We start from the raw sequence: 56,086 nt of genomic DNA on the forward strand, positions 1-56,086 counted from the left end.
GCCGGCATGGAAGAGAACCCCGTCAACCTCGATCCCCGCATGGCCAAGCTCGCCGGCGGCGTCCACCGCCTCGACGGGCAGCTCATGGTCGTCCTCGACGTCGATCGTGTCCTCGAGCTCGCGCCCGAGATGATGGCGGCCTGATACGGCGGCATCGCCGCCGACGGACTCGCAATTAGAAGTACCCCCACAAGGGGGTAGGAAGCAGAGGTTCACATGCGCACTTGTCTCGTCGTTGATGATTCCAGCGTCATCCGCAAGGTTGCGCGCCGGATCCTGGAGGGCCTCGACTTCCAGATTCTCGAAGCCGAGGACGGTGAGAAGGCACTGGAGGCCTGCAAGCGCGGCTTGCCCGATGCCGTGCTGCTCGACTGGAACATGCCGGTCATGGACGGCTACGAATTCCTCGGCCATCTCCGGCGGATGCCCGGCGGCGACCAGCCCAAGGTGGTGTTCTGCACCACCGAGAACGACGTCGCGCACATCGCCCGTGCGCTGCACGCCGGCGCCAACGAATACATCATGAAGCCCTTCGACAAGGACATCGTGACGGCGAAATTCCAGGAAGTCGGGCTTATCTGAGCGAACATCCGGAGGCTGAACGGATCCTTCGGCGATTGTTTCAACTGAACCGTTTCAGTCTGAGTTGGTGAGTAATGAGTGTTGCGTTCGCAGGTAATTCGACCACGGGTCCGTCGCGCGACGCCGGGCCGCTGCGGGTGATGGTCGTCGACGACTCCGTCGTCATACGCGGTCTGATCTCGCGCTGGATCGGTGCCGAGCATGACATGGAGGTCGCGGCCTCGCTGCGCACCGGGCTCGAGGCGGTCAACCAGCTCGAACGCATCAATCCCGACGTTGCCGTGCTCGACATCGAAATGCCCGAGCTCGACGGCATCTCGGCGCTGCCGCAACTGCTGGCGAAGAAGCGCGATCTCGTCATCATCATGGCCTCGACGCTGACCCGCCGCAACGCGGAGATCAGCTTCAAGGCGCTGTCGCTCGGTGCAGCCGACTACATTCCGAAGCCGGAGTCGACGCGCGAAGCGTCGGCCGCGGACATCTTTCATCACGACCTGATCCAGAAGATCCGCCACCTCGGCGCGCGGCTGCGCCGCAGACCCGCAGTCGCGAGCCCGCCGCTGGCGCCCGCGACCCCGGCACCGGCTGCACGTGCACCGGCTGTCGTGCGGCCCGCCGCGCCCGCACCGGCCCTGCATGCGCCGTCGTCGGGGGCGCTGTCCACGCGCCCGTTCTCGGCCCACGCACCGAAGGTGCTGCTGATCGGCTCCTCGACCGGCGGTCCGCAGGCGCTGATGGCGCTCGTCACCGAGCTCGGCCCGGTGATCGACCGCTTCCCGGTGCTGATCACCCAGCACATGCCGCCGACCTTCACCACCATTCTCGCCGAGCACCTGGCGCGCGCGAGCCGCAAGCCGGCGGCCGAGGCGGTCGACGGCGAACCGGTGAAGCCGGGACGGATCTACCTCGCGCCCGGCGGCAAGCACATGCGTGTCGTGCGCAGCGGCGCGGACGCGGCGATCGCGCTCGACGACGGTCCCGCCGTCAATTTCTGTAAGCCCGCGGTCGATCCGCTGTTCACCTCCGCCATCGACATCTGGCACGGCAACATCCTCTCGGTGATCCTGACGGGCATGGGCTCGGACGGCATGCGCGGCGGCAAGGACATCGTCGCCGCCGGCGGCAACGTGATTGCGCAGGACGAAGCCTCCAGCGTGGTCTGGGGCATGCCGGGCGCGGCGGCCAATGCCGGCATCTGCGCGGCGATCCTGCCGCTCAACCAGATCGGCGCCAAGGTCAATCGCCTGTTCGCGGGAGACCGCTCGTGACGCCGGTCGACTACGAATATCTGCGCAAGTTCCTGAAAGAGCGCTCCGGCCTCGATCTCTCCGCCGACAAGCAATATCTCGTCGAGAGCCGGCTGCTGCCGCTTGCCCGCAAGGCGAGCTTGCCCGGTATTCCCGATCTCGTGCTGAAGATCAGGAACGGCGACGGCCGGCTTGCGACCGACGTGGTCGAGGCGATGACCACCAACGAGACCTTCTTCTACCGTGACAAGATCCCGTTCGATCATTTACGCGAAACCATCCTGCCGGGCCTGCTCCAGGCGCGCGCGGCGCGTAGGTCGCTCCGCATCTGGTCGGCGGCCTCGTCGACCGGGCAGGAGCCCTATTCGATCGCGATGTGCGTGAAGGAGATGGGCGCGGCCTTCGCCGGCTGGCGCATCGAGATCGTCGCCACCGATCTGTCGCAGGAGGTGCTGGAGAAATCCAGGGCCGGGATCTACAGCCAGTTCGAGGTGCAGCGCGGCCTGCCGATCCAGCACCTGATGAAATACTTCACGCAAGCCGGCGAGCTCTGGCAGCTCAATGCCGACATTCGCGCGATGGTGCAGTTCCGCCAGCTCAATCTGTTGCAGGACTTCTCCCATCTCGGCACGTTCGACGTGATCTTCTGCCGCAACGTACTGATCTATTTCGACCAGGACACCAAGGCCGTGATTTTCGAGCGCATGGCGAAGGGACTGGAAGCCGACGGTACGCTGCTGCTTGGTGCGGCCGAATCCGTCGTCGGCATCACCGACGCGTTCCGCCCGATCACCGAGCGCCGCGGTCTCTATCAGCTCAACCCCGCGCGCTCTGGCCGTCCGATGGGCGGATTGATGCCGCAGCCGCTGAAGGTCGCCGCGGCGAGGTGATTCGCCGAACGACAGGCAATCTCACTGAACGCCGTCGTCGCGAATGATCGGCAACAACTGGCGGATATCGTTCCGTCAGAGTGCGTGACGCTTCACACGCGGTTGAGCATTGCGGATTACTCGACTACCGCGCAATAGAGCGCGTGCCGCGATGCAATGCAATCGCGGCGCTAATCAGCATCTGACGGTTGTGCTATGCTGGCGATGGTCCCGCCGAACCGAGGCGGGATTCCATTCCATCATGAATTGTACTGAGGAGGACATACCATGCGAATGTCTTGTGCCTCGTATTTCTTGTTGGCGGCGCTTTCGTTGCCCGCCACTGCTCTCGCTGGCGAGCAGGTCCTCGAATTCAAGCTTGTCACCAAGCCGATGGACTTAAAGGTCACCGAGGTCGCGAACGTCGAAGGTCAGACGGTCATGTCTGGCAAAATGTTTGGCGTTGCCTTCTTCAAGGACGGCCGCGTTGCGGTGAAGGACTTCGTCCACTCCGCCGACCTGATCAAGGGCTCAGGACCCATCTACGGCTACAGCACCTACACCTTCGACGACGGATCCTCGATCACGGCGCGCTACGCCGGCGCGATCAAGGATGGTCGGGCGAAAGGCGAATACACGATCCTGTCGGGCACCGGGGCGTATGCAAACGCGACGGGCACGGGCGGCTTCGAAAGTGCGCAAGCCGGCTTCAAGGGCGCGGGCCTCTACGACGGGAGATTCATCGTCAAGACACCCTGAGTAAGCACGCAAGTCTCTGCGCTCGCGTGCCGTTCCGATGAGGTCGCGAGCGCATTTCACAAAATCGCATGCGGCAGAAACCGCGAGCGGTTGCCCGTGATCGGGCTCTCGTCCTCGCGGATCGACAGGCCGCACGGCTCGTGGTTCACCAGCCAGCTTCCCACCACCACATAGAAGCCCGAGAAATTCGGCAGCGGCGACAGCGCCTGCCGCACGAAACCTTCGGCGCCGTAGGGGCCTGCCTGCTCGTCGAGCGGCGTGCCTCCGGACACCAGAGTGACATTGGCACCTTCGCGCGACAGCAGCGGCTTGCGGACGTAGGAGCTGCCGAGCTCGGCTGCCCGCGCGTCGTCCTCGAAGAAGGCCGGCAGCAGATTGGGATGGTTCGGAAACATCTCCCAGAGCAGCGGCAAAATGCCCTTGTTGGAGAGCACCGCCTTCCACGGCGGCTCGATCCAGCGTGTCGGCGCGCTCATCAGCTTGGCGCCGAAGGCGTCGTGGAACATCCATTCCCAGGGATAGAGCTTGAAGGCGAACGCGATGTCGCCGTCGTCGAGATCGACGAAGCCGCCGGGCTCGTCGCGCCAGCCGATCTCCTCGATGTCGAGCAGCCTGGTCGAAAGCCCCGCCTGGCGCGCGGTGTCCTCGAGATAAGCGAGCGTGCCGGCGTCTTCCTCGTTGCCGGTGGTGCCGGTGAGATGGACATGGCGGCCCGCGGCAATCTCCTTCCACGCCGCGATCAGCCGCTCGTGGATGGAGTTGAACTGGTCGGCGCGCACCGGAATGATGCGGCGTTCGATCGCCTGTTCGAGCCAGGTCCATTGAAACACCGCGGCCTCGAAGATCGAGGTCGGCGTATCCGCGTTGTATTCGAGCAGCTTTGCAGGCGACTGTCCGTCGAACTTCAGATCGAGCCGGCCATAGAGGCTGCGGTCATCGCGCTCCCAGCTCTCGGCGATCAAGCTCCAGAACGCCTCCGGAACCTTCAGGCGTCGCAGATAGCGCTCGTCACCGATCACGCGGCCGGCAAGCTCCAGGCACATCGCGTCGATCTCGGCTGTCGGCGTCTCGATGCCGCGCTCGATCTCGTCGAGCGTGAAGGCGTAATAGGCGCTCTCGTCCCAATAGCGTTCGCCGTCGATGGTGTGGAAGGCGAAGCCGCATTGTTCGGCGGTCTGCCGCCAGTCGTCGCGCTCGGGGCAGACGATGCGTCGCATGGATCAACCACCCCCCGAGAAGCCATGGCCGAACGAGCCGAAGCCGCCACGGCTCACGCTGCTGGAGCCTGAGTCCGAAGAGCTTCCCGAAGAGGAATGGCTCGAGGAATCGCTGCTGAAGAAGCTCGATCGCGACGACCAGCGCGAGCTGCTGCCGCCGCTGCCGCCGGATGAACTGCTGCTACTGCTGCACGTCGTGGTCGTCTGGCCCGGCACGGCTCCGGGCGAGGGCTCGCAGTGCTGCCGCGGCATCAGCGTGTAGGCGGTGGTGCCGACCGCAATCGTGCCCATCACCAGCAGCGCGACATGGCCGGAGCGCTTCACCGGCGGCCCCGATGGCGGCGCCACGGGCGCCGGCCGGCGCTTGCCGAACTCCTTTTTGGAGGGTTTGGCCATGTCAGTAGATCATGCAGGCGGCGTTCAACAGGCCCGCCGCGAGCGAGGACAGCCCGAGCCAGATCGCCGGCGCAAGCTCGCCTGCGGCAATCCGCGCCGACAGATTCGGCACCGGGACCTTCACCAGAAAGAGCACGATGATCTGCACGATCAGCGCGATAATCGCCCAGATCAGGCAGTCCAGCACATTGGCCGAATGCGCGATCGCGCTGACCAGCGGTGCCACGAAGCCGAGCAGGCTGAGACCGAGCGCGATCGCGGCCGCCGGCTCGTTATCGCGGATGAGCTGAAACTCGTTGTGCGGGGTGATGCGGGTGTAGACGAGCAGATACGCCACGATCGCGATCAGGCCGGTGCAGAAATAAACCAGGAAGGCGGGCAGGCCGGCCAGTGATTGCAGGATCATCGTTCCCCCATCGTGCAGCGACCATTCGTCGGCGGGGGGAAGATAGCGGTTCAATGGCGCAAGGACGATGAGGCCGTGTTGGCGTCCCCCAAAAAACAAAACCCCGCCATTTGCGGCGGGGTCCAGGCTGGGAGGAGCGAGCCCCGGGGGCTCGCGACGTAAAGCCTAAGATCAGGCGGGAATGCGCTCTTCGTGCTCGTGCGGCTCGCGCAGCACGTAGCCGCGGCCCCACACGGTCTCGATGAAGTTGCGGCCCTCGGAAGCGTTGGCCAGCTTCTTGCGGAGCTTGCAGATGAAGACGTCGATGATCTTCAGCTCCGGCTCGTCCATGCCGCCATAGAGGTGGTTGAGGAACATTTCCTTGGTGAGGGTCGTACCCTTGCGGAGCGAGAGGAGCTCCAGCATCTGGTATTCCTTGCCGGTCAGATGCACGCGCTGGCCGCCGACTTCCACCGTCTTGGTGTCGAGGTTGACGACGAGGTCGCCGGTCTGGATGACCGACTGGGCGTGACCCTTGGAGCGGCGCACGATCGCGTGGATGCGGGCCACCAGCTCGTCCTTGTGGAAGGGCTTGGTCATGTAGTCGTCGGCGCCGACGCCGAGACCCTTGACCTTGTCCTCGATGCCGGCGAGGCCGGAGAGGATCAGAATCGGTGTCTTGATCTTGGAGACCCGAAGCTGCTTGAGCACGTCGTAGCCGGACATGTCGGGCAGGTTGAGGTCGAGAAGAATAATGTCGTAATCGTATAATTTACCGAGATCGACGCCTTCTTCCCCCAAATCGGTCGTGTAGACGTTGAAGCTCTCAGACTTCAGCATCAGCTCGATCGACTGCGCGACGGCGCTGTCATCTTCAATCAGCAAAACGCGCATGCCAGTTCCCCATAGTCGCCGCTCCTGGGCGTCAGGTCGGCCGCATTCGCGGCACTCAACAAAACGCCTTTGAACAACTGATTCGGATCCTGACAACAGATGGTTAACAAACTCTGATTCTGGAACGCAAGTCCCCCCGGTGCAATTTTTGTCGAATCGCCCTAAGGTCTTGCGCGCGAAGCAGCTTTCGTCACCCCGTACCGTTCAAGTTCCACTTTAAGAGACGGGCCTAACCGACTCCCGCGACTCAGCCTTCTTCTGAAGGGGAGTCACGCTCAGTCACAAAGACAGTGACGCAATGATTAACGATGCGGGTAAACACGAAGTTAAGCGCCGTTCAGAAATATGGCGAAACTTAAGTCTTTCGCCATGAAGCCCGGGATCGAAGGCGATCGCCCTATGAACGTCCTCTTATTGAAGGCGCGCCTTTCATGAAGGCTCTTGCCGAACAGATCGGCGACATCGACGGCGTCAACATTTATGGCCGCGTGGTCGGCGTTCGTGGCCTGATGGTCGAAGTGGCCGGACCCATTCACGCGATGTCGGTCGGTGCGCGGCTCGTGATCGAGACCGGCGCGAACCGTTCCATTCCCTGCGAGGTGATCGGCTTCTCCGGCAACAACGCTGTCGTGATGCCGTTCGCCGGCCTGGACGGGGTGCGCCGCGGCTGCAAGGCCGTCATCGCCAATGCCGCCAACCAAGTGCGTCCGTCATCGGCCTGGCTCGGCCGCGTCGTCAACGCGCTGGGCGAACCGATCGACGGCAAGGGGCCATTGCCGCAGGGCCCGGCGCCGATGCCATACCGCAATTCGCCGCCGCCGGCGCATTCGCGCAAGCGCGTCGGCGCCCCGCTCGATCTCGGCGTGCGCGCGATGAACACATTCCTCACCTGCTGCCGCGGCCAGCGCATGGGCATTTTCGCAGGGTCCGGCGTCGGCAAATCGGTGCTGCTGTCGATGCTCGCGCGCAACGTCGATGCCGCGGTCAGCGTGATCGGGCTGATCGGCGAACGCGGCCGCGAGGTCCAGGAATTTTTGCAGGACGATCTCGGCGAGGAGGGCCTTGCGCGCTCGGTCGTGGTGGTCGCGACCTCGGACGAGCCGGCGCTGATGCGGCGCCAGGCGGCGTATCTCACGCTCGCGGTGGCGGAGTACTTTCGCGATGAAGAGAAGGACGTGCTCTGCCTGATGGACTCGGTGACGCGCTTCGCCATGGCCCAGCGCGAGATCGGCCTGTCCGCCGGCGAGCCGCCGACCGCCAAGGGTTATACGCCGACCGTGTTCACCGAGCTGCCGAAGCTTCTGGAGCGCGCGGGGCCGGGCCTCGGTGAGGGCGCGATCACCGCGATCTTCACGGTGTTGGTCGACGGCGACGACCATAACGAGCCGATTGCGGATGCCGTCCGCGGCATCCTCGACGGCCATATCGTGATGCAGCGCTCGATTGCCGAGCGCGGCCGTTACCCCGCCATCAACATCCTCAAATCCGTCTCCCGCACCATGCCGAAATCGGCCGATCCGCAGTTCTGGCCGACCATCCAGCGGGCCCGCCAAGTGATGGCGACCTATGCCGACATGGAGGAATTGATCCGGCTCGGGGCCTACCGGGCCGGTTCCAGCCCCGAGGTCGACGAGGCGATCCGGCTGCACGAGCCGCTGGAGGCGTTCCTGCGCCAGCGCAAGGACGAAAATGCATCACTGGCGGACGGCTACCGCCAGTTGGCGCAAATCCTCGGTGATTTGGAAACGGAACGCTAACTTTGTCAGGTCATCATCCGCTCTCACAGAGTAGCAGAGCCGGTCTTGGCCCTATTAGGGCCTGTGGGGAGACCGGTGACGTCCCACGTGCAGCCAGGGGACTTCTGGGGAGTATGAGTCGATGAAGTCACGTGATACCCTCATCCGCCTGAAGAAATTTCAGGTCGACGAGAAGCGCCGCCGGGTCACCCAGATCGAGACCATGATCGCCGACTTCCAGCGGATGTCGACCGATCTTGAACGCGAGATCACGACCGAGCAGGAGCGTGCCGGGATCAACGATCCCTCGCACTTCGCTTATCCGACCTATGCCAAGGCCGCGATTCAGCGCCGCGAGAACCTGACCCGCTCGGCCGACGAACTGAAGGGCCAGCTCGACGAAGCCAAGGCCGCGCTGGCCGAAGCCTTCGAGGAACTGAAGAAGGTCGAGCTCCTCGACGAGCGTGACCAGGCCCGCGAGCGCGCCGAAGAAAACGCCCGCGAGCAGGCCGATCTCGACAGCATCGGCCTGATGCGCGCCCGCATCGGCGCCGTCGCCTGACGGCGCAGCCAGCGGTCCAACAGCCGAGAATTCGTCGAACCCGGACCCGCAAGGTCCGGGTTTCGCGTTTGCTATCCACAGCGTGGCGCGCCGCCCCTTGGTGATGGGCTTTGCCGCGCGCTATGGTAGCGGAGTGCCAGGGCCTGCGCGGAACGCGACAGGCCGTGTGTGGGGGGCAGAATGCTGACGCCAGCAGAGCTGGTCGGGCTGATTGGGGAGGTCGCCAGGGGCGATCAGGCCGCGTTCGAGCGCCTCTACGTCGCCACGCGCGCGAAACTCTATGGCGTCGTGCTCCGTATCTTGCGTCGACAGGATCTCGCAGAGGAGGTCATTCAGGAGACCTACGTCAAGATCTGGAACGGCGCCGGCCAGTTCAATCCGGCCTTGTCGTCGCCGATCACATGGATGGCATCGATCGCGCGCAACCGCGCCATCGACATCGTGCGCAAGAAGACGGAAGTCTCCATCGAGGAAGAGCCGCAGGCGATGGAAGTCGCTGCCGACAGCCCCGATCCGCTGGCGCGGAGGGAGATGACCGAGGAGTTGAAGCGGCTCCTGGAATGCATCGGCCGGCTCGAGCCGGATCGTCAGAGGCTCGTGCTTCTCGCCTATTACAACGGCTGGAGCCGCGAGCAATTGGCGGAAAAATTCGCTGCGCCCGTCAACACGGTGAAGACGTGGCTCCGGCGCAGCATGTTGGATATCCGCGAGTGCCTCGGACTATGAGGGCTTGCATTGTGAGGGTGGTTCTGGACTGCAAGTGATGGCCTACACGGAGGACCATATCGCGCTCGCCGCGGAATATGCGCTCGGTACGCTCGACGCCGACGAGCGCGCGCAGGTCGAGACCATGATGGCCGTGGACAAGGCGTTCGCCGATGTCGTGCAGGCCTGGGCTTACCGGCTCGGCGTCCTCAACCAGATGGTCGGCTCGGTCGAGCCGCGCCCGATCGTGTGGGAGAATATCCGGTCCGAGCTTGCGCGGACGGACTTTGCACAGGAGACCCCTGCGCCGGAAGCTTCGCCGCCGCCACTACCTGTGCCGGAGTTCTCCCCGATCGAAGCTGCACCGCCCGAGCCGTCACCGAACGCCGCGCCGCAACCGGAGCTGCAGCCTTCCGAAGCAGAGCAGCCGGGGACGGCGCGGCCCGCATTCGATGCGCTTCCCGACATCGCGCCGGTATTCATGCCGCAGGTCCATGCGCCCGATCCTGACGTCGCGCGCGCGCCGCAGGCGCCGGTCGCCGACAACAGCAACGTCATCCGGCTCGAGAGCCGCGTGAAACGTTGGCGCACCATCGCCTCCGCCGCAGGCGCGCTTGCGGCCGCGCTGCTGGTGACGCTGTCGCTTCAGATCTTCCGGCCCGATGCGCTGCCGGGCGGCTTGCGTCCGGCGCCGCGCATCCAGACGGTGGAAGTGAAGACGCCGGCGCCGCTCACGGCTGCTTCGCAATATGTCGCGCTGTTGCAGGGCCAGGGCGGCGGTCCCGCCTTCATTCTCACGGTCGACGGCGCGACGCGGAATTTCACCGTGCGTAAGGTCGGCGCGACCCCGGAGGCCGGCAAGAGCTTCGAGCTCTGGCTGATCTCCGACAAGCTGCCGCGTCCGCGCTCGCTCGGCGTGATCGGCGCGGGCGATTTCACCGCGCGCCCGGTGCTCGGCTCCTTCGATCCCGAGGTCGTCAACGGTGCGACCTACGCCGTGACCGTCGAGCAGGCCGGCGGCTCGCCCAACGGCCAGCCGACCTCGGCTCCGGTGTTTTCCGGCAAGCTGATCGAGACCGTACCGCCGTCTCAGCCGCAGGCGCCCGCGAAGAAGTAAGTGTCGTGGCGCCGTGGCCCGGATGGAGCGCAGCGCAATCCGGGCTACACGGCGCTCGACCGTCGCCAAGGTCCGTCCAGCCGTCGCAACCCGACAAGTCCTGCCGAATCCGCTCCCGCTTTGAACCTCCCCGCAATCCGCGGCGTCAAATGCCCGGAATTTGCAGTCGGCGCTGCACATCATGGTGCCGGAGAGGGGCTAGAAGTCAGATGGATGCAGCAAAGACGCCGGGCATCTTCGTCCACCAATATGCGGGTCTTCCGCATGGTCCGGCCTTCGAACATTGGCGCGAGCGGGCCTTCGGTCCCTGCGGTCTCGATGTCGGGCCGAGCCATGGCGACAGCATCGATTGCCGGCTCCAGGTCAGCGTGGTCGACAATATCGCGTTGGCCATTCCCGAAGGTGCCTCCGCGCAATATTCGCGCACGCAGAGCCATCTTGCTGATGGCAGTGACGATCTGGTCCTGATCGCCGCGCATGCGGGTCTCGTCCGCGTCGGGCAGAACGGCCACACCGTCGAGCTTGCGCCCGCGCAGATGGTGCTCGTCGACATGGGCGTCACCGGCACCGTCGGCCACACCCAGGAAGATCGCTTCACCAGCATCCGCATGCCGCGCCGCGCGCTGCTCGACATCAATCCGCGTGCCGAGGACAAGCTGTCGCAAGTGCTCTCGGATGGCGCGGTGGCCGAGACGATCTTCCGCTACCACGCACTCGCCGCCAATCACGCGCCGCATCTCGACGCCGTCGGCCAGCGCCTGACCGCGCAACACGTGATCGATCTCGTCGGCCTGCTGCTCGGCACCGATGCGGAGCATGCAAGCCTTGCGCGCGGTCGCGGACATGCGGCGGCCCGTCTCGATCTCATGCGTGCCGACGTGATGGCCGCGCTCGGCCGCAACGATCTCTGTCTGTCCGAGATCGCGACGCGCTCAGGGCTCAGCCCGCGCCAGGCGCAACGCCTGTTCGAGCAGGCCGGCACGACCTTCACCGAATTCGTGCTGGAGCAGCGCCTGGTGCTGGCGCGCAAGCTGCTCGGCGATCCCCGCGCGAGGGCACGCAAGATCAGCGACATCGCGCATTCCTCGGGCTTCTCCGACCTGTCCTATTTTAACCGCGCCTTCCGCAAGCGTTTTGGCGCGACGCCATCGGAGCTGCGCGAGGCCTGAGCCGCGATTTTATGCAGCGGAGCGGCGCCGCCGCAGTTGGTCGATCCGGGCAAATGAGCTATATCTGCCTGCGCGGGCAGGCCGCCGGAATTCTTGGACAAAGCAGTATACGGACATGGCGCGTATCGTCGTGCTCGGCGCGGGGTTTGCGGGTCTATGGGCGGCCATCGGCGCCGCGCGCAAGCGCGACGAGATCGGCGCAGCCGGCCGTGACGTCGAGATCCGTGTTGTCGATCGCAATCCTTATCACAACATCCGGGTGCGCAATTACGAGGCCGACCTCAGCGAGGTCGCACTGCCGTTGCCGCAACTGCTCGATCCGATCGGCGTCACTCACGGCATTGGCGAGGTCGAAGCCATCGACCCGGCAAGGCGCGAGATTTCTCTCGTCACGAGCAGCGGCGAGGAGACGCTGAGCTACGACCGCCTGGTGCTGGCGCTCGGCAGCGAAGTGATGCGTCCCGCCATCCCCGGCCTTGCCGAGCATGCTTTCGACGTCGATACCTATGCCGCCGCGCTCAGCCTCGAAAATCATCTCGTCTCGCTCGGACACAGCGCGCCCTCGCCGGGGCGCTCGACGGTCGTGGTGGTCGGCGCCGGATTCACCGGCATCGAGGTCGCGGCCGAGATGCCGGACAGGCTGGCGCGCGCCGGCATCACCGGCAGCCGCCGCATCGTCCTGGTCGATCCCAACCCTGCGGTCGGCGCCACCATCGGCGCGCATGCGCGTCCCGTCATCGAGACGGCATTGGCCTCGCTCGACGTCGAGACACGGCTTGGCGTGCGCGTCGTGTCCGTCGAGGCCGCCGGCATGCGCCTGAGCTCGGGCGAGTTCATCCCGGCGCAGACCGTCATCTGGTGCGCCGGGATGCGCGCGAGCCGGCTGGCCGAGAGCTTTGCGGGCGCGCGCGATCGCCTCGGCCGCCTGCTGGTCGATCCTTTTCTGCGTGTTGCCGATGTGCCGGGCGTGTTCGCCGCCGGCGATGTTGCCTCGAGCGTGGTCGACGGACTGCATCCGACGGTGATGTCCTGCCAGTTCGCCCGTCCCATGGGCCGCTTCGCCGGTCACAATGTGGTGGCCGATCTCGCGGACCTGCCGATGCTGCCGCTGCGGATCGACTGGTACGTGACCGTGCTCGACCTCGGCGGCTGGGGCGCGCTCTATACCGAAGGGTGGGATCGCGAGGTTCGCGCCACTGGCGCGGCGGCAAAGGCGACCAAGCAGACCATCAACTGCAAGCGCATCTACCCGCCGCTCACCGGCCGCAAGGCCGAGCTCTTCGCTGCGGCAGCACCGACGGTCCAGGCGCCGCCGCCGACTTATGGGGCGCGGTAGCTGGGGCACGGTAGCGCCAAACACTCGGTGTCATCGTCCGCCTTGTGCGCAATTGCGCACTGGGGCGGACGATCCAGTATTCCAGAGACGGCAGTGGGATACGGAGAAGCTCCGGCGTACTGGATTCCCCGCTTTCGCGGGGAATGACAGTGGTGTTCGGGGCGACGTCCCACGCTACGTCCGCAGTGAAAACATGCCCCAGACATGAGAAAGCGCCCGTGGGGGGCGGGCGCTTTCCGTAGTCGACTTGGGGTTGGGGTCGTCTACATATCCACGTGGCGACTTTGGGGGGCTGGTAAAGAGCCGCGTGAATTCACAAAACTCGTCAAATCTCCTTATCGAACGAGGGACGCGTTCGAGCTGGTGATAACAACCGGCTTGCCGGCCTTGATGACGCGGGCAGTCTGGGTCAGGCCTTCGTCCGAACCCGTGCGTGCCGCCGTGATGCCGAAGCCTGCCACCGCGATCCCAGCGACGAGGGCTACGACCACGATTTTCAAGTGGGTCGAGCGATCAGCGCTGTAAATCGAGTGGTTCATGGAAGGCTCCTGCCGCCATCTACCCGAAGTAGTCGCTACCCTGTTGGGGGAGGTTCATGCTTCCGGTCCCCAACAACCTAGTATTGGGGGGATTCGTTCCCAAGGGGCGATCACAAGAGCGTGACAGGACGTGAAAGGTCGCGATCAAAAGCGACCCCTCGATCGTGCGATTATATAATTATTTCAAGGTGGTAATGTGCTTGCGAGGCGGCTTGTTTGCATGTGGTCGACAAGGCGCCAGGAACTCAAAAACCATTTGCCTGTGGCTGAAAAACATACGGCTTCTTAAGGCAAATCAGATGCTTCCGACCGTTTTCAATCTCGCCCTGGGGTGGATTTCAGCCTGCGACAGCACCGTCGTCTGGGCGCGGAACCGCTCGACGAGGGAGCGTACGAAGGGACGAATTGCCGCAGACGTGACCAGCACCGGCGCCTCACCTTCGCGCGCGGCGCGCTCGAAGGCCTCGCGCACGCCGGTCATGAATTCCGACAGCTTCGAGGGTTGCATCGCGAGGCTGCGTTCCTCGCCCTGGCCGATGATGGATTCGGCGAAGGCCTGCTCCCACCGCGCCGACAGCGCTATCAGCGGCAGATAGCCGCTGTAGGAGGTGTTCTGGGCGCAGATCTGCCGCGCGAGGCGGGCGCGGACATGCTCGACCATGGTCGCGGGATTGCGCGAGAAGGCGAGCGAGTCGGCGATGCCTTCCAGGATGGTCGAGAGATCGCGGATCGAGATGCGCTCGGCGAGCAGCAGCTGCAGCACGCGCTGGATGCCGGAGACCGTGACCTGGCCCGGCACGATGTCCTTGACCAGCTCGCTCTGCTCCTTCGGCAGCTCCTTGAGCAGCTTCTGCACCTCGCCATAGGAGAGCAGGTCCGACATGTTGGCCTTGAGCAGCTCGGTGAGGTGGGTCGAGAGCACGGTCGCGGCGTCGACGACGGTGTAGCCCTTGAGCGAGGCTTCTTCCTTGAGGCTGGCGTCGACCCAGGTCGCGGGCAGGCCGAAGGTCGGCTCGGTGGTGTGGATGCCGGGCACCTGCACCTGGCTGCCGCCGGGGTCCATGACCATGAACTGGTTCGGCCAGATCTTGCCGGTGCCGGCGTCGACCTCCTTGATCTTGATGATGTAGGTGTTGGCTTCGAGCTGGACGTTGTCGAGGATGCGCACGGCGGGCATCACGAAGCCCATCTCGATGGCGAGCGAACGGCGCAGCGCCTTGATCTGCTCGGTGAGCCGGTCGGTGCCATCAGGGCCGTTGACCAGCGGCAGCAGCGCGTAGCCGAGCTCGATCTTGAGGTCGTCGATCTTGAGCGCGGCTGAGATCGGCTCTTCGGCCGCGGCGGCGCCCGACGCGCCGGCAGTACCCGCCGCAGGTGCGGCGTTGGCCATTGCCTCGGCCTTGGCCGTCACCCGGTTGCGGTTGCGGGCGTGCCAGGCGAGCGCGCCGGCGCCGGCGCCGAGCGCCAGGAAGGGAATGGTCGGAATGCCCGGCAGGGCCGCCAGCACCAGCATGACCGCCGAGGACATCGCGAGCGCCTGCGGATAGCCGGAGAACTGCTTCATCAGCGCCTTGTCGGCGGCGCCGGACACGCCGGCCTTGGAGACGAGCAGGCCGGCCGCGGTCGAAACGATCAGCGCCGGCACCTGGGTGACGAGGCCGTCACCGACGGTCAGCAGCGTGTAGCTGCGCCCGGCGTCGGCGAAGGAGAGGCCCTGCTGCGCGACACCGATGATCATGCCGCCGACGATGTTGATGAAGACGATCAAAAGGCCCGCGATGGCATCGCCGCGGACGAATTTCGAGGCACCGTCCATGGCGCCGAAGAAGCCGCTCTCGTCCTCCAGGTCCTTGCGGCGCTGCTTGGCGACCTTCTCGTCGATCAGGCCGGCGGAGAGATCGGCGTCGATCGCCATCTGCTTGCCGGGCATGGCGTCGAGGTGGAAGCGTGCGGCGACTTCGGCGATCCGGCCCGAACCCTTGGTGATGACGACGAAATTGACGATGATCAGGATGGCGAAGACGATGATGCCGATGACGAAATTGCCGCCCATCACGAAGCTGCCGAAGGCTTCGATGACGTGACCGGCAGCATCCGTGCCCTCGTGCCCATGCGACAGGATCAGGCGGGTCGAGGCCATGTTCAGCGAGAGGCGCAGCATGGTCGAGATCAAGAGGACGGTCGGGAAGGCGGAGAATTCCAGCGGCGCCTGGATGAACAGCGACGTCATCAGGATCAGGATCGAGAGCGTGATCGAGATCGCCAGGAACAGGTCCAGCACGATCGCGGGCAGGGGCAGGATCAGCACCACCAGGATGGTGAGGACGCCGAGCGCCAGCGCGATATCGCCGCGCTTGAGGATGTTGCCGATCTCGGTGAGGGTGGGGAAGCCGGCGTTCGTGCCGCCTACGCCCTGTCCCGCGGTGACGTCGACCATGGTAGCTGCTCCCCCGCGCGACTGCCGTCCGCGCGCCCCAAACGTCTGCGCGGCGGCCGAAGGGCCGCCGTTTCGAAAGTGAGGCACCGCACTGGCGTCCACGGGGGACCTCCCGTTCTACGCGGCTGACGACACTCGACTTCACCCGGCAATTCTTGCCGGGTGTATGGTTAGCAAAGGGTTAACGGAGGGTGCGGCAGGAGGTCAGACCGGGGTGTTTCGGGGCGCGGCCAGGTAGGAGTTCGTCATGCCCGGGCTTGTCCCGCCTGCGCGGCCGAAGGCGTGGATGGCCGGGACGGGCCCGGCCATGACGCTGTGGAAGCGTTTGGCGCCGAAATCAGCTGCGGAGGACGTAGCCCTACTTCGCCTTCTGCATCGTCGTCACCGTATACCCCGAAGCCGCCTCCTCGGCCTCGAAGGTCACCTTGTCGCCGACCTTCACCTGCTTGAGCAAAGCGGGGTCCTTGACGCGATAGACCATGGTCATGGGTTCATCCATGCCGAGGCTTTTCGCTGGCCCGTGCTTGAGCGTGATCTTGCCGGCGCCCTCGTCGATCTTCTTGACCTCGCCGCTGATCGCGGCGCCCTGGGCCGCGAGGGCTTCGGCGGCAAGACCGACGGTCAGCGCCAGCGCTGTGGCGATACGGATGGTGCGCTTCATGGGAGTCTTCCCTTGTTACTTCACGGTGACGTGGCCGACCATGCCGTAGTCGCGGTGGTCGGGAATCAGGCAGGAAAATTCGAACGTGCCGGCCTTGCTGAACTTCCAGAGGATCTCGGCCGTCTTGTTCGGTGCGAGCCTGACGCCGTTGGGATCGTCGTGCTCCATGTGCGGATGCTTCTTCATCTCCACGGCATGCGCGAGATTCTCCTTCGTGGTGGCGAGCAGGAATTCATGGTCCTCCTTGCCGACATTGCGCAGCACGAAACGAATCTGCTCGCCGCGATTGACCTCGATCCTGGCGGGCGCGTAGTCCATCTCGTTCAGCAGGATCTCGATCGTGCGCGCGGGCTTCCTGGGATCGCCGGGCTCGCCGGCGGAAAACGTCCCATGCCCGTGCTGGTCGTGGGCAAAGGCCGGCGCCGTCGAAAGCGCAGCCAGCGCAAGTCCGAGTTTGATCGTCTTCTTCATCTTGTTCTCCAGTTGGTGGTTCATCGAAACGCTCACATCTTCATGTTCTTCATCGGCGTGCCTTGCTGCCGCGCCGGCTCTGCGGACGGCGGCGTGACCTCGTAGGCGACGGTGCCTTGCGGGAATTTGTAGGGGCCGGGATCGCGATAATCGTCGCGCGCGAGGTCCTCGCGGATCTTCATCACCGTGAACATGCCGCCCATCTCGATCGGCCCGAACTGACCGGTGCCGGTCATCATCGGCAGCGTGTTGTCGGGCGCGGGCATCTCCATGTTGCCCATGGCCATGCCGGTCGAGCCCATCGCCATGGCATCGGGCGCGAGCTTGCCGACGGCCCTGGCGAGATCCTTGCGCGAGACGCCGATCAGGTTGCGCACCTCGTGCCCCATCGCGTTCATGGTGTGGTGCGACTTGTGGCAGTGGAACGCCCAATCGCCGGGATTGTCGGCGAGAACGTCGAACACGCGCACCGCGCCGACCGGCACGTCGGTGGTCGTCTCCGGATATTGCGCGCTCTCCGGAATCCAGCCGCCGTCGGTGCAGGTCACCGCAAAGCTGTGGCCATGCAGATGAATCGGATGGTTGGTCATGCTGAGATTGCCGATGCGTACGCGCACCTTGTCGCCGAGCCGCACCGGCAAGGGATCGATGCCGGGAAACACCCGCGAATTCCAGGTCCACATGTTGAAGTCGGTCATCTCGTTGACCTGCGGCAGGTATGTGCCGGGATCGACGCGATAGGTGCTCATCACGAAGACGAAGTCGCGGTCGACGGGTCGGAAGCTTTGATCGCGCGGATGCACGACGACCATGCCCATCATGCCCATCGCCATCTGCACCATCTCGTCGGAATGCGGGTGGTACATGAAGGTCCCGCTCTTCTTCATCTCGAACTCGTAGACGAAGGCTTTTCCCGGCTGGATGTGCGGCTGCGTCAGTCCGCCGACGCCGTCCATGCCGCTGGGAATGATCATGCCGTGCCAGTGCACGGTGGTGTATTCGGGCAGCCTGTTGGTGACGAAGATGCGGACCTTGTCGCCCTCGACCGCTTCGATGGTCGGACCCGGCGACTGGCCGTTATAGCCCCACAGATTCACTTTCATGCCTTCGGCGAACTCGCGCACCACGGGTTCGGCGACGAGGTGAAACTCCTTCCAGTCGCCGTTCATGCGGAACGGCAGCGACCAGCCGTTCAGCGTGACCACGGGGCGATAGTCGGGGCCGCTGATCGGGTGCAGCGGTGGCTGCATCACCACCTTGTCCATGTGAGGCGCTTCCGGAATGGATGCGGCCTGCACACGGCCGCTGATGGCCGACGCGCTGGCAAGCGCGGCGGTGCCCAAAAATCCTCGGCGGGAAAACATATTGGCCTCCATGTCAGTGGCCGCCATCGGCAGGCGCTGCCGCGGCGATGGTGGTTGAAGTGTCGCCGCCCGACGCAGGTGCGCCGCCGCCGTTGACGGCGGTCTGGAGGTCGGACTGGGCGAGGAAGAATTTTTGCTTGGCATCGATCGCGCCGCGCAGCGATGCGAGGCGCTGCCGTGCTTCGGTGAGCAGCGCGAAAATATCGACCTGCATGCTGGAGAAGCGCAGCTGCATCTCCTCCGTGATGATCTTGCGCAGCGGCAGGATCTCGCGCTGGTAGTGGCTGGCGATGTCGTAGCTGGAGCGATAGACACGATAGCCATCGCGCGCCTCGGAGCGAACGTTCACGGCGCGCTCGGTCAGGCGGTTGAAGGCGAGATTGTAGGTCTCCGCCGCTTGCCGCACGCGCACCTCGCCGCCGTCGAAGATCGGGATCTGGAACTGCACGTCAAAACCGCGTTCGCGGAACGGCGGGCCCTCCGGATCCTGGGTGCGACGGGAGATGCCGGCGAGGTCGAGCAGCGTGACGAAGCGCGTCGCCTCGGTGAGGTTGAGTGACTTTGCCAGCGCCGTCAGCTCCAGCCGCGCGATCTGAAGATCGATGCGATGGGCAACCGCGTCGGCTTCGATCGAGGGCAGTGCCTGGGGCCGGCGCGGCAGCGGCGGCAGCTGATCGGGCAGACGGAAGTCGAGGCCGCCGTCCCACAGCCCCATCAGGCGCGCGAGCCTTTCGCGGGCGCTCGTTGCCGCCTGCCGCGCGGTGGCGAGGTCGGCCGTGGTCTCTGCGTAGAACACCTGCTCGCGGGCCTGGTCGAGCTTGTTGATCGAGCCGGTCTCGCCGAGTTTGACCGCGAGCTGCGCCGTCGATTCTGCCGTCGCCTTCGCGTCGGTGAGCAGCGCCACCATTTCGTTTCCGGCGACTGCACGGACATAGGCGCGCCGGACATCGGCGGCCAGCCGCAGCGTCGCCAACGCCGCGCGCAATTGCGCCTGACGGAAACGGTCGCGGGCGATGTCGGAGCGGAACGGCAGCGTGGCCAGTGCGAGGATGTCGCCGACCACCTGGCGTTCGATTTCGCTCGCGCCATTGCCTGTGATGCGCGAGATCGAGAATACGGGATTGGGCGGCAGGCTCTGCTCGACGAGTTCGGTCTCGGCCAGCGCCAGCTCGTTGTAGGTGGCTTGCAGTCCCTTGTTGTTGAGCAGGGCGATCTGCACGGCTGCGTCCACGCTGAGGGGCCGCGACAGCAACTGGCGAACGCGCGCATCAACCGCGCCGGCACCTTCGGCCGTTCGCACGAAGGCGACGTCCTTGTTGATGGTCTGGCTGGTGAGGTCCGAGACCGTCGTCATGCCTCCGTCCGGCGAGAATGCCATGCAGCCGGAGAGTCCCAGCGCAGTGAGCACGAGCAGGCCCCGCGCGAAATGATGTGCCATGGCGCGCTCCTAGCGGTCTTGCTTCGGCTGCGGTGCGACAGCGTCGTTGCGGTCGCGCCATGGCCCCGGCGTCGCAGGTCGCAGGCTGGTGTAGGGCGCAATCGTCGAGCGATAGCCGACGCGCGCGACCTTCGCCGCCGGATCGGCAGGATCGGCGCCGGCCACGGGCACAGTTGCCGGCATGCAGCCGGACAATATCAATGCGGTTGCGGCCAGCAGCGGCCAATTGAATCGAAAGTGTCGTCCACGCGCCGCGGATGCGGCGGCGAACTTCGCCCCGGAAAGCGTAAGCATGAGTCATCCCTGATCTGTCGTAGAGACCACAGGTTCGCGCGCGCGGATGCGCGTGCGGCCCTGACGTCGTCGCGTCAGATCAGGCGATGGGAGGGCGGTAGTGCTGAGGCGGCGCCGCGCTGTGCAGGCTCACCACGATCTCGGGCGCGCAGGCTGAGATCGGCTGCAGCGGCTTGGCGACGCCGGGCAGGTCGGCCGGCAGGGCGCTCACGCACATCATCGCGCAGCACGGGCCGGCCTTGCCGTCATGGTGATGTTGGGCGGGCGCATCCTGTGCGGCAGTCTGGTGATGCGCGTGCACGCCTGCGTGGTCATGCGGCACGTCGCCATGCATGTGGCTGGCCTGCATCTGGTGATGCACCGGCACGAGATCGGCGAGCAGTGCGTCGTCGAGGCACGGCGCCGGGCCGCTGCCCCAGGCGAGGGCTGCTGCCGGCGCGAGCACGCAGAACAGATAGGCGAGGGCGATGATCCGCCCCACCCTGATCCGCATCGATCGCGTCAATCGCAACAGCATTCCGCCGACAGGCTCCTCGCGCGGCAATGTTGCACACGCAGATTGCAAACTAATGGCAAAGCGCGGCTTCGCCAAGCATCTTCTTACCGCAGTGCACCGCGCATGCCCAATATCGCGGCACGATGCTTGACCGCGCGGCGGTCTGCGAACATGGTCCGGCCCGTGCACGCGCCAAATCTTCCAGGACAGAGACCGGCCTCATTCACCCCTGATTCGCGTCAGGCTTGGGTGCGGCTGTTGCTTGCGCTGCTGATCGGTTCGATCGGCGGCGTCGGCATGTGGGCGGTCGTGGTGGTGATTCCCGTCGTGCAGACCGAGTTCGCCGCCACGCGTGCTGCGGTGTCGCTGGCCTTCACACTGATGATGTTCGGCTTCGGGCTCGGCGGCGTGATCGCCGGCAAGATCACCGACAAGTTCGGCATCGTGCCTGCGATGGCGATCAGCATCGCTTTCATCGGCGTTGCCAATGTGCTGGCCGGGGTCTCGACTCAGCTCTGGCAGTTCGTCGCGGCCTATTTCCTGATCGGGCTCGGCACCTCGGCGACCTTCGCGCCGCTGATGGCGGAGGCCTCGCACTGGTTCGAGCGCTATCGCGGACTTGCCGTGACCATCGTCGCGAGCGGCAATTACGTCGCGGGCACGATGTGGCCGCCGCTCATCAGCGAGGGCATGCAGACGATCGGCTGGCGCACCACGCATATCGGCATCGCCCTCGTTTGCGTGGTCTTGATGACGATCCTGGTGCTGGTCCTGCGCGCGCAGATGGGCGACGACAAGGTCCGCAATCACGCCAATGCGCGGCCGCCGCAGGTCGATCTCAAACTTTCGACCAATACGCTGACCGTGCTGCTCTCGATCGCCAGCATCTCCTGCTGCGTCGCCATGGCGATGCCGCAGGTGCACATCGTCGCCTATTGCGGCGATCTCGGTTACGGCGTGGCGCGCGGCGCCGAGATGCTGTCGCTGATGATGGCCTGCGGCATCGTCAGCCGCATCGGCTCGGGCTACCTAGCCGACAAGATCGGCGGCATCCGCACGCTGCTGGTCGGATCGCTGGCGCAGGGCTTTGCGCTGGTGTTCTATCTGTTCTTCGACAGCCTGACTTCGCTCTATCTGATCTCCGCGATGTTCGGCCTGTTTCAGGGCGGTATCGTGCCGAGCTACGCCATCATCGTGCGCGAAGCGATGCCGGCGAGCGAGGCGGCAACCCGCGTCGGCATCGTGATCTTTGCCTCGGTGTTCGGGATGTCCTTCGGCGGCTGGGTGTCGGGCGTCATCTTCGACGCGACGGGGTCCTACGCTGCGGCGTTCGCGAACGGCGTGGCGTGGAACGCCCTGAATGTCGGCATCGTCTTGACGCTGCTGATCCGGTCGCGAATGAACGCGGTCAAGACCAAACCGGGTTTTGCGACTTAAACTTCCCGTCCCGGCTTGAGCAGCGAGCAGCCGGTGATCTTGTAACTGCCGTCGCTCTGCTGCTCGAGCGTGTACAGCGCTTCCCAGGCTTCGCCGTTGGCGTCGATGATATGGACGTGCTGGGAGATCCAGCTGCCTTCGCTCCTGCTCTCGCCAAATTCAAAACTCTTGTGCCGGTAGACCGGCGCGTAGCCGTTTTGCACCATGGACATGAAGATATCAGGGGCGGGGAATATCTCTCTGATCGCAGGCGCGGCATGGGAATAGGCCGCGGCCGCATCGTCGCGCGCGAAAGCCTGTTCCTGGGCGCGGATGACACCTTGCGCCGCCGAGACGTCGCCGGCGCGTGCTGAGACGGAGCTGAAGATAACACTGATAGCGACGACCAAGGCGGCGATGCGCATGACAGGCTCCGCGTTGAAATCCCGGCGATGCCAATCCTAGCACGCCCCATGGGAAATACGGCGTGCTATCGCTTCCGTTTCACCGCCGCCTTCGTAGGCTTGGCGGCGCGCGCCTTGGCTTTCGCGACCGGCTGCACCCGCAGCCCGTCGACGAACACGTCGAGCATCCGCAGCACCGAGGATTGCCAGCCGGGCTGGTCGTGCATGTAACACATGCCGACGAGTGCCCTGAGCAGATCCTCCGGGCTGACATCGCCGCGCATCTGGCCGGCGGCGACCGCGCGGTCGAGCAGCGAGCCGATCGCCTTGGTCAGCCGGTCCATCGAGAACGCCGCGAGTTCCGACGAGCTCTGGAACGTCAGTGCCAGCGCGGCCGACATGCCCTTTTTTGTGGCGACGAATTCGACATTGGAGCGCAGCCAGCGCCGTAGCGCATCGACCGGGTCCTTCGCGGTTTTCAGCTGCTCGGCGAGCTCGCTGAGCTGCTCGACCTCGCGCCGGTATACCGCCTCGAACAAATCCTCGCGAGTCGGGAAATGCCGATAGAGCGTGCCGATGCCGACGCCGGCGCGTTTTGCCACCGCTTCCAGGCTCGCCTCGGGACCGCCTGCATTGAAGACGACCTTCGCCGCCTCGAGCACGCGCTCGCGATTGCGCACGGCATCGGCGCGGGGCTTCCGAATCTGGTCGGTCTGGTCGTCCATGGCGGTAATGTAGATCACGAATTGGTTAGATTGAACCCTCGCAGGGCTGCATCGCGTTGTCTGCGCATGGGCTTTTGACGAATTCCAAAAATTTTCGGGCAGCCCTTGTTAAGCGGAGGGTGCCTCCGTATCTTCCTCGAGACGTTGGCCGGGTTCCGGCCAACGCATATCGACGGCGGCCACGGAGGTGGCGCGCTGGCCGATGACTCATGTCCATATCTGATCGGAGCCTTGTATGAACCACTCCATCAGCCTCACCGTGAACGGTGCGCGGCGCGACTTCGTCCTCGACGATCCGCGCGTCACGCTGCTCGATCTCCTGCGTGAGCGCCTCCAGCTGACCGGAACCAAGAAGGGATGCGACCGCGGCCAATGCGGCGCCTGCACCATTCTCGTCGACGGCAAGCGCATCAACTCCTGTCTTGCTCTCGCCATCAGCCATGATGGCGCCGACATCCTCACCATCGAAGGCGTGGCGCGCGGCGACCAGCTTCATCCCATCCAGGCGGCCTTCATCGCCCATGACGGATTCCAGTGCGGCTTCTGCACGCCCGGCCAGATCATGAGCGCGATCGGCATGATGCAAGAGGCGCAGGCCGGCAACGATCCCGAGCGCATCCGCGAATGCATGAGCGGCAATCTCTGCCGCTGCGGCGCCTATGCCGGCATCGTCGATGCCGTGCTGGAAGCCCAGACCGGCATGGACGAATCCAATCAGAGGCGCTCCGCATGAAACCGTTCGATTATATCAGGCCGGCCACGGTGGCCGAGGCCGTTGCGGCGGCCGTCCAGCCGGGCGCTGTTTATCTCGCCGCCGGCACCAATCTGCTCGATCTGATGAAGGGCGGCGTCAGCCGTCCGGATCGTCTGGTCGACGTCACGCATCTCGATGGGCTCGACGGAATCGAGACTCTCGCTGACGGATCGTTGCGCATCGGCACGCTCGTCAGCAACGCTGATCTCGCGCATGACGCAAACTTCGCGAAGTCCTACCCGGCTGTCGCCGAAGCGCTGCTGTCCGGTGCGTCCGCGCAACTGCGCAATGCCGCGACCGTCGGCGGCAATCTGCTGCAACGGACGCGCTGCGCCTATTTCTACGACACCGCCAGCCGCTGCAACAAACGCGAGGCCGGCTTGGGCTGCGACGCCCGCGATGGCGAGAACCGCACCCATGCCGTGCTCGGCTGGAGCGAGAGCTGCATCGCCACGCATCCCTCGGACTTCTGCGTGCCCCTGCTTGCGCTCGACGCCGTCGTCGAGATCGAGGGCAGGAACGGCCGCCGCGAGATCGCGCTCGACGCGCTGCATCGCCTGCCGGCCAATACGCCCGAGCGTGAATCGGCGCTCGAACCCGGCGACCTCGTCGTCGCGGTGCGCCTGCCGCCGGCGGCGCGCGGCTTTGCCACGCATGCGCGCTACCTCAAGGTTCGCGAACGGACATCCTATGCCTTCGCCGTGGTCTCGGCCGCGGCTGCGTTGCGGATCGAGAACGGCAAGGTCGCGGAAGCGCGGCTGGCGCTCGGCGGCGTCGCCGCAAAGCCCTGGCGCGCTCGTGCCGCGGAAGACGTGCTCAAGGGCGTTACGCCCACGGCAGATGCCTTCCAGGAAGCGGCCTGGCGCGCGCTCACAGACGCAAAACCGTCTGGTGACAACGCCTTCAAGATCGAGCTCGCACGCCGCATCGTCGTGCGTGCGCTGACCCTTGCCGCCGCCGGTACGCCCGCGCGCATCCCCGCGCTGCCTGCCTCCCCCTTTGCCTCGACGTCCGGAGCCATCCATGCCTGAGCTTAATCTATCCAGCTCTCCCGCCCATCTGCGCCACGGCTCGAACATCGGTCAGCCGCTGACCCGCCGCGACGGCGTCCTCAAGGTCAAGGGGCAGGCGACCTATGCCGCCGATAATCACCCGCCCGGCATGCTGTTTGCCGTGATGGCGGTCGCCAGCATCGCGCGCGGCCGCGTCACCTCGCTTGATGTCGCCGCCGCAAAACGCCATCCCGGCGTCGTCGACGTCATGACGCCGGACCACAAGCCGCAGCTCGCAATCGATCCGGAGATCAAGACCAATCCGTTCGTGTTCCGGATGGAAGTCCTGCAAAGCGACGAGGTCCGCTACGCCAACCAGCCCATCGCCGTGGTTATCGCTGAGACGCTGGAGGCGGCGACGGAAGGCGCGGTGCTGCTGGCGCCGCGCTACGAGACGCTGCCCGCGCTGGTCGGCCTCGATGCCGGCGAGAGCTATGTTCCGCCGGTCGTCGGCGTCGGCAATCCCACCGAAAATCACCTCGGCGATGTCGAGGCGGGTCTTACCGCGGCCGAGAAGCAGATCGACGCGATTTACGAAACGCCGCCGCAGTATCACAACGCGATGGAGCCGCATGCGATCGTGGCCGCATGGAATGGCGACAGTCTGCAGATCGACATGCCGACCCAGGGTCTCATGCTGTCGCTTGCGCGCGTTGCCGAATTGTTCGGCATCGCGCATGACAAGATCCACATCCGCAGCCCGTTCCTCGGCGGCGGCTTTGGCTCGAAGGGGCTGATGGCTGGTCCGCCGGTCCTCGGCATCATGGCCGCAAAGCTGGTCGGCAAGCCCGTCAAGCTGGTACTGCGCCGTGAGCAGATGTATGGCCCGGTAGGCCATCGCGCGCCAACGCGCCAGCGGCTGCGCATTGGCACGGACGGCGAAGGGCGCCTGACCGCGCTCGATCATCACGCCAGGACCGTGTCGAGCACGTTTGACGATTTCTACGAGCCGGCCGCGGATGCCTCGCATACACTCTATGCCAGCCCGGCGATCCGCACCTCGCATGACGCCGTGCGCGTCAACACCGGCACGCCGCTGTTCATGCGCGCCCCCGGCGAGGCGACGGGCTCGATTGCACTGGAAAGCGCGATCGACGAGATGGCCTGGGCCTGCGGCATGGATCCGCTGGCCTTCCGCCTGAAGAACTATGCCGAGGTCGAGCCGATCACGGGAAAACCGTTCTCCTCGAAGGCGTTGCGCGCCTGTTACGAGCAAGGCGCGGCGCGCTTCGGCTGGGCGAAGCGTTCGCTCCAGCCGCGACAGATGCGCGACGACGCAGGTCTCCTCGTCGGCTGGGGCATGGGCACGGCGACTTTCCCGGCGCTGATGTTCCAGGCGGAAGCGCGCGCGGTGCTCCGCCGCGACGGCAGCGGCGCGATGGAGATTGGCGCCCATGACATGGGGCAGGGCGCCTGGACGGCACTCGCCCAGATCGCGGCCGACGAACTCGGGCTCGACATCGACCGTGTCGAGTTTAAGGCTGGTTCATCCGACTTGCCCGACGCCGGCATTGCCGGCGGCTCCGCACACACGGCGACCGCGGGTGCTGCGATCCATAGCGCCGGTGCGGCCGTCGTCGCAAAGCTCGCCGATCTCGCCACCAACGACGAGCGCTCGCCATTGTTCGGCGCCGGCAATGCCGGCGTGATCGCACGCGATGGCCGGTTGATTCGCCGCGATGACGAGACCCGCGGCGAGAGCTACGTCGAGATCCTCGCGCGCGCGGGCGTTGCCGAGGTCGAGGCCCGCGGCACCGGTGCGCCGAATCCGGCGGCGATGGAAGAGTACGCGATGCATGCCCATGGTGCGGTATTCGCGGAGGTCAAGGTCGATCCCGAGCTCGGCCAGGTCCGTGTCACCCGCATGGTCGGTGCGTTCGCGGCCGGGCGCATCGTCAATCCACATCTGGTGAAGAGCCAGCTGTTCGGCGGCATGATCTGGGGCATGTCCTTCGCGCTGCACGAGGAAGCCATCACCGACCGCCGCAGCGGCCGGATCATGAATGCCAATCTCGGCGAGTACCATATCCCCGTGAATGCCGACGTGCCGCCGCTCGACGTGATCACGGTTGAGGAGCACGATCCGCATGTGAATGCGCTCGGCATCAAGGGCGTCGGGGAGATCGGCATCACCGGAAGCGCCGGCGCGGTCGCCAACGCGGTGTGGCATGCGACCGGCGTGCGTGTCCGCCGCTTTCCGATCAAGATCGAGGAGTTGTTGACGCAGCGTTGAGGCAAAAAGGCGGGACGAGATCTTCTCGTTCCGCCGCGTCCTGCTAATGCAGTTTCTTGCGGAGCGCCTTCAGCGCTTCTCGCTGCGTCTCGATGTAGTCGGCAATAGCCCTACGCAGCTCCTGCGAATGGAGCTTGTCGGTGTCGCGCTGCACTTCATCGAGCGCAGCCTCTGCATTGGCGAGCGTGATCTTCATCTTCGAGCCCAGTTATGAAGCGGCGCCGGAATGTCTCTCGGCTTGGGTTCGCAACATATAGAGGGTCGACGCGCGGAGATTGAGATGCATCAAGTTCCGTAAGATACCGGGGCACTCCGTAAGATTCCGGATAATGTCGATGCGCCTCAAAACGTCGGCGGCGTGCAGGCCGAGATCACTTCGCACGGCTTGCCGCCGACGCAGCGGAAGCGATGCGGGCGACGGCTCTCGAAGTAGTAGGCATCGCCGGGATTGAGGATGCGGCGCTCGTCCTCGACGGTGACTTCGAGCTTGCCCGAGATCACGATCCCACCTTCCTCGCCGTCATGGACGAGGTGAACGCGCCCGGTGTCGCTGCCGGGCTCGTAACGCTCTTTCAAAATCTGCAGGCTGCGGCCGAACAGATTGTCGCCTACTTGCCGATACGAGATCGGCTTCTTGCCGACCTCGGTCAGCTCCTCGGCGCGGTAGAAAATCTTGCGCCGTGACTCCGGCTCCAGCGCGAAGAACTCGGCGAGCCCCATCGGGATGCCGTCGAGGATGCGCTTGAGCGCGCCGACCGACGGGTTCATCTGGTTGGATTCGATCAGCGAGATCGTCGAATTGGTGACCCCGGCGCGCTTGGCGAGCTCGCGCTGCGACAGCTTGTGGTGCGCCCGGATGAATCGCAGCCGTCCACCGATGTCGACGCTCATGCCCCTGGTCCCTGTTGCAGATGTTGCGGATCGCGCAAATATGGACCGACAGCCCCAGTGAAATCAATGGCTTGCAGGTGACCAGAAAAGGACTTGTTGCGCTTCCGAAGCCGTGCCTCTGCTATCCGGTCAGCAAAGGAGCGTGGCCCGTGACCCTTCATCAGATTCCGAACACTATCAAGACCGACTCGTTCTGGATGCCGTTCACGGCCAACCGTCAGTTCAAGAAGGCGCCGCGCCTGTTCTCCTCGGCTGAGGGCATGCACTACACCACCGTCGACGGCCGCAAGGTGATCGACGGCTCCGCCGGCCTCTGGTGCGTCAATGCCGGCCACGGCCGCAAGCAGATCGCCGCTGCGGTCGAGCGCCAGCTGATGACGCTGGACTTCGCGCCGTCGTTCCAGATGGGCCATCCGCTGGCATTCGACTTCGCCGAGCGTCTCGCCGAGATCGCGCCGAAGGGCCTCGACCGCGTTTTCTTCACCAATTCCGGCTCCGAGTCGGTGGACACCGCGCTGAAGATCGCGCTCGCCTATCACCGCGCCAACGGCCAGGCGAGCCGCACCCGTCTGATCGGCCGCGAGCGCGGCTATCACGGTGTCGGCTTCGGCGGCATGTCGGTTGGCGGCATGGTCGCCAATCGCCGCGCGTTTGCGACCCACCTGCCGGGCGTCGACCACATCCGCCACACCCACGATCTCGCCCGCAACGCCTTCGCCAAGGATCAGCCTGAGCATGGCGCCGAGCTCGCCGACGATCTCGAGCGTCTGGTCGGCCTGCATGGCGCCGAGACGATCGCGGCCGTCATCGTCGAGCCGGTGCCGGGCTCGACCGCGGTGCTGCCGCCGCCGAAGGGCTATCTCAAGCGCCTGCGCGAGATCTGCGACAAGCACGGCATCCTCCTCATCTTCGACGAGGTCATCACCGGCTTCGGCCGCCTCGGCACGCCGTTCGCCGCCGACTTCTTCGGCGTCACGCCGGACCTGATGACGACGGCCAAGGGCATCACCAACGGCACCATTCCCTGCGGCGCGGTGTTCGCGAGCCGCAAGGTTCACGACGGCCTGATGGTCGGCCCGGAGAACCAGATGGAGCTGTTCCACGGCTACACCTATTCGGCGCATCCGACGGCCTGCGCCGCCGGCATCGCGACGCTCGACATCTACAAGGACGAGGGCCTGCTTACGCGCGGTGCGTCGATCGCCGGGTACTGGGGCGATGCGCTGCATTCACTGAAGGGCCTGCCCAACGTCGTCGACATCCGCAATTGCGGCCTGATGGGCGCGGTGGAGCTGTCGTCGCGTGACGGTGCGGTCGGCGCGCGTGGTTACGACGTCATGGTCGATTGCTTCAATCGCGGGCTGTACTTCCGCATGAGCGGCGACTCCTTTGCGTTGTCGCCCCCGCTCATCGTCGAGAAGAGCCATATCGACGATATGGTCTCGATCCTGGGCGACGCCATCAAGCGGGTGGCCTGATAATTGCTCTCGCCGTTGCGGAGTTTGTTCTTGCAGCGGCGAGCGCGATGCCGCGGGAGTTTGACGAAGCGTGAAAGTTCTGATCCTCGGCAGCGGTGTCATCGGTGTCACCTCTGCCTACTACCTTGCGCGTGCCGGTCATGAGGTGACGGTCGTCGACCGTCAGCCCGAACCGGCGCTGGAGACCTCTTTCGCCAACGCGGGCGAGGTGTCGCCCGGCTATTCCTCGCCCTGGGCCGGCCCCGGGGTGCCGGTGAAGGCGATCAAATGGCTGCTGATGAAGCACGGCCCGCTGGTGATCCGGCCGAAGCTCGATCCTGTCATGTGGGTCTGGCTCTCCAAGATGCTGCGCAACTGCACCAGCGCGCGTTACGCGGTCAACAAGAGCCGGATGATCCCGATCGCGGAATACAGCCGCGATTGCCTGCGCGATCTGCGCCGCGACATCGGCATTCAATATGACGAGCGCTCGCAGGGCACGCTGCAGCTGTTCCGCGCCCAGGCGCAGCTCGATGGCACCGGTGAGGACATCGCCGTCCTCAAGCAGTATGGCGTTCCTTTCGAGGTGTTGAGCCGGGAAGGCTGCATCGCAGTCGAGCCGGCGCTCGCCGCCGTTAAGGAAAAATTCGCCGGCGGACTTCGCTTGCCGCAGGACGAGACCGGCGACTGCCACATGTTCACGCAGGCGTTGGCCAAGCATGCCGAAGCGCTCGGCGTGCGCTTCATGTTCAACACCGGAATCGACCGCATCGTCACGGACGGCGCGCGCGTCAGTGGTGTCGTGACCAGTGCGGGCACGTTGCAGGCCGATGCCTACGTTCTCGCGCTCGGAAGCTGGTCGTCGCGGCTCGTTGCACCGCTCGGCATCTCATTGCCGGTCTATCCGGTGAAGGGCTATTCGATCACGGTGCCGATCAAGGACGCCTCCGGCGCGCCGGAATCGACCGTGATGGACGAGAGCTACAAGGTCGCGATCACCCGCCTCGGCAATCGCATCCGCGTCGGCGGCACCGCCGAGATCTCCGGCTATTCGAGCCAGCTCTACGGCGCCCGCCGCGCCACGCTCGATCATTCGCTGACCGATCTGTTCCCGCGCGGCGGCGATCTCTCCAAGGCGACGTTCTGGAGCGGCCTGCGTCCGATGACGCCGGACGGCCCGCCGGTGATCGGCCCGACGCAGTACGGCAACCTCCACCTCAACACCGGCCATGGCACGCTCGGCTGGACCATGTCCTGCGGCTCCGGCCGCGTGCTCGCGGACATGCTGTCGGGCAAGAAGCCGGAGGTCGATGTGAGCGCGCTGACGGTGGACCGGTACAAGTATCGGTTCGGGTAAAGGTCTATCCACTCGTCATTGCGAGGAGCGCAGCGACGAAGCAATCCAGAATGTCTCCGCGGAAAGACTCTGGATTGCTTCGCTTCGCTCGCAATGACGATGTGGAGACGTTGCGGTTCTTCTTACCTTCGCCGTGTGCGGTGGCAGGTGAGCACGTGGCTTACCCCGCCCCTGTCACGCAATTCACCCACAGCACCACAGCCTTCGCATCATTGGCCGGATTGGAAAACCGGTGCGGCCTTCGGCTCGCGAACCGAAAGCTGTCGCCGGTCTTCAGCGACCACGTCTCGCTGTCCACCGTCAGCATCATCTCGCCTTCGAGCACGAGACCAGCCTCTTCGCCGTCGTGGGTGTAGAGCTCGTCGCCGGTGGAGCCGCCGGGCTCGAGATGCACCAGGAACAGATTGAGCCGGTTGTCGCTGCTCGCCGGACTCAGCAACTGCTTCGACACTCCGGTGCGCCAGAGTTTCAGTTCGGGCCGCTGGGGCCCGCGCGTCACCACTTGATCGGAGACGCTGTCGGCGCTTGGGCTTGCGCCGAACAGCGCGGCGATGCCGACGCCCAGCACGTCTGCGAGTGTGGCCAGCACGCGCAGCGACGGCGACGACAGGCCGCGCTCGATCTGGCTAAGAAAGCCGATCGACAGGTCCGTGCGCGCCGCCACCGTCTCCAGCGAGAATTGCCTGATACGCCGGAGATCCCGGATGCGGCGGCCGACCGCGACATCCATCGCGGGCTCGGCCGGCTTGGCCTTGACCGGCACCTTCCTGGCCTTCACCGTCCTCGCCGGCTTTGCGGCGGCCGGTTTGCGCATTCTTTTGCCACCGCTCACGTCAAACCGCTTCCTTCATGTGCATGAAAACCGCTTGCATCGCCCGCGAAAGTGTGACCAAATTTTCATATTGGTGAAAATAGGCCGAAACGGCTTGGCCCGCAACGTCTGATCACGACATGCGCGAGCGCCGACATCGGCCAAGCCCAAAGGGGGATGCGATGAAGCGTTTTGGTCTGGCCGCGGTCGCGGCGCTCGCGATTGCAGCGGTGATGCCGGCTTCGGCGCAGCAGGTGCTGAAGGTCGGCTCGACGCCGACAGGCATTCCCTTCACCTTCCTCGACACCAAGACCAACACCATCCAGGGCATCATGGTCGATCTCGTCACCGAGATCGGCAAGGACGCCGGCCTCAGCGTGCAGATCGAGCCGATGGCGTTCTCGGCGCTGATCCCGTCGCTGACATCGGGCAAGATCGATATGATTGCAGCGGCGATGTTCATCACCGCGCCGCGCAAGGAGGTCGTCGACTTCTCCGATCCGATCTACACCTACGGCGAAGGGCTGGTGGTCCCGAAGAGCGACACCAAGGCCTATACCACGCAGGATGATCTGAAGGGCGAGACGGTCGGTGCCCAGGTCGGCACCGCCTTCGTCGATGCGCTGAAGAAGTCCGGCCTGTTCGCCGACGTCAAGGCCTACGACACCATCCCGGACATCCTGCGCGACGTGAACACCGGTCGCCTCAAGGCCGGCTACGCCGACTATCCGATCCTCGCCTACAATCTGAAGCAGGGCGGCTTCCCCGAGGTGCGTCTGGTCGACGGCTACGAGCCCGTCACTGTCGGCTCGGTCGGCATCGGCGTCCGCAAGGGCGAGGCCGCGCTGCTCGGCAAGATCAACGCCTCGCTGGCTAAGCTGAAAGCCAACGGCACCATCGACAAGATCCTCGAGAAGTGGGGTCAGAAGGCGCAGGGTTGATCGACAGAGGCTGGTAAGGCTGTCCGATGAAAGGTTTCTGGCACGACGCCGTCGAGTTCTTCCCGATCCTGATGAGCGGCGTCGCGCTGACGATCATCGTCACCATCGGCTCGCTGCTGCTCTCGACGGTGCTGGGTCTGATCTGGGCGATGATGCGGGTCTCGGGCATCAAGGTGCTGTCGATGCTCAGCGCCAGCCTGATCAACGTGATCCGCGGCATCCCGATCATCGTGCTGCTGTTCTACCTCTATTTCGTGATGCCCGATCTCGGTGTTACGCTGTCGGCCTTGCAGGCCGCGATCCTCGGGCTCGGCATCGCCTATTCGGCCTACCAGGCCGAAAATTTCCGCGCGGGCATCGAGGCGATCGACAAGGGCCAGATCGAGGCGGCGCAGTCGATCGGCATGGGCTGGTGGCTCACCATGCGCCGCGTGGTGTTGCCCCAAGCGGTGCGCATCGTGCTGCCGCCCTATGGCAACGTCATGATCATGATGCTGAAGGACTCGTCGCAAGCCTCCACCATCACGGTCGCCGAGCTCGCGCTGCAGGGCAAGCTGATCGCGTCCTCGACCTTCAAGAACACCAGCGTGTTCACGCTTGTGGCGCTGATGTACCTCACCATGAGCATCCCGCTGATCCTGCTGGTCCGTCACTTCGAGAAGCGGGCGGGCAAGAAATGATCGAGCTCACCGACGTCCACAAAAGCTTTGGCCAGAACGAGGTGCTCAAGGGCATCACGGCCTCCGTCCAGAAGGGCGAAGTGGTCTGCATCATTGGCCCTTCGGGCTCCGGCAAGTCGACGATCCTGCGCTGTATCAACGGGCTGGAAAGCTACGACCGCGGCGAGATCAACGTCGAGGGACTGAAGGTCGACCGCGATGCGCCCTCCATCGTGAAGGTCCGCACCCAGGTCTCGATGGTGTTCCAGCGCTTCAACCTGTTCCCGCATCGCACCGTGCTGGAAAACGTCGTCGAAGGCCCGCTGTTCGTAAAGAAGGAGCCGCGTGCGCAGGTGCTCGAGCGCGGCCGCGCGCTGCTCGGTCAGGTGGGCCTCGCCGAAAAGGCCGATGCGCATCCGCCGCAGCTCTCCGGCGGCCAGCAGCAGCGCGTCGCCATCGCGCGCGCACTCGCGATGCAGCCAAAGGCGATCCTGTTCGACGAGCCGACCTCGGCGCTCGATCCCGAGCTGGTCGGTGACGTGCTCGGCGTGATGCGCAAGCTCGCCGATGACGGCATGACCATGGTCGTCGTCACCCACGAGATGGGCTTCGCCCGCGACGTCGCCGACCGCGTGCTGTTCATCGACGGCGGCGTCATCGTCGAGCAGGGACCGGCCAAGGCGCTGCTCAATCAACCCCAGCATCCACGCACGCAGGATTTCTTGCGCCGGGTGCTGCATCCGCTCTGATCGGTTCTCGTCATGACTATGCGCCTGCCTCTGCCGCCCTCGCTCTATGCCGACACCGCCGTTGCGCCGGTTGCCACGCCGCCGCTCGACGCTGACAAGACCGTCTCCGTTGCGATCGTCGGCGGCGGCTACACCGGCCTGTCCACCGCGCTGCATCTGGCGGAGCAGGGCGTCGACGCCCTGGTGCTGGAGGCGCAGGAGCCGGGCTGGGGCGCGTCGGGCAACAATGGCGGTCACACCAATCCCGGCCTGAAGCATGACCCCGATCAGATCGAGGCCGATTTCGGCGCTGAACTCGGCCGCCGCATGATCGAGTTCTCCTACGGCACGACCAACTTCACGCATGACCTGATCCGCCGATACCAGATCCCCTGCGAAGCGCGGCAGAATGGCACGTTGCGCGCGGCCTACAACGAGGCCAGCGCTGCTGCGATCGAGAAGACCGCGCAGCAATGCATCCGTCGCGGCATGCCGGTGCAATATCTGAACCGCGAGCAGTTGCGCGAGATGACCGGCACCGACCGCTACATCGGCGCGATGCTGGACACGCGCGGTGGCGATCTGCATCCGCTCAGCTACGCCCGCGGCCTCGCGCGCGCCGCGATCTCCGCGGGCGCGAAGGTCCTTGGCGAAACGCCGGCGCTGTCGCTCCGTCGCGACGGCGCGCGCTGGCGCATCGAGACGCCGCGCGCGGTGGTGCATGCCGACAAGGTCCTGCTCGCCACCAACGGCTTCACCGACGATCTCTGGCCGGCGCTCCGCCGCACCATCGTGCCGGTGTTCTCCTCGATTGCCGCCACCGCGCCGCTCTCCGACGCGGTCGCCCGTTCGATCATGCCGACACGGCCGGTGCTCTACGAGAGCGGCCACATCACGGTCTATTACCGCATCGATCAGCACAATCGCCTCCTCATGGGCGGCCGCGGCCCGATGCGCTGGATCAAGTCGCACAACGACGTTGCCTATCTCATGCGTTATGCCGAGCGGCTATGGCCGCAGCTCAAGGGCGCTGCCTGGACGCACGGCTGGAACAGCCGGCTCGCCATCACCAAGGATCATTATCCGCATGTGCACGAGCCGGCGGAAAACATCCTGATCTCGCTCGGCTGCAACGGCCGCGGCGTCGCGCTCTCGACCGCGATGGGCGCGCAGCTCGCGCGCCGGCTGATCGGCGGCGCCAAGGCTGAGATCGACATGCCCGTCACGGGCATCAAGCCGATTCCGATGCACGCGTTCTGGCCGGTCGGCGTGACGACGGCGGTGATTGCCGGGCGAGTGCGCGACCGGTTGGGGATCTGATTAAGCTAAGCTGCGGCCGCAGCGAGGATGTGCTCCTCTCCCCGCAAGCGGGGCGAGGTAACGCAGCTCAGCCTCAGCCCTCCGCCACAGCGTCGGCCCAGGGGTGGAAGATCTCGACCGCGCCGGAATTCGTATCGCCCTCGCGCATCACCACGCTGGGGCAGGCAAACTTCTGCGGCACGGCCTGCACTTGCGTCTCTTCATAGTCGAAGCGTGCGGCAAGCGTCTTGCGTACGTCCGCGGGCAGTCTGATATCGCCGATCACGATCGCGCCTTCGCTGGCATCGATACGCGGCTGGTGGATCGCCGTATCGAGGTCCATGCCAAAATCCATCGCAAAGGACACGAGCTGGATCACCGACGGCAGGATGCGGCGGCCGCCGGAGGCACCGACCGCGAGACGCTTGCCGCCCTTGGTCTCGGCAATCACCGGCGTGATGTTGGTGAGGCACCGCTTGCCCGGGGCGAGCGAGTTGGTGGTGCCCGGCGTCGGATCGAACCACATGATGCCATTGTTCATGGCGATGCCGGTGTGCGGCGTCACGTATTTCGAGCCGAAGGACGAGAGCAGCGTCTGTGTGACCGCGGCGATGTTGCCGTGGCGGTCGACCACGGAGAAATGCGTCGTGCAGGCGGGCGCCAGATGTTCGGCGCCGAGCGAGCGCTTGCCGTCGGCATCGCCCATGTCCTTGAGCCGCTCGCGGAAGGCTGCTTGCAAGGCGAGCGCATATTCGACGTAGGCTGCGGCATCCGGCACGCTCACGGGCTTCAGGCCTTGCTGCAGCAGGCGCAGCGCATGCGCCATGGTCGGACCGGCGGTGAGCTCCGGCGTCGCATACACCTTGCCGTCGCGATAGGGGATCGCCAGCGGCTCGCGCAGATGGGCGCGAAACGCGGCGAGATCCTCCACCGACAGCGAGCCGCCGTCGGCCTTGATGTCGGATGCGATGCTTTTGGCGAGATCGCCCCGGTAGAAATCGCGCGGACCGGCAGCGGCGAGATGTGACAGCGTCGCCTTCAGCGTGGCCATCGGCAGCCGCGTCTCGGACTTGATGCCCCACGGCGCGCTCGGCGGCAGGCCATCCTTCAGGAATGTCGCCGCGCTCGCGGGATAGCGCCTGAGATCGGCGGCCGATGCCGCGATTGTCAGCGTGGTCCACCAATCGACCAGCAGGCCTTCGCCGGCGAGCGCGGTGGCCGGCGCGACCAGATCCTTCCACGGCATCTTGGCGTAGCGGCGATGCGCCTCCTCCATGCCGGCGACGACGCCGGGCACGGCGATCGAGCCGGGGCCGTGGATGTTGCGATCATCCTTCACCCGCGGCCAGGGAAAGAGGTCGGAGGCCGCACCTTCGCCGCTGAGCGGATAGTCGGCGGCGCGCAGGCTCTGCGGCGCGCACATGCCGTAGTCGATCACCTCGGTGCGGTTTTCCTTGGCGCGGTAGAGTACCATGACGCCGCCGCCGCCGATGCCGCTGTTCCAAGGCTCCAGCACGTTCAGCGCGAAGGTGGTCGCGACGATCGCGTCCACGCAGTCGCCCCCTGCCGCCAGCACCTGCGCCCCCACTTCGGCCGCCCGCCGCGATTGCGAGGCGACGATGCCGCCCTTGGATGTGACGGCAGGTTTGCGGACGGTTTGGGCGAGGCTGAATTGATGAGGCATGATGTCGTCTTGATCTCTGGATTCGATTGTTCTGGCTTCGTTGCGCTGACGCGGAAGCTGCAGCATTGGCGGGGCGCGCGAAGGATGGCACATTGCCGCCAACGAGAAAATCCAAAGGGAGACGCGACATGGCAGGTGTGAAACAGGCGCGGGATGGCGCGGTTGGGATCTTGACGCTCGACGAGCCGGCGAGCCTGAACGCGATGACGCCGGACCTGCTCGGCGCGCTCGCCGCCGCCGTCGCCGAGATGACCGGGGACGAGGACGTCCGCGCCCTGGTTCTTACCGGCGCTGGACGCGGTTTTTGCTCAGGACAGAATTTGAAGGCGTCGGAGGCGCTGGGCGAGGACATCGCCGCCGGCGTGATGCGCTTCTACTGGCCGGCCTTTAAGGCGTTGCGCGAATGCCGCGTGCCTGTCGTGGTCGCCGTCAACGGCGTCGCGGCCGGCGGCGGCTTCAGCCTTGCGATGGCCGGCGACATGATCGTTGCGGCGCGGTCGGCGAGCTTCATCCAGGTGTTCAGCCGCATCGCCCTGGTGCCCGATCTCGGTTCGACCTGGCTGCTGCGGCGGCTGGTCGGCCGGCAGCGCGCGCTCGAGCTGATGCTGCTGAACGAGCCGCTGACGGCCGAACGCGCGCAGGAGATCGGCCTGGTGCGAGACGTCGTCGACGACGCGAAGCTGATGGACGAGGCCCTAACTCTGGCGCGCCGTCTGGCCGACGGCCCAACGCGCGCTTTGGTCGCAACCCGCACACTGGTCGAGGAGAGCGAGCACACGACCTATGAGGCGCAGTTCCGCCGCGAGATCGAACTTCAGGCCACGATCCGCAAGAGCGCCGACGCCATCGAAGGCCGCAACGCCTTCGTCGAGAAGCGTAAGGCGAAATTTACGGGGAAGTAGGGGAAGGGTGGTGGATCGCGCTCAGAGCCTGCGATCCAGCCGGCTGGCCTGATATTTGGCGTGCCATTTCGGGCCAGGTCCGCGCATGTAGTGAAGCTCGGGGCGGTAGGGGTTGCCTGCGATCCGCACCAGCTTCTGCCACTTGTTGGCAACGAAGTTGAGGGGCTGGCGGAGCAGGGTCAGTGAAGCGAACAGCACGACATCACCTCAATGCGGCTTGCCGAGCATGGCGGTGAAGGGAAGGTCGAAGATCTCCTCGCCGTCGGAGCCGCTGACATGGATCACCCAGTCGCGCCAGTCTTCGGCACCCGGAGTGTAGATCATCGAGTGCATGATCTGCGCCGCACGGTCACGCGCCTCGGTCAGGCTGGCCACCGCGATGCCGCTGCGATCGATCAGCGTGCCTTCGGTGTTGGAGCAGTGAAAATAGACCTGGACCATATCCGTCTCCTGTCGGGAGCGACTGGGATGGCAAATCGATACCACCCGAGGCCTTCGCGAAACATTCGGGGCGAGCCCGGTAAGGGAATCTACGGAGATTGGTCGCTGCGAAGGCCCGAGCGGGTTTGATCACAGGGGGGTGATGATCAACTGGACGGCGTTCCCATGGCATGGAACAACTTTGGACCGAAAGTCCGGGGGATCGCCGTGAACCAGCTCACATTCTGGCATGAACGCCGAAGCTTGTTTGCGGCGATCGTCGCCGGAGCGCTGTTCGGTCTTGCCCCGGGGGCCTCCTGCGAGCCGGTGAGGAAAAGCGGCTACGCGATCGGCACGGAAACCTGCGGCAGCGGCGATCTCGCCTTTCCCAGAATCCAGATCGACATGAAGGGGGGATTCTGCGCCGGTCTCGTCGCCTCCGAAGAGGATCGCCTGACATTTCCGCGCGCGATCATCCAGGTGCCGGGCCGTGACCTGTTCGTGGTCGCCGACATGGGTGGCTGGGGCCACACCGATGGACGGCTGCTGCTGCTCGATCCGCATGCGCCGCAGGGGCAGCGGTTCAAGGAGCTGCTGACCGGTGTCGAGTATCCGTTCGGCCTCGTGATTGGCCCGGACAAGAAGCTGTACGCCTCGACCGCGGAGACGATCTTCCGGTTCGATCCGCTCGCCGACAATCCCCGCAGCACGGTCGAGACCATCATCCGGCACATGCCCGGCCGCCGGATCACATTGCCTGACGGCACCAGGCTCGACGAGAGCGCGCATCCGCTCAAGCAGTTCGTCTTTGACAGGAACGGGCGGCTGTTCGTCAATGTCGGCTCGCACAGCGACGACTGCATCACGTCGGCACCGATCACAAGGCCATGCGCGGCGGCCGAAGGCGCGTCCGCGATGGCCTCGATCTGGCTGTTCACACCGCCCGCAGGCGCCACCTTCCCGGCGCTGAAGCCGGCCGATCCGGACCCGCCGCACACCGTCTATGCGCGCGGCTTGCGCAATTCGATGGCGCTGGCGCTGCATCCCAACTTTCCCGATGCGGGTTACGCCTTCCTGCAAGGCGAGAACGGCCGTGACCTGCCCGACATCTTCAAGCCGAACGAGGAGATCAATGCGATAGAGCAGGGCAGGCATTATGGCTGGCCCTATTGCTACGACCTGTCGACGCCGAGCCCCGAATTCAAGCTCGTGCTGCAATCCGGGGTCTACAAGTCGCTCTGCACGGCCAATGCGTTCTACAAGGCGCCGTTCTCGCTGATGCCGCCGCATGGCGCGCCGCTCGCGATGCTCTATTATCACGGCGTGAAATTCCCGGAGCTGGAAGGCAAGCTGCTGGTCGGCCTGCACGGCTATCGCCCGACCGGCAGCCGCGTCCTCGTCTATGACGTCGACGACCACGGCTTCCCGAAGCCCGCCCCGGCGCCGGTGCGCTACCACGTCAGTTGCGCGGCTGATCCGACCCACAGCTTTCAGACCGGGGCCGGCGACGTCGCGGCCGCGCCATTCGAGGAGCTGATCGCCGGCTGGCACCGCGTCAACGGCGCGCGGCCGCAGGGCGCGCCAGTCGGTATGACTGTCGCGGCAGACGGCGCAATCTGGCTGGTGGAGGACAAGAACAAGACCGTGATCCGCATCGACCGCGCCGCGGGTGACGCGCCGGTGCCGCTGCCATGCGACATGCGCAGCCAGGCGATGATCGACCAGCTCGCGGCCTTCGTCGCCAGGGACGCGCAGAACGGTGTCCGGCTCACGACGCTGCGCAAGGGCCTCGTCGAGAAGCATTGCGTTGGCTGCCACTCGGATTTCGGCCTGAAGGCTGGGCAATCGGATGCGGAAAAGGACGCGACCGTGCTGCGCTTCATGCTGTCGCAGGACGGCTGGATCTATCCGGGCGATCCAGACTCCGGCAAGCTGCGCACGCGGCTGCGCGGCATCGGCGCCGAGAAGCTGATGCCGCCGGGCGGTGAAGGCCTGCCCAGGACCGAACCTGGCTACACGCGCCTGCTCGATACCGCAGACCTGCTGGTTGCGAAAATGGTTCCGGGCACGCGGATGCGGATCAAGTCCGGCCCGCCGCAGCGCAAGTTCTTTGGCAAGACCAACAAGGAATGCGGCGAAATACCGGCCGCCAAGGTCGTTGTCGTGACACAAAGGAGCGCTGTAGACAAACCCGGCTTCAGCCGGTTCTTCCGGCCTGCCGACCCCTATCTGAATGGCGAGTGCAGCGACGACGATGGCTATTACATCCGGCAGGAATTTCTGGTGCCTGTGCAGTAGCGTCCTTCTCGTCATCGCGGCATCGGCGGCCCATGCTGAAACAAAGCTGTTCGAAAGCGTGCAGGTGACGCCGCCGGGCGAATACACCTTCGGCATCGAAGGGCCGGCGGCCGATCTCGACGGCAATCTCTTCGTAGTCAACTTTGGCAAGCCCGGCACCATCGGCAAGCTGCCGGTCGGCGGCGCCGCTTCGGAGCAATTCACGGCACTGCCCGAGGGCAGCGTCGGCAACGCCATCCGCTTCGCGCGTGACGGCACGATGTTCATCGCCGATTACAAGAAGCACAACATCTTAGCGATCCAGAAGGGCGCGAGCGAGCCCGTCGTCTGGTTTCATTCCGACGAGATGAACCAGCCCAACGACATCACGGTCGCGCGCGACGGCACGATCTATGCGAGTGATCCGAACTGGAAGGGCAGGGAAGGCCACATCTGGCGTATCGCCAAATCTGGGGACGGCACGGTGCAGGGGCGGGTGATGCCGGCGCCGCGCGCGATGGGCACCACCAACGGCATCGACCTCAGCCCTGACGGCAAGACGCTCTATGTCGGGGAATCCAGCAGCGGCCAGATCTGGTCCTACACCGTCAGCGGCAACGAGCTCACCGGCGCAAAACTCGTCAAAGCCTTTCAGCCCGACACCGTCGACGGCCTGCGCACCGACGTCGCCGGCCGTCTCTATGTCGCGCGCATCCTCAAGGGCACCATCGCGCTGATGAAGCCCAATGGTGCGGTCGAGCGGGAGATCGCACTGAAGGGCAAGGAGCCGACCAATCTCGCCTTCGGCGGCAGCGACGGCAAGACCGTGTTCGTCACCCAGCGTCAGGGCGGCTTCGTCGAGTCCTTCCGCACCGACCAGCAGGGCCGCGAGCACTGCCTCCAGCGCGGGCGTTGCTGAGCGTCACGGGCGGTCTGCCTCCGGCGCAGAGCAGGACCAAAGCGGCGGCACTCTTCTTGCTTGCATCTGGCCGCCGCAGGCATTTAGACATCTGTGGGCACCGTCAACGCGACCACGGAGTGTTTGAGTGAAAGCCGTCCATACCGAACTGCATCGCAGCCACGATCCGCAATTCTTCCTGGTTCGCGGTGTCGTCAAGCGCACCACAGAGCAGCCCGAGCGCGCCGATCGCCTGCTCAAGGGGTTGATGGACGGCAAGCATCAACTGGTCGAACCGACGACATTCGGACAGGGGCCGCGTGCGCGGATTCACAGCCCGGAATATCTTTCGTTCCTCAGCGAAGCCTGGGATGCTTGGACCGCGCTCGGCGATTCCGGCCCGGAGATGATCGGCAACATCCATCCCGTGCGTCATGCCGCGACCTATCCCACTCACATCGTAGGCCGACTCGGCTGGCACACCGCCGATACCGCGGCGCCGATCGGTCCCGGCACCTGGGCCGCGGCCTGCGCCGCTACCGACGTTGCGGTCACGGCAGCGCAGATGGTGATGGACGGCGAGGATGCGACCTATGCACTCTGCCGTCCGCCCGGCCATCACGCCTACCGCGACATGGCCGGTGGCTTCTGTTTCCTCAACAACAGCGCGATCGCCGCGGCGCATCTGCGTCTGAAGCACGAGCGCGTCGTGATCCTGGACGTCGACGTACACCATGGCAACGGCACGCAAGGTATTTTCTACACGCGCCCTGACGTCTACACGGTGTCGATCCACGCCGACCCCATCGCGTACTATCCTTATGTGTGGGGCTACGCGCATGAGCGCGGCGAAGGACCCGGCCTCGGCGCCAATCTCAACATCCCCCTGGCCATCGGCACCGGCGACGACGGCTACATCCAGGCGATGGATGTCGCGCGCAAGGCGATCGAATCCTTTGCACCCGGCGCCCTCGTCATCGCGCTCGGCCTCGACGCCTCCGAGCACGATCCACTGAAGGGCCTCGCCGTCACCACGCCGGGCTTCCGCCGCATCGGCCAGGCCATCGCGAAGCTGGGCCTGCCGACCGTGTTCGTGCAGGAGGGCGGCTATCTCTCGGATATTCTGGGCGCGAACCTGACCTCGGTGCTGGCCGGATTCGAAGAGGCGCGGTGAGGCCGGTTCTTAACCTCTCCCCGCTTGCGGGGAGAGGTCGGAGTTTGCGTGAGCAAATTCCGGGTGAGGGGGTACAGGTCTCACGAACATCTCACTCGCGGAGAGAGGCCCCTCACCCCAACCCTCTCCCCGTAAGAACGGGGAGAGGGAGAAGGATCGCACTCGTCTCCGCCTGCCGCGCCTCAATCCCTGAACAAAATCTGCTCCAGCAGGTCGATCCGCTTGATCCGGATGCTGCTGCCGTCGATGGCGATGATGCGGCGGTTCTGGAACCGCTTCAGCATCATCGTCACCCATTGCCGGGTCGAGCCGACCATGGCCGCGATCTGGTCATGCGTGATCTTGCGATTGATGATGATGGTGTCGCCGTCGGCCGTGCCGTGCAACTCCGACAGCGTGAGCAGGAATTGCGCCAGCCGTTCGATCACCGATCGCGTGCCGAGGATCTGCGCCATCGAGGAGTAGCATTTGCCCTTGGCGATGAGGCCGTCGATCAGCGCCAGCGCGAAGGCAGGCATGCCGGTCAACAGCTTCTCGAGCGCGGGGCCGGAGAGTGTCGTGATCTCGCAGGCCTCGATGGCGATGCCGGACCACATGTGAATGCCACCGCCGGATATCTCGGGGCCTCCGATGAAATGTCCCGGCGTCCAATAGGCGAGCGTGATCTCGCGGCCCGACGGCGCGGTGTAGTAGACCCGAACCTGTCCGCGGCGGATGATGAAGATGCCGTCGTGGCCATCGCCCTGGCTGAATACCATCTCGCCTTGCGGCACCGTGATGATGCGGCCGGCCGCGTGCACGCGCGCCTGCTCCGACGCGGACAAGCGGTCGAGGAAATGCGCGCCGGCATTCAGCCCGTCGATCGTCTCGCTCATGAACAGCGCCGAGCTCGCGGGCCTCGCGCGTGTGCTGCGGACCCGCCGCGTCTTCTTGTGGTCGGTCCAGTCGAACGGAACGCCTGCATGAGGCCGGTCGGCGAAAGCGGCAGGCTCGGTCGCGGCAGCTTCCTTGAGTATGGTCATCGCAATCCGTCAGCTCTCCAGGGGCTTGCGAATAGGTAAGTGCGGCGATGGTGCGATGTCCATCTCTTTGCGATCGTTCCAAATCACTTAGCAAAGCTTGACATGCGCGGCGACCGGCAGCGAAACGATTCCTCTGTCCATGGCTTCGTCCTGAGAAAATCCTTTGCGTCGTTGCGCGACGGAATCATGACGCGAACGTCCTGCGACAGCGATGCAAGTAATTGCTTCAAGCGTTGCGCCACGCCTTCGATAGTGCCGGCCAGCATTGTTGCCGGCGCGCGCCCGGCCTCCCCGAGGACAGTTCGATGATCGAATTCAGCTCTTTGAGACTCAGTGTGGCCAGTGTGGCCATCACCGTTGCGATGTTCGCGCCGGCCCAGGCGGAGACGATCCGTGTGGCAGTCGGGACGCAGGACACGACGATCAATTGCGCGACCGGCGGACTGCTCATTCACGAGCTCAAGCTACTCGAGAAATTTCTGCCCCATGACGGCAAGTACAAGGATGTCACCTACGACATCCAGTGGAAGAATTTTACGAGCGGCGCGCCGCTCACCAACGAGATGGTCGCAGGCAAGCTCGATTTCGGCGCGATGGCTGACTTTCCGGGCTCGCTCAACGGCGTGGCGTTCCAGAAGGCTGGCCGCCGCAGCCTCTTCATCAGCGTGCTGTCCGGCAGCACCAAGGGCAGTGGCAACGGCATCGTGGTGCCGTCGAGCTCGCCGGTGCAATCGCTCGATGAGCTCAAGGGCAAGACCATCTCGGTTCCCTTTGCCTCGACCTCGCACGGCATGCTGCTTCGGGCGATCGAGGCCAAGGGCTGGAATCCCGAGACCGACGTCAACATCATCACGCAGGCGCCGGAGGTTGCGGGGCCGGCCTTGCAGGCCGGCAAGATCGAGGCGCATGCCGACTTCGTTCCGTTCGCCGAGCTGTTCCCGTGGCGCGGCTTTGCGCGCAAGATCTTTGATGGTGCGCAGGCCAATGCGCCGACGTTCCACGGCGGACTGGTTGATGCCGAGTACGCCGAAAAATATCCGGAGATCGTCGTTGCCTATTTGCGCGCAGCGATCGAGGCGGATCGCCTGATCGCGGAGGAGCCGGAGAAATACAGCGAGCTGATCGCGAAGGTCACCGGCATCGAGGCGGAGGTCGACTATCTCTTCCACGGCCCGCTCGGTCTTCAGACCCGCGATGTGACCTGGAAGCCGGAATACCGCCAGGCGGTCGCCACCTCGATCAAGACGCTGAAGCTGCTCAAGCGCGCCGACAGCGATCTCGATATCAACCAGTTTGTCACCGACAAGTTCATCCGCGTTGCGACCGCGCATGCGGGGCGCGACTATGACGCCGAGCTGAAGAACTACGCGCAGCTTCCGCTTCGTGCCAAGGACGCCGCAACGGGCGCCGAGATCAGCGACTTCAGCCGCGTCGCGCAGATCTGGGTCAAAGACGAGGCTCATGTGCGTCACTACGCGTCGCCCGAGAACGCGCTGAAGGCGCTCGCCGGCCTCGAGAAGGACGGCAAGACCATCCGCGTCGTCTACGCTCAGGATCGCGAGAGTGGTATTAAGCTGTTCGCAAACCAGGCCTGGTTCGTACGGTCGACCAAGGGCGAGCTGAGCGCCTTCCTGCTCAAGCAGGCGGCCGAGGGCTGGTCGAAGAAGAACGGTGGCGCTGTGCTCGACTTCGCGGCCGCGCGCGAGTCCCTCGTCGCGAGCCGGTGAGGCGATGGCCACCGCTATCAAGGCGCGGCCTGCGGCCGTCCGCTGGATGGTCCGCGGTCTTTCGATCCTGGCCTGCATTGCCCTGTGGCAGGTCGCTTCGACAACGCATCTCAATCTGGGGATCGTGACCTTCCGCAACGTGCCGCCGCCGGTCGAGGTCGTTCAATCCGCGCTCGCCCTGTTTCGTTCGCCGAAACTGACGGCACACGTCACCAGCAGCCTCTGGCGCGTGTTCGCGGGCTACGGGGCGGCGGTGGTGATCGGCGTATTCCTCGGCTTCGCGATTGGCCGCTCGCGCGCCGCGAGCGATCTCTTGCTGCCGCCGCTGGAATTGCTGCGGCCGATTCCGGCCGTGGCGTGGATTCCTCTGTCGATCTTGATGTTTCCGTCGTCCGAGCTGTCGATGATCTACATCACCTTCATCGGTGCCTTGTTTCCGATCGTGCTGAACACCGTCCACGGTGTCGCGAATGTCGACCGCCGGCTGGTTGCCTCCGCCCGCAGCCTCGGCGCGGGGAAGTTGGCGATCCTGAGGGAAGTCGTGCTGCCGGACGCCGCGCCCAGCATCGTCACGGGGCTTGCGATCGGCATGGGCACCTCGTGGTTCTGCCTCGTCACCGCGGAGATGATCTCGGGCCAGTTCGGCATCGGCTATTACACCTGGGAAGCCTATACGCTCCAGAACTACGCCGACATCATCGTCGGCATGCTGATCATCGGCCTGCTCGGCATGGGATCGAGCTGGCTGCTGACGACGGCCGGGCGGCTTCTGATGCCCTGGCGTAGCCCGAAGGTGGCGAGATGAACATCCGGGTCGCGGATATCGGCACCGAGAGCGTCGGTCGCATCGACTTCGCCGATGTCTCGATTTCACTCGGATCGGGCGGTGACGCATTCGAAGCGGTCAGCGGTCTCGATGTCGCGATTGCGCCGGGCGAGCTCGTCTGCATCCTCGGTCCCTCCGGCTGCGGCAAATCCACGCTGCTCGGCGCGCTGGCCGGGCATTTGCCGATCACGGCTGGCCGTCTCACGGTCGACGGCCAGCAGGTCCAGAGTCCGAGCCCGGACCGGGGCATGGTGTTTCAGCAGCACACGCTGTTTCCCTGGAAGCGGGTGCGTGACAATGTCGCCTTCGGCCCGAAGATGCGGGGCCTCGCGAGGAGGGAGCGCGACCGCGCCGCCGACGCGATCCTGAAGCTGGTCGGCCTTTCCGGCTTCGAGGCGTTCTATCCGGCGCAATTGTCGGGCGGCATGCAGCAGCGCGTGGAAATCGCGCGGGTCCTGATCAACCAACCGCGGGTGCTGCTGATGGACGAGCCCTTCAGTGCGCTCGACGCGCAGACGCGTGGCATGATGCAGGAGGTCCTGCTCGACATCTGGAGCAAGATCCCGACCACCACGGTCTTCGTCACCCACGACATCGACGAGGCATTGTTCCTCGCCGATCGCATCGTCGTGATGAGCGCACGACCCGGCCGGGTGATTGAGGATGTCGTGCTGCCTTTCGCGCGGCCACGCAGCCACGATCTCGTGACCGAACCGGAGTTCGTGCGCCTGAAGCGGCATGTCATGCAGCTCTTGCGACGGCCGGAGGACAGCGAGCCGTTGGCACGGCTCAGTCCGCTCGGCGTGCCGTCCTAAAACATCCCGCTCGCCGCGAGCGCCTTGCAGACGTGCTGCATCTCGGCCTCGTCGGCGACCATGTCGAGCATGATCGTGGTCAGGCCCTTCGCTGCAAAATCCTTCAGCTTTGCGCCGATCTCGGCGTAGCTGCCGACGAGATAGGGGCAGTCGGCCTGGAAGGTCAGGAACGGCAGCAGCCAGTAGCCATTGTCAGCGAGCTCGCCGCTCTGGCCGTCATAGAGCCGCCGCTTCCACACGGAATCGCTGTTCTCCACGGTGAGCGCGAGCAGCTCGCGATCATCGGGATTGTCGCGAAAGCGTGCCTTAGCGGCCTGTCGTGCTTCCTCGCGTCCCTCGCGGGCGAAGATGCCAAAGTTCATTCCTGATACATCGAGACCGCGATCTAGATCGGGCGGCAACATCTGCATCTTGATGCAGCTGGTCTCCTTCGCCACGCGCTGCGCCGCCTCCGATTGGCCCGCGACCAGGAATTCCGGCATCAGCTCCGCCGGCAGGCGCGGGCGAAGTTGCAGATTGCTCGCGCGGTAGAACCGGCCCTCGAAATTCACCGGGCGGGGGCTTTCCAGCAATTGGCGCATCAGCGCGACGAATTCGCTGAGCCGGACGTAGCGGTCGGCATGCGACTGCTCGTCGCCCAGCCCGTGCAGGTCGCTGACCGCGGTCCCCGTGATCATGTTGAGATAGACCTTGCGGCTGTGGAGCTGCGCAAAGGACGAGACGAATTTTGCCGCGGCGAACGGGTGCATGTAGACCGGATTGACCGCGATCAGCGGCGAGCTTCGCGTGGTCTTACCGATGATGTGCTGGGCCATCGCCCAGGGCTCGACGGACACGTCGTTGCCTTCGAACAGCAGGATGCCTTCGAAGCCGTTGCGATCGGCGAACTGCGCCACTCGCATCAGCTCGCCGACATATTTCTTGGGATCGCGGTTGCGCGAGATCGCTGGAAAGACGCGCAGCCGCAGCGGCGTCATTCAGCTGCTTCCTGGAAGGGCCAGGCATTGCGGGTAATGGGAAGGCCGCCATGCGCGCGGGAGCCATCGGCGATCGCGAGGCGATGCGAGGGCGACGGCGAGCACAGCGAGAATCGCCAGCCTGACGGATCGTCGGCGATATCGGGCTTGAAGCTGATCTCGATGGCCTCCCGGGACACCTGCATCGCGAAAGCGTCGAGCGGCAAATTGAGCCCAAACCCCCTTGCCTTCAGATAGGCCTCCTTGAGCGTCCAATAGTCGAAAAAGCGCTCGATCGCGGCGGGCTCCGGCAGTCCGCGTAACGATTCGACCTCCTCCGGCGCAAAGAAGCGAAGCGCGGTGGACAATGGCGCGACACGCCGTGACACGGTTTCGACGTCGACGCCGACGGTCTCATGCCCGGACACGACGCAGGCAACGCAGCCATCGGCATGGGACAGGCTGAAATGCAGCGCGGTCGAGGTCGCGGGCGCCGCGACAAACGGCCGCCCGTAGCGGCCGGCCCCGAAGGACCAATCGGTGGGTGCGACGTTCGGTGCGGCCTGCGACAGCGCCAGGCGCAGCATCGCGTGCGCGAAAATATACTGCCGCCGATGCCGCTCAAACATGAAGCGATCGGCGCGGATCCGTTCGTCGACCGAGAGCAGGCGTCGGCACGCATCGATTGCGCCCGGCGCGTCAATGGTCTCGATCAGTCCGACAAACAGTTCAATTCTGTCGTCTGCCATCAAAAGGGCCCATGGCGTCAGGCGGAGGCCAAGTCTCCGGCCCTGACGGAAGAATCAACTGAGCAAGAATCAACTGAGCGGACCGCTTCTAACGGTCCACCCGGGCAATTTCTTGTCGATTTGCAGGCCGGTTTACAGGCGCAAGCTTGTGCGAGACCCCAACTCGACGAGCGAGCGGCCCATATCCGGAAAGTGAAGCCCGAGGATTCGCGCGGCGTCCCGGCCGACGATCCTTACTTCTTCTTCTTGGCTTTCTTCGCTCCGCCCAGCATCGAAAGGCTGGCGTCGACATCCTTGAGCGCGGACTGGAGCTTCTTCTTCTCGGCGCCCAGCAGCTTTTGCAGGGCCTTGCGGTCCTTGTCGCTCAACGAGGTACCCTTGGTAAATTTGATGAAACCCATAACAAACTCCCCGGTTGAAAATAATCGTCCAAATCAAATCGAGAGAATAATCTTGCGCGCTGGCGCCAAATAATCAAGCTGCAACTTGGTCATTCACAGCTTTGACGAGTGAACCTGTGTTCTCCCGTCCCGTACAGCCGGTCATGCCGCCCTGCGAGCGAGCAATCGGCCGAGCGGCGTGTTGGGGTGGGCGACGGCCGCATTCAGCAGCGCGACGAGATTCGCCATCCACTCACCGACCCTGTGGCCGTCGAGCAGCTCGCCCTTGTAATTGCATGAGCCGGTGATTCCGGTGGGGCGCTCCTTGAGCATCAGCGACAGCCAGGTCTGGTCGATCGGCAGCACCGGCTGGCCTTCGCGCGCGACGTTGCCGATCGATTCGATCGTGACGTCGGCCAGATCGAGCGGCTGGCGCAGCGGATTTTGCAGGGTGAAATAGACCTGGAGCAGCGAGGCCGGATTGATCCCCTCCTGCTCCAGATGGTCGGCCAGGATGTTGAACGGCAGCTCCTGGCGCGCATGCGCGTCGAGCACGCTCTGGCGCACCCGGGCCAGGGCTTGCGCGAACGACAGCTCCGGCGTGATTCGGGTACGGACGATCACCGTGTTCTCGAACGGACCGAGGACCCGGTCGGTATCGGGCTGGGCGCGATTGGCCATGGCGGTGGCGACCGAAATGTCGTTGCGGCCGCTCTGCGCGAGCAGCAGGGCTTTCAGGCCGGTGAGAAGGCACATGAACAGCGTGCTGTTATGCCGCCCGGCGAACGCCGTGAGCCGGCCGATCAGCTCGCGCTCGAGGCTGACGGGGTGGTGCCCGGTGGACGCGCCGGGGCTTGCTTCACCGTCGAAGACGGGGGCCGCGCCGCGCAGATTCTCCGTCCAGTCGGCGGCCTGACGGCGGGCGGCGTCGGTGCCGCACCACCAGCGCTGCCAGCGGGCGACATCCGAAAACGCGAGCGGCAGTTTCGGCAGCGGCACGGACGGACGCCCGGCCAGCGCCGCATAGCGGTTGGACAGCTCCTCGAACAGCACGCCGATCGACCAGCCGTCGGCAATGGCATGATGCAGCGTCAGCAGCAGCACATGATCGTCGGCATGGAGCCGCAACAGCCGCGCCCGCAACAACGGCGGCCGCGCGGTGTCGAACGGGGCGTAGGTCTCCTGCTCGATCAGGAGATCGATCTTCCTGAGTTCGAGTGCTTTGCGCCGCTTGTTGTCGTGGGGACGTCCGTCGCCGATGACCTCGATCGTGAGGACCGGTCCGAGTTCGCCGGGCGTGGCGATGCGGCTGACGGGCTCTTCGCCGCTGCGGCCGAATCCGGTCCGCAGCGATTCGTGGCGGCGCACGATGTCGCCGAACGCCTGCGCGAGGGTGGTCGGATCGAGCGGGCCCTGGAGGCGGAAGGCAAAGGGCAGGTTGAACAGCGGCAGGCCCGGCAGGTTCTGCTCGATCCGCATCATCTGGTCCTGTGCGATCGAGAGCGTTGGGAGCCCGCTTTCAGCAGGCCGCAGCATGCCTGTTGCCGGCTTTCGCGGCTTTGCTGCCACGGCCTCGTCAACCCGCCGGGCGAGTTCTTCGATCGTCGGAGCCTCGAAGATGGTCTTGATCGGCAGCGACACGCCGAGCGCACGGGCGACGCGCGCCATCGCCTGGCCCGCCAGGAGCGAATGGCCGCCGAGATCGAAGAAATTATCGGTCACGCCGAGGCCCTCGACCTTCAGCAGGTCGACCCAGATGTCCGAGAGCACTTTTTCGGTGAAGTGCCGCGCCGGCACGGCGGCGTCCGGTCCGGAGACGTCCTGCTGCGCGGGCGCCAGCAGCGCCGACCGGTCAATCTTGCCATGGGCATTGAGCGGCATCTGGTCCAGGAACAGGAATGCGGACGGAATGGCATGGCCCGGCAGCCGGCTCTTCAGGAAGTCGCGCAGCTCGCTGGCGCTGCTCTGGCTGCCGGCCCTTGCGACGATATGGGCGATCAGCCTGACATCGCCGCTCGCCTCGCGGCGCGGCTCGACGATGCCGGCGCGCACCGCAGGATGGTCGGCAAGCGCGTTCTCAATCTCCTTGAGCTCGATACGGTAGCCCCGGACCTTGACCTGATGGTCGGCGCGGCCGAGGCATTCGATGGTGCCGTCGGCGCGGCGGCGTGCGAGGTCGCCGGTCCGGTACAGCCGCGCGCCGTCCTGGCGCGAGAACGGATTGGGCAGGAAACGCTGACGGCTCTGCGCGGGATCGTTGATGTAGCCGCGGCCGACGCCGGCGCCGCCGATGCAGAGCTCGCCGGTCACGCCGACCGGAAGCGGCTGGAGGTTTTGATCGAGCACATGGAGCTGGGTGTTGGGCAGCGGCGCGCCGACCGGGACGTTGCTCGTCGCCGCCGCCGGCGCTTTGGTCAGGCGATGAAGCGAGACGTCGTCGGAACATTCCGACGCGCCATAGGCGTTGATCAGCGGCACCTTCGGGCAGCGGGCGAACCAGGCGCGGCAGAGATCGACGGGCAGCGGCTCGCCGGTCGAGATCAGGAGCCGCAATCCCGCAAAGGCGCGCTGGACCTGCGCTTCGTCCATGCGGTCGAGGATCAGGCGCAGCAGCGACGGGACGATCTCGAGCACGCTGATCCCTTCACGCTCGATCTCCCGCGCAAGCAGGATCGGGTCCTGCACGATTGCGTTGGCGCAGACATGGACGCGCGCGCCGACCATGGGACCGGCAAGGAACTGCCAGACCGAGATGACGAAGCTCTGCGGCGCAGTCTGGGCGATCACGTCCGTGGCCGTAAGGCCGAGCTCGGAAATGAGCGACGCCAGATGGTTCGACAGCCCGCGCTGCTCGATCATGACGCCCTTCGGCGCGCCGGAGGAGCCGGATGTGTAGATGAGATAGGCGAGGCTCGCGGCTGCGCGCCGCGCGGCGCGGGCCGGCCTGGTCGATCCGGGTGCGATCGCGTCCTCGAGCTCGGCGACATGAACGCGCTCGACCAGCGGTTCGAGCAGCGCCTCGACCATGATCGACTGGGCGCGCCCGATCAGCAGCATGCGGGCGCAGCTCGATCCAAGGATGGTCGCAAGCCGCGCCGGCGGCTGGTCGGGATCGAGATTGAGGAAGGCTGCGCCCACGCGCTGCGCGGCGATCATCGCGGCGAGCAGGTCGGGCCCGCGATCCGCAAGCAAGGCGACAACGCTCTCGGCGCCGACACCTTCGCGCGCGAGCCAGCGTGCGGCCGCCTGGCTGCGACGGGCGAGCTCGCGATAAGTCAGGGAGGTGCGGCCGTCGGAGACGGCGATCGCGTTCGGCGTCTTCTTCGCCTGGCGCTCGAGGCGTTCGCAAAGATTGCCGCGCGTGGTGAAATTGGCCACCACGCCCTGGCCTTTCGCCAGCAACTGCCGGCGTTCGGCCTCCGTCAGAAGCGGCAGGCGCGAGATGCGCTGCTCCGGATTGGCGATCGCGGCCTTTAGCAGGGTCTTGAACTGAGCGGCCATGGTTTCGATGGTCGCCGCGTCGAACAGATCGGTGGCGTATTCGAAGAAGCCGGTGAAGCGGCCGTCGGCCTCGACCAGTTCGAGCGTGATGTCGAAACGCGCGACTTTCGGGTCGACCTCCAGCCGCCGCGTCGACAGGCCCGGAAAACGTGCCGCCTCGATCGAGGCGTTCTGGAGGATGAACATGATCCGGAACAGCGGATTGCCGTCGCTCCGGCGCGCGATCTGGAGAGCGCGCAGCACTTCCTCGATCGGGAGGTCCTGGTTGCGGTAGGCATCCAGCGTGACCTGCCGCACCCGCCGCAACATCTCGCCAAAGCCCGGATCACCACCGAAATCATTGCGCAGGATCAGGGTGTTGGCGAACAGCCCGATCAGGCGCTCGCTCTCGATCTGGTTGCGGTTGGCGATCAGCGATCCCGTCGCGACATCCTCGTGTCCGGTGTGGCGGAACAGCAGGCACTGGAAAGCCGCAAGCAGCGTCATGAAAGGCGTGACGCCCTGGTCCTGGCTGAGCGCGCGCAGATCGGTTGATAGCGCCTTGGAGAATTCGAGATAGTGACGGGCGCCGTGACCGCTCCAGACCTCCGGCCTTGGCCGGTCGGTCCGCAGCGGCAGCGTGGTGACGCCGTCGAGCTGGGTCCGCCAGTAATCAAGCTGCTCCTTCGCCGCCGGCGTCTGAGCCCAGCTTTGCTGCCATAGCGCAAAGTCGCGATACTGGAAGGCGGGCGAGGGCAACGTCACAGCGCTAGTCTTGCGCGCGGCGGAATAATGGGCGGCAAGCTCCTCCCAGAACATCCGTTGCGACCAGCCGTCGGTGACGAGATGATGGACGTTGACCACCAGCGCGTGGCTGGATTTGTCGAACGACAGCAGGGTGACCTTCAGCGGCGGCTCGCGCGCCAGGTCGAACGGATATTGTGCGAGCTCGAGCGCCTCGCGCCGGATGATTGCGGCCCGCTTGTCCGCCGCGCAGGGCTTGAGCCTGATCCGCTCGAATCGCGGAGGTGATTGCAGCACAAGCTGCGCCGGCTCGCCCTCGCGTTCGATGAAGACCGAGCGTAGCGCCTCGTGGCGAGCGCAGATCGAGGCGAGGCTCGCAGAAAGCGCGGCGACGTCGACCAGGCCCTTGAGAACGGCGACTTCGACGACGTTGTAATTGTAACGGGTCGGATCGAGCCGCGAGAGCACATACATCCGCTGCTGCTGGAACGACAGCGGTGCGTCTGCCGCCGCCTGGCGCCATGCGGGCACCATCGTCTCGCGATGGGTTGTGGCGGTCTCGATTCGGGCCGCAAGCGCCGAGACCGTGGCGCAATCGAAGATGTCCTCGAAGGAGAAGTCGACATTGAAGCGTTCGCGCAAGCGCGAGCGCATCTGCGTCGCCGCGAGCGAGTCCGCGCCGAGCGCAAAGACATCCTGGTCGATGCCGACCTGCGGCAGCTCCAACAGACCGGCCCAGATCCCCGCGAGCTGGGTCTCCAGCGCGTTGCGCGGCAATTGCGCTTCGTCGCCATGCTCCGCGGTTGCGATCAGATCGGCCAGCGCGTTGCGCTTGACCTTGCCGCTCGCACCTTTCGGCAGTGCGGCCACGCCGCGGATCAGGCTCGGCACCTTGTACGCCGCAAGACGTTTGCGCGCGAACTGCCGAAGCTGGTCCGGAGTTGCTTCGGAATTCGGGCGCAGCACCACGACGGCGGCGACGTTTTCGCCGAGCTTCTGGTGCGGAACGGCGAACACGCCGGCCTCCAGCACCGCCGGATGGCTCAGCAGGACCTCTTCGACCTCCAGGGGCGAGATCTTCTGCCCGCCGCGGTTGATGACGTCCTTGATGCGGCCGACGATGAAGAGATAGCCGTCGGCATCGAGATAACCGAGGTCGCCGGTCCGGAACCAGCCGTTGCGGAAGGCGGCCCGTGTCGCCGCCTCGTCATTATAATAGCCGCGGCTCATGTTCGGCCCGCGCAGCATGATCTCGCCATGCTCGCCGCTCGCAAGCGTGCGGCCCGCCCCGTCCATGATCGCGATCTCGGGGCCCGCAGCGCGGCCGACCGATCCGATCTTGCGCAGCTCGAACGGATTGGCCGCGATCTGCGAGGCCGCTTCGGTCATGCCGTAGGTTTCGAGCACGGGAACGCCGAACATCGCCTCGAGCCCGTTCAGGATCGCGGGCGCGAGCGAGGACGAGGCCGAGCGGATCACGCGCAGCGACGATGACCGGGCGCGGTCCGGGTCGGCCTCGGCCGCCGTCAGCAGCGCGCGATGGATGGTCGGCACCGCCGTGTACCAGGTTGGTCGCAGCTCCCGCATCCAGCCGAAGAAGGACGATGCGTCGAAACCGTTGGTGCAGATCACGCTGGAGCCCGCGGCCAGCGCCGTCAGCAGGCCGGAGATCAGACCATGGGCGTGAAACAGCGGCAGGGCATTGAGCAGGCGGTCGTGGGCTGCGAGCGACAGCACGCGGCCGGCATTGTATGCGGACAGGCACACATTGCGCTGCGTCAGCGGCACCATTTTCGGCCGCGCCGCCGTGCCTGACGTCAACAGGATGAAGGCGTCATCGTCGCCGCGCGAGGCGCCGCTCGTGCAGGCCGGCCCGACTGCCGGGCCGATGAACGCGCAGCCGCCGAGATTGTCGTTCGGTCCCGGCACGAAATCGATCACCACGATATCGAGCGCCTTGGCAACGTCACGACTTGGTGAATTCATGTCGGCCCGGGTGACGAGCGCGGTTAGCTTCAATTCGCTGAAATAGCGTTGCAGCTCGTCGGCCGTCAGATCCGGATTGACGGGGACACAGGCGCCGGCCGAGGCGACCGCAATCAGCGCCAGTGCGCTGTCGGCGCCGCGCGGCAGCGCAACGGCAATCCGGTCGGCAGGGGCAATGCCGAGCCCCCGCAGGGTGCGGACCAGTTGCTGGATCAACTCACCCAGCTTGGCGTAGGTGAGGGCCGGCCGGCCCGGCGCGAGGAGAGCCGGTGCCGCCGGCGTCTTGCGTGCATAAAAGTCGAGAAGGCCGCCGATATCGGCAAAGGTCCTGGTTTCGGCGCCTGCGCTGTCCGAATCCTCTCCCGCTACGGATGCAATATGGGACAATGCCATTCCCTTTTGATCTGATTGAGCTATTCTTCCCAAGACTTAGGGAACGCGTCCAGTCTGAGGTGAAGTTCGGGCCCCAAAATCTGTGGTTGAGGGGCCTAAAGCCCTTCGACGGAGTTAAGGTCGGGCAGAATCACCATGCTGGAGAATGAGCCTGTTACGGAGACTGAAGGCGGCTTGAAGCGCTGGCTCGAAGGCGTCGGTCTTGGACATTACACCGATCTCTTCGCGCAGCACCGCCTCGATCTCGATGTC

At 65.3% G+C, this 56,086-nt stretch carries 53 protein-coding genes and 1 pseudogene (1 of these 54 cut by a window edge); 29 read left to right on the forward strand and 25 right to left on the reverse strand.

Annotation, left to right across the window (positions count from 1 at the left end):
- From AC5ZFO_RS31200 to AC5ZFO_RS31220, 5 genes and pseudogenes are all read left to right on the forward strand, one after another.
- Positions 1–144 (forward strand): annotated as a pseudogene (locus AC5ZFO_RS31200) (chemotaxis protein CheW); the annotation flags it as partial.
- 72 nt (positions 145–216) lie between these two features.
- On the forward strand, positions 217–582 hold the full coding sequence (locus AC5ZFO_RS31205; RefSeq protein ID WP_007600538.1) for a response regulator: 366 nt from the start codon (positions 217–219) through the stop codon (positions 580–582).
- 74 nt (positions 583–656) lie between these two features.
- The gene (locus AC5ZFO_RS31210) at positions 657–1,850 is read left to right on the forward strand and encodes a protein-glutamate methylesterase/protein-glutamine glutaminase (protein WP_041955012.1); all 1,194 of its coding nucleotides are present in this window, start codon (positions 657–659) and stop codon (positions 1,848–1,850) included.
- Positions 1,847–2,719 (forward strand): CheR family methyltransferase, encoded by an 873-nt coding sequence (locus tag AC5ZFO_RS31215; RefSeq protein ID WP_282524571.1) that lies wholly within the window; start codon positions 1,847–1,849, stop codon positions 2,717–2,719. The genes AC5ZFO_RS31210 and AC5ZFO_RS31215 overlap by 4 nt, the downstream gene beginning before the upstream one ends.
- 297 nt (positions 2,720–3,016) lie before the next feature.
- Positions 3,017–3,457 (forward strand): hypothetical protein, encoded by a 441-nt coding sequence (locus tag AC5ZFO_RS31220; protein WP_223153690.1) that lies wholly within the window; start codon positions 3,017–3,019, stop codon positions 3,455–3,457.
- A 56-nt stretch (positions 3,458–3,513) separates the two neighbouring features.
- Here AC5ZFO_RS31220 and AC5ZFO_RS31225 read toward each other — a convergent pair whose 3' ends face one another.
- The 4 genes from AC5ZFO_RS31225 to ctrA all read right to left on the reverse strand — a co-directional run bounded on the left by AC5ZFO_RS31225 (position 3,514) and on the right by ctrA (position 6,349).
- Complete coding sequence (locus AC5ZFO_RS31225; RefSeq protein WP_282524570.1) at positions 3,514–4,674, reverse strand: glutathionylspermidine synthase family protein; 1,161 nt, start codon at positions 4,672–4,674, stop codon at positions 3,514–3,516.
- A gap of 3 nt (positions 4,675–4,677) precedes the next feature.
- Complete coding sequence (locus AC5ZFO_RS31230; protein WP_282524569.1) at positions 4,678–5,070, reverse strand: hypothetical protein; 393 nt, start codon at positions 5,068–5,070, stop codon at positions 4,678–4,680.
- A 1-nt stretch (position 5,071) separates the two neighbouring features.
- Positions 5,072–5,476, reverse strand: a complete 405-nt coding sequence (locus AC5ZFO_RS31235; RefSeq protein ID WP_282524568.1) for a DUF350 domain-containing protein — start codon at positions 5,474–5,476, stop codon at positions 5,072–5,074.
- A 171-nt stretch (positions 5,477–5,647) separates the two neighbouring features.
- Complete coding sequence (ctrA, locus tag AC5ZFO_RS31240) at positions 5,648–6,349, reverse strand: response regulator transcription factor CtrA (protein ID WP_008138878.1); 702 nt, start codon at positions 6,347–6,349, stop codon at positions 5,648–5,650.
- A 431-nt stretch (positions 6,350–6,780) separates the two neighbouring features.
- Between ctrA and fliI the strand changes: the two genes are divergently transcribed.
- From fliI to AC5ZFO_RS31270, 6 genes are all read left to right on the forward strand, one after another.
- A complete protein-coding gene (gene fliI / locus AC5ZFO_RS31245) occupies positions 6,781–8,106 on the forward strand; it encodes a flagellar protein export ATPase FliI (RefSeq protein WP_085403223.1) in 1,326 nt (441 codons plus the stop codon).
- 121 nt (positions 8,107–8,227) lie between these two features.
- The gene (gene fliJ, locus AC5ZFO_RS31250) at positions 8,228–8,647 is read left to right on the forward strand and encodes a flagellar export protein FliJ (RefSeq protein ID WP_008138882.1); all 420 of its coding nucleotides are present in this window, start codon (positions 8,228–8,230) and stop codon (positions 8,645–8,647) included.
- A gap of 180 nt (positions 8,648–8,827) precedes the next feature.
- A complete protein-coding gene (locus AC5ZFO_RS31255; protein ID WP_041955015.1) occupies positions 8,828–9,373 on the forward strand; it encodes a sigma-70 family RNA polymerase sigma factor in 546 nt (181 codons plus the stop codon).
- Positions 9,374–9,410: 37 nt separating this feature from the next.
- The gene (locus AC5ZFO_RS31260) at positions 9,411–10,469 is read left to right on the forward strand and encodes an anti-sigma factor (RefSeq protein ID WP_282524567.1); all 1,059 of its coding nucleotides are present in this window, start codon (positions 9,411–9,413) and stop codon (positions 10,467–10,469) included.
- 209 nt (positions 10,470–10,678) lie between these two features.
- Complete coding sequence (locus AC5ZFO_RS31265) at positions 10,679–11,638, forward strand: helix-turn-helix transcriptional regulator (RefSeq protein WP_028158908.1); 960 nt, start codon at positions 10,679–10,681, stop codon at positions 11,636–11,638.
- Positions 11,639–11,753: 115 nt separating this feature from the next.
- The gene (locus AC5ZFO_RS31270; protein ID WP_282524566.1) at positions 11,754–12,974 is read left to right on the forward strand and encodes an NAD(P)/FAD-dependent oxidoreductase; all 1,221 of its coding nucleotides are present in this window, start codon (positions 11,754–11,756) and stop codon (positions 12,972–12,974) included.
- A 335-nt stretch (positions 12,975–13,309) separates the two neighbouring features.
- Here the strand turns inward: AC5ZFO_RS31270 and AC5ZFO_RS31275 are convergent, their stop codons facing one another.
- The 8 genes from AC5ZFO_RS31275 to AC5ZFO_RS31310 form a co-directional block, all read right to left on the reverse strand.
- Positions 13,310–13,513 (reverse strand): hypothetical protein, encoded by a 204-nt coding sequence (locus AC5ZFO_RS31275; protein WP_014497685.1) that lies wholly within the window; start codon positions 13,511–13,513, stop codon positions 13,310–13,312.
- Positions 13,514–13,808: 295 nt separating this feature from the next.
- Positions 13,809–15,950 (reverse strand): flagellar biosynthesis protein FlhA, encoded by a 2,142-nt coding sequence (gene flhA / locus AC5ZFO_RS31280; protein WP_496122978.1) that lies wholly within the window; start codon positions 15,948–15,950, stop codon positions 13,809–13,811.
- Between the two features lie 358 nt (positions 15,951–16,308).
- Positions 16,309–16,611 (reverse strand): copper-binding protein, encoded by a 303-nt coding sequence (locus AC5ZFO_RS31285; RefSeq protein ID WP_282524564.1) that lies wholly within the window; start codon positions 16,609–16,611, stop codon positions 16,309–16,311.
- 15 nt (positions 16,612–16,626) lie between these two features.
- Positions 16,627–17,082, reverse strand: a complete 456-nt coding sequence (locus AC5ZFO_RS31290; RefSeq protein WP_496122988.1) for a cupredoxin domain-containing protein — start codon at positions 17,080–17,082, stop codon at positions 16,627–16,629.
- 32 nt (positions 17,083–17,114) lie between these two features.
- Entirely contained in the window at positions 17,115–18,446 is a 1,332-nt protein-coding gene (locus tag AC5ZFO_RS31295) for a copper oxidase (RefSeq protein WP_496122979.1), read from the reverse strand.
- 13 nt (positions 18,447–18,459) lie between these two features.
- On the reverse strand, positions 18,460–19,884 hold the full coding sequence (locus AC5ZFO_RS31300; protein ID WP_496122980.1) for a TolC family protein: 1,425 nt from the start codon (positions 19,882–19,884) through the stop codon (positions 18,460–18,462).
- Positions 19,885–19,893: 9 nt separating this feature from the next.
- A complete protein-coding gene (locus AC5ZFO_RS31305) occupies positions 19,894–20,178 on the reverse strand; it encodes a hypothetical protein (RefSeq protein ID WP_282524561.1) in 285 nt (94 codons plus the stop codon).
- Positions 20,179–20,257: 79 nt separating this feature from the next.
- Positions 20,258–20,695 carry a hypothetical protein gene (locus tag AC5ZFO_RS31310; protein WP_282524560.1) on the reverse strand — a complete coding sequence of 146 codons (438 nt, stop codon included), beginning with the start codon at positions 20,693–20,695 and terminating at the stop codon, positions 20,258–20,260.
- 150 nt (positions 20,696–20,845) lie between these two features.
- On the opposite strand from AC5ZFO_RS31310, the gene AC5ZFO_RS31315 reads away from it, so the two are divergent.
- Complete coding sequence (locus AC5ZFO_RS31315; RefSeq protein WP_282524559.1) at positions 20,846–22,111, forward strand: MFS transporter; 1,266 nt, start codon at positions 20,846–20,848, stop codon at positions 22,109–22,111.
- Here the strand turns inward: AC5ZFO_RS31315 and AC5ZFO_RS31320 are convergent.
- A complete protein-coding gene (locus tag AC5ZFO_RS31320) occupies positions 22,108–22,515 on the reverse strand; it encodes a DUF4864 domain-containing protein (protein WP_282524558.1) in 408 nt (135 codons plus the stop codon). The genes AC5ZFO_RS31315 and AC5ZFO_RS31320 overlap by 4 nt on opposite strands.
- 65 nt (positions 22,516–22,580) lie before the next feature.
- A complete protein-coding gene (locus AC5ZFO_RS31325; RefSeq protein ID WP_282524575.1) occupies positions 22,581–23,219 on the reverse strand; it encodes a TetR/AcrR family transcriptional regulator in 639 nt (212 codons plus the stop codon).
- Between the two features lie 235 nt (positions 23,220–23,454).
- Here AC5ZFO_RS31325 and AC5ZFO_RS31330 point away from each other — a divergent pair, with 235 nt between their 5' ends.
- The 3 genes from AC5ZFO_RS31330 to AC5ZFO_RS31340 are packed head-to-tail and all read left to right on the forward strand — an operon-like array spanning position 23,455 to position 27,258.
- Positions 23,455–23,952, forward strand: a complete 498-nt coding sequence (locus AC5ZFO_RS31330; protein ID WP_496122981.1) for a (2Fe-2S)-binding protein — start codon at positions 23,455–23,457, stop codon at positions 23,950–23,952.
- On the forward strand, positions 23,949–25,004 hold the full coding sequence (locus AC5ZFO_RS31335) for an FAD binding domain-containing protein (RefSeq protein ID WP_282524556.1): 1,056 nt from the start codon (positions 23,949–23,951) through the stop codon (positions 25,002–25,004). The genes AC5ZFO_RS31330 and AC5ZFO_RS31335 overlap by 4 nt, the downstream gene beginning before the upstream one ends.
- Positions 24,997–27,258, forward strand: a complete 2,262-nt coding sequence (locus tag AC5ZFO_RS31340; protein WP_282524555.1) for a xanthine dehydrogenase family protein molybdopterin-binding subunit — start codon at positions 24,997–24,999, stop codon at positions 27,256–27,258. Before AC5ZFO_RS31335 ends, AC5ZFO_RS31340 begins: the two co-directional genes overlap by 8 nt.
- A gap of 43 nt (positions 27,259–27,301) precedes the next feature.
- On the opposite strand, the gene AC5ZFO_RS31345 is transcribed toward AC5ZFO_RS31340, so the two are convergent.
- Both AC5ZFO_RS31345 and AC5ZFO_RS31350 read right to left on the reverse strand, forming a co-directional pair.
- A complete protein-coding gene (locus AC5ZFO_RS31345; protein ID WP_282524554.1) occupies positions 27,302–27,454 on the reverse strand; it encodes a hypothetical protein in 153 nt (50 codons plus the stop codon).
- A gap of 146 nt (positions 27,455–27,600) precedes the next feature.
- Positions 27,601–28,149 carry a cupin domain-containing protein gene (locus AC5ZFO_RS31350; RefSeq protein ID WP_282524553.1) on the reverse strand — a complete coding sequence of 183 codons (549 nt, stop codon included), beginning with the start codon at positions 28,147–28,149 and terminating at the stop codon, positions 27,601–27,603.
- Positions 28,150–28,298: 149 nt separating this feature from the next.
- Here AC5ZFO_RS31350 and aptA point away from each other — a divergent pair, with 149 nt between their 5' ends.
- Positions 28,299–29,627, forward strand: a complete 1,329-nt coding sequence (aptA, locus tag AC5ZFO_RS31355; protein ID WP_282524552.1) for an omega-aminotransferase AptA — start codon at positions 28,299–28,301, stop codon at positions 29,625–29,627.
- A gap of 70 nt (positions 29,628–29,697) precedes the next feature.
- Positions 29,698–30,963 carry a D-amino acid dehydrogenase gene (locus tag AC5ZFO_RS31360; RefSeq protein WP_282524551.1) on the forward strand — a complete coding sequence of 422 codons (1,266 nt, stop codon included), beginning with the start codon at positions 29,698–29,700 and terminating at the stop codon, positions 30,961–30,963.
- A 160-nt stretch (positions 30,964–31,123) separates the two neighbouring features.
- On the opposite strand, the gene AC5ZFO_RS31365 is transcribed toward AC5ZFO_RS31360, so the two are convergent.
- Complete coding sequence (locus tag AC5ZFO_RS31365; protein ID WP_282524550.1) at positions 31,124–31,777, reverse strand: helix-turn-helix domain-containing protein; 654 nt, start codon at positions 31,775–31,777, stop codon at positions 31,124–31,126.
- 179 nt (positions 31,778–31,956) lie between these two features.
- Here AC5ZFO_RS31365 and AC5ZFO_RS31370 point away from each other — a divergent pair, with 179 nt between their 5' ends.
- Genes AC5ZFO_RS31370 through AC5ZFO_RS31385 form a run of 4 tightly spaced genes read left to right on the forward strand, consistent with a single transcriptional unit; the run spans position 31,957 to position 35,422 of the window.
- Positions 31,957–32,715 carry an ABC transporter substrate-binding protein gene (locus AC5ZFO_RS31370; protein ID WP_282524549.1) on the forward strand — a complete coding sequence of 253 codons (759 nt, stop codon included), beginning with the start codon at positions 31,957–31,959 and terminating at the stop codon, positions 32,713–32,715.
- A 26-nt stretch (positions 32,716–32,741) separates the two neighbouring features.
- Entirely contained in the window at positions 32,742–33,395 is a 654-nt protein-coding gene (locus AC5ZFO_RS31375) for an amino acid ABC transporter permease (RefSeq protein ID WP_282524548.1), read from the forward strand.
- Positions 33,392–34,123, forward strand: coding sequence for an amino acid ABC transporter ATP-binding protein (locus AC5ZFO_RS31380; protein WP_445220136.1), 732 nt, complete (start codon positions 33,392–33,394; stop codon positions 34,121–34,123). The genes AC5ZFO_RS31375 and AC5ZFO_RS31380 overlap by 4 nt, the downstream gene beginning before the upstream one ends.
- A gap of 12 nt (positions 34,124–34,135) precedes the next feature.
- Positions 34,136–35,422, forward strand: coding sequence for an NAD(P)/FAD-dependent oxidoreductase (locus AC5ZFO_RS31385; RefSeq protein ID WP_282524546.1), 1,287 nt, complete (start codon positions 34,136–34,138; stop codon positions 35,420–35,422).
- 73 nt (positions 35,423–35,495) lie between these two features.
- Here the strand turns inward: AC5ZFO_RS31385 and AC5ZFO_RS31390 are convergent, their stop codons facing one another.
- The gene (locus tag AC5ZFO_RS31390; protein WP_282524545.1) at positions 35,496–37,085 is read right to left on the reverse strand and encodes a gamma-glutamyltransferase family protein; all 1,590 of its coding nucleotides are present in this window, start codon (positions 37,083–37,085) and stop codon (positions 35,496–35,498) included.
- Between the two features lie 128 nt (positions 37,086–37,213).
- Here AC5ZFO_RS31390 and AC5ZFO_RS31395 point away from each other — a divergent pair, with 128 nt between their 5' ends.
- Positions 37,214–37,987, forward strand: coding sequence for an enoyl-CoA hydratase-related protein (locus AC5ZFO_RS31395; protein ID WP_282524544.1), 774 nt, complete (start codon positions 37,214–37,216; stop codon positions 37,985–37,987).
- Between the two features lie 21 nt (positions 37,988–38,008).
- Here AC5ZFO_RS31395 and AC5ZFO_RS31400 read toward each other — a convergent pair whose 3' ends face one another.
- Together AC5ZFO_RS31400 and AC5ZFO_RS31405 are read right to left on the reverse strand one after the other, a co-directional pair.
- A complete protein-coding gene (locus AC5ZFO_RS31400; RefSeq protein WP_282524543.1) occupies positions 38,009–38,185 on the reverse strand; it encodes a hypothetical protein in 177 nt (58 codons plus the stop codon).
- Between the two features lie 9 nt (positions 38,186–38,194).
- The gene (locus AC5ZFO_RS31405; protein WP_264621893.1) at positions 38,195–38,428 is read right to left on the reverse strand and encodes a DUF6894 family protein; all 234 of its coding nucleotides are present in this window, start codon (positions 38,426–38,428) and stop codon (positions 38,195–38,197) included.
- A 207-nt stretch (positions 38,429–38,635) separates the two neighbouring features.
- On the opposite strand from AC5ZFO_RS31405, the gene AC5ZFO_RS31410 reads away from it, so the two are divergent.
- From AC5ZFO_RS31410 to AC5ZFO_RS31420, 3 genes are all read left to right on the forward strand, one after another.
- The gene (locus AC5ZFO_RS31410; RefSeq protein ID WP_282524542.1) at positions 38,636–40,705 is read left to right on the forward strand and encodes a PQQ-dependent sugar dehydrogenase; all 2,070 of its coding nucleotides are present in this window, start codon (positions 38,636–38,638) and stop codon (positions 40,703–40,705) included.
- Entirely contained in the window at positions 40,662–41,603 is a 942-nt protein-coding gene (locus tag AC5ZFO_RS31415; protein WP_282524541.1) for an SMP-30/gluconolactonase/LRE family protein, read from the forward strand. Before AC5ZFO_RS31410 ends, AC5ZFO_RS31415 begins: the two co-directional genes overlap by 44 nt.
- A 127-nt stretch (positions 41,604–41,730) precedes the next feature.
- Positions 41,731–42,756: a histone deacetylase family protein gene (locus AC5ZFO_RS31420; RefSeq protein ID WP_282524540.1), complete on the forward strand. Its 1,026-nt coding sequence runs from the start codon at positions 41,731–41,733 to the stop codon at positions 42,754–42,756.
- Positions 42,757–42,938: 182 nt separating this feature from the next.
- Here the strand turns inward: AC5ZFO_RS31420 and AC5ZFO_RS31425 are convergent, their stop codons facing one another.
- Positions 42,939–43,778, reverse strand: coding sequence for a Crp/Fnr family transcriptional regulator (locus AC5ZFO_RS31425; protein WP_404979864.1), 840 nt, complete (start codon positions 43,776–43,778; stop codon positions 42,939–42,941).
- Positions 43,779–44,140: 362 nt separating this feature from the next.
- Here AC5ZFO_RS31425 and AC5ZFO_RS31430 point away from each other — a divergent pair, with 362 nt between their 5' ends.
- From AC5ZFO_RS31430 to AC5ZFO_RS31440, 3 genes are read left to right on the forward strand one after another with little or no spacing between them, the layout of a single operon-like run.
- Positions 44,141–45,505 (forward strand): ABC transporter substrate-binding protein, encoded by a 1,365-nt coding sequence (locus AC5ZFO_RS31430; protein ID WP_282524573.1) that lies wholly within the window; start codon positions 44,141–44,143, stop codon positions 45,503–45,505.
- A 4-nt stretch (positions 45,506–45,509) separates the two neighbouring features.
- On the forward strand, positions 45,510–46,310 hold the full coding sequence (locus AC5ZFO_RS31435; protein ID WP_282524539.1) for an ABC transporter permease: 801 nt from the start codon (positions 45,510–45,512) through the stop codon (positions 46,308–46,310).
- On the forward strand, positions 46,307–47,146 hold the full coding sequence (locus AC5ZFO_RS31440; protein WP_282524538.1) for an ABC transporter ATP-binding protein: 840 nt from the start codon (positions 46,307–46,309) through the stop codon (positions 47,144–47,146). Before AC5ZFO_RS31435 ends, AC5ZFO_RS31440 begins: the two co-directional genes overlap by 4 nt.
- On the opposite strand, the gene AC5ZFO_RS31445 is transcribed toward AC5ZFO_RS31440, so the two are convergent.
- The 4 genes from AC5ZFO_RS31445 to AC5ZFO_RS31460 form a co-directional block, all read right to left on the reverse strand.
- Positions 47,143–48,123, reverse strand: a complete 981-nt coding sequence (locus tag AC5ZFO_RS31445; RefSeq protein ID WP_282524537.1) for an LLM class flavin-dependent oxidoreductase — start codon at positions 48,121–48,123, stop codon at positions 47,143–47,145. The two genes, AC5ZFO_RS31440 and AC5ZFO_RS31445, sit on opposite strands and share 4 nt — an antisense overlap.
- Positions 48,120–48,851: a 4'-phosphopantetheinyl transferase family protein gene (locus AC5ZFO_RS31450; protein ID WP_282524536.1), complete on the reverse strand. Its 732-nt coding sequence runs from the start codon at positions 48,849–48,851 to the stop codon at positions 48,120–48,122. Before AC5ZFO_RS31450 ends, AC5ZFO_RS31445 begins: the two co-directional genes overlap by 4 nt.
- Before the next feature lie 233 nt (positions 48,852–49,084).
- Positions 49,085–49,252, reverse strand: coding sequence for a hypothetical protein (locus tag AC5ZFO_RS31455; RefSeq protein WP_208084878.1), 168 nt, complete (start codon positions 49,250–49,252; stop codon positions 49,085–49,087).
- Between the two features lie 141 nt (positions 49,253–49,393).
- Positions 49,394–55,834 (reverse strand): non-ribosomal peptide synthetase, encoded by a 6,441-nt coding sequence (locus AC5ZFO_RS31460; RefSeq protein WP_282524535.1) that lies wholly within the window; start codon positions 55,832–55,834, stop codon positions 49,394–49,396.
- A gap of 135 nt (positions 55,835–55,969) precedes the next feature.
- On the opposite strand from AC5ZFO_RS31460, the gene AC5ZFO_RS31465 reads away from it, so the two are divergent.
- A protein-coding gene (locus tag AC5ZFO_RS31465) for an ATP-binding protein (RefSeq protein WP_282524534.1) crosses the window boundary here: on the forward strand, positions 55,970–56,086 show its 5' end (the start). The gene runs 3,354 nt beyond the window's last position; only the first 117 of its 3,471 coding nucleotides appear in the window; its start codon is at positions 55,970–55,972; its stop codon lies beyond the right edge, outside the window.

It is taken from the genome of Bradyrhizobium sp. Unk1 (genome assembly GCF_059512345.1).

Bases quoted from the DNA above. Each gene is read 5' to 3' on its own strand.
- AC5ZFO_RS31230 (WP_282524569.1), bottom strand. From the start codon at position 5,070: ATGGCCAAACCCTCCAAAAAGGAGTTCGGCAAGCGCCGGCCGGCGCCC.
- AC5ZFO_RS31315 (WP_282524559.1), top strand. From the start codon at position 20,846: ATGGTCCGGCCCGTGCACGCGCCAAATCTTCCAGGACAGAGACCGGCC.
- AC5ZFO_RS31255 (WP_041955015.1), top strand. From the start codon at position 8,828: ATGCTGACGCCAGCAGAGCTGGTCGGGCTGATTGGGGAGGTCGCCAGG.
- AC5ZFO_RS31295 (WP_496122979.1), bottom strand. From the start codon at position 18,446: ATGTTTTCCCGCCGAGGATTTTTGGGCACCGCCGCGCTTGCCAGCGCG.
- fliI (WP_085403223.1), top strand. From the start codon at position 6,781: ATGAAGGCTCTTGCCGAACAGATCGGCGACATCGACGGCGTCAACATT.
- AC5ZFO_RS31390 (WP_282524545.1), bottom strand. From the start codon at position 37,085: ATGCCTCATCAATTCAGCCTCGCCCAAACCGTCCGCAAACCTGCCGTC.
- AC5ZFO_RS31205 (WP_007600538.1), top strand. From the start codon at position 217: ATGCGCACTTGTCTCGTCGTTGATGATTCCAGCGTCATCCGCAAGGTT.
- AC5ZFO_RS31440 (WP_282524538.1), top strand. From the start codon at position 46,307: ATGAACATCCGGGTCGCGGATATCGGCACCGAGAGCGTCGGTCGCATC.
- AC5ZFO_RS31450 (WP_282524536.1), bottom strand. From the start codon at position 48,851: ATGGCAGACGACAGAATTGAACTGTTTGTCGGACTGATCGAGACCATT.
- AC5ZFO_RS31275 (WP_014497685.1), bottom strand. From the start codon at position 13,513: ATGAACCACTCGATTTACAGCGCTGATCGCTCGACCCACTTGAAAATC.
- AC5ZFO_RS31270 (WP_282524566.1), top strand. From the start codon at position 11,754: ATGGCGCGTATCGTCGTGCTCGGCGCGGGGTTTGCGGGTCTATGGGCG.
- AC5ZFO_RS31320 (WP_282524558.1), bottom strand. From the start codon at position 22,515: ATGCGCATCGCCGCCTTGGTCGTCGCTATCAGTGTTATCTTCAGCTCC.
- AC5ZFO_RS31285 (WP_282524564.1), bottom strand. From the start codon at position 16,611: ATGAAGCGCACCATCCGTATCGCCACAGCGCTGGCGCTGACCGTCGGT.
- AC5ZFO_RS31370 (WP_282524549.1), top strand. From the start codon at position 31,957: ATGAAGCGTTTTGGTCTGGCCGCGGTCGCGGCGCTCGCGATTGCAGCG.
- AC5ZFO_RS31260 (WP_282524567.1), top strand. From the start codon at position 9,411: ATGGCCTACACGGAGGACCATATCGCGCTCGCCGCGGAATATGCGCTC.
- AC5ZFO_RS31300 (WP_496122980.1), bottom strand. From the start codon at position 19,884: ATGGCACATCATTTCGCGCGGGGCCTGCTCGTGCTCACTGCGCTGGGA.
- AC5ZFO_RS31405 (WP_264621893.1), bottom strand. From the start codon at position 38,428: ATGGTCCAGGTCTATTTTCACTGCTCCAACACCGAAGGCACGCTGATC.
- AC5ZFO_RS31325 (WP_282524575.1), bottom strand. From the start codon at position 23,219: ATGGACGACCAGACCGACCAGATTCGGAAGCCCCGCGCCGATGCCGTG.
- AC5ZFO_RS31345 (WP_282524554.1), bottom strand. From the start codon at position 27,454: ATGAAGATCACGCTCGCCAATGCAGAGGCTGCGCTCGATGAAGTGCAG.
- AC5ZFO_RS31435 (WP_282524539.1), top strand. From the start codon at position 45,510: ATGGCCACCGCTATCAAGGCGCGGCCTGCGGCCGTCCGCTGGATGGTC.
- AC5ZFO_RS31305 (WP_282524561.1), bottom strand. From the start codon at position 20,178: ATGCTTACGCTTTCCGGGGCGAAGTTCGCCGCCGCATCCGCGGCGCGT.
- AC5ZFO_RS31335 (WP_282524556.1), top strand. From the start codon at position 23,949: ATGAAACCGTTCGATTATATCAGGCCGGCCACGGTGGCCGAGGCCGTT.
- AC5ZFO_RS31375 (WP_282524548.1), top strand. From the start codon at position 32,742: ATGAAAGGTTTCTGGCACGACGCCGTCGAGTTCTTCCCGATCCTGATG.
- AC5ZFO_RS31310 (WP_282524560.1), bottom strand. From the start codon at position 20,695: ATGCTGTTGCGATTGACGCGATCGATGCGGATCAGGGTGGGGCGGATC.
- AC5ZFO_RS31445 (WP_282524537.1), bottom strand. From the start codon at position 48,123: ATGACGCCGCTGCGGCTGCGCGTCTTTCCAGCGATCTCGCGCAACCGC.
- AC5ZFO_RS31385 (WP_282524546.1), top strand. From the start codon at position 34,136: ATGACTATGCGCCTGCCTCTGCCGCCCTCGCTCTATGCCGACACCGCC.
- AC5ZFO_RS31340 (WP_282524555.1), top strand. From the start codon at position 24,997: ATGCCTGAGCTTAATCTATCCAGCTCTCCCGCCCATCTGCGCCACGGC.
- AC5ZFO_RS31210 (WP_041955012.1), top strand. From the start codon at position 657: ATGAGTGTTGCGTTCGCAGGTAATTCGACCACGGGTCCGTCGCGCGAC.
- AC5ZFO_RS31290 (WP_496122988.1), bottom strand. From the start codon at position 17,082: ATGAAGAAGACGATCAAACTCGGACTTGCGCTGGCTGCGCTTTCGACG.
- fliJ (WP_008138882.1), top strand. From the start codon at position 8,228: ATGAAGTCACGTGATACCCTCATCCGCCTGAAGAAATTTCAGGTCGAC.
- AC5ZFO_RS31415 (WP_282524541.1), top strand. From the start codon at position 40,662: ATGGCTATTACATCCGGCAGGAATTTCTGGTGCCTGTGCAGTAGCGTC.
- ctrA (WP_008138878.1), bottom strand. From the start codon at position 6,349: ATGCGCGTTTTGCTGATTGAAGATGACAGCGCCGTCGCGCAGTCGATC.
- AC5ZFO_RS31460 (WP_282524535.1), bottom strand. From the start codon at position 55,834: ATGGCATTGTCCCATATTGCATCCGTAGCGGGAGAGGATTCGGACAGC.
- AC5ZFO_RS31225 (WP_282524570.1), bottom strand. From the start codon at position 4,674: ATGCGACGCATCGTCTGCCCCGAGCGCGACGACTGGCGGCAGACCGCC.
- AC5ZFO_RS31235 (WP_282524568.1), bottom strand. From the start codon at position 5,476: ATGATCCTGCAATCACTGGCCGGCCTGCCCGCCTTCCTGGTTTATTTC.
- AC5ZFO_RS31365 (WP_282524550.1), bottom strand. From the start codon at position 31,777: ATGCGCAAACCGGCCGCCGCAAAGCCGGCGAGGACGGTGAAGGCCAGG.
- AC5ZFO_RS31330 (WP_496122981.1), top strand. From the start codon at position 23,455: ATGAACCACTCCATCAGCCTCACCGTGAACGGTGCGCGGCGCGACTTC.
- AC5ZFO_RS31265 (WP_028158908.1), top strand. From the start codon at position 10,679: ATGGATGCAGCAAAGACGCCGGGCATCTTCGTCCACCAATATGCGGGT.
- AC5ZFO_RS31395 (WP_282524544.1), top strand. From the start codon at position 37,214: ATGGCAGGTGTGAAACAGGCGCGGGATGGCGCGGTTGGGATCTTGACG.
- AC5ZFO_RS31350 (WP_282524553.1), bottom strand. From the start codon at position 28,149: ATGAGCGTCGACATCGGTGGACGGCTGCGATTCATCCGGGCGCACCAC.
- flhA (WP_496122978.1), bottom strand. From the start codon at position 15,950: ATGGTCGACGTCACCGCGGGACAGGGCGTAGGCGGCACGAACGCCGGC.
- AC5ZFO_RS31425 (WP_404979864.1), bottom strand. From the start codon at position 43,778: ATGACCATACTCAAGGAAGCTGCCGCGACCGAGCCTGCCGCTTTCGCC.
- AC5ZFO_RS31430 (WP_282524573.1), top strand. From the start codon at position 44,141: ATGTTCGCGCCGGCCCAGGCGGAGACGATCCGTGTGGCAGTCGGGACG.
- AC5ZFO_RS31455 (WP_208084878.1), bottom strand. From the start codon at position 49,252: ATGGGTTTCATCAAATTTACCAAGGGTACCTCGTTGAGCGACAAGGAC.
- AC5ZFO_RS31380 (WP_445220136.1), top strand. From the start codon at position 33,392: ATGATCGAGCTCACCGACGTCCACAAAAGCTTTGGCCAGAACGAGGTG.